This window comes from Vreelandella sp. EE27, assembly GCF_968206495.1.
Window position 1 is genome coordinate 3,678,490 of record NZ_OZ309109.1, and the last position, 57,671, is coordinate 3,736,160.

47 protein-coding genes (2 of these 47 only partly in view) are annotated in these 57,671 nt (G+C 60.2%); 25 read left to right on the forward strand and 22 right to left on the reverse strand.

Features of this window, described 5'->3' with window-relative positions; all coding sequences use genetic code 11:
* The 4 genes from ybiO to trhO form a co-directional block, all read right to left on the reverse strand.
* Positions 1-1,180: the 5' end (the start) of a mechanosensitive channel protein gene (ybiO, locus tag ACWHVV_RS17245; protein ID WP_447927306.1), read on the reverse strand. Its footprint begins 1,199 nt before the window's first position; 1,180 of the gene's 2,379 nt are visible here — the first part of the coding sequence; the start codon lies at positions 1,178-1,180; its stop codon lies off the left edge, out of view.
* A gap of 154 nt (positions 1,181-1,334) precedes the next feature.
* The gene (locus tag ACWHVV_RS17250; protein WP_447927307.1) at positions 1,335-1,766 is read right to left on the reverse strand and encodes a YqaA family protein; all 432 of its coding nucleotides are present in this window, start codon (positions 1,764-1,766) and stop codon (positions 1,335-1,337) included.
* A gap of 6 nt (positions 1,767-1,772) precedes the next feature.
* A complete protein-coding gene (locus ACWHVV_RS17255; protein WP_447927308.1) occupies positions 1,773-2,591 on the reverse strand; it encodes an IclR family transcriptional regulator in 819 nt (272 codons plus the stop codon).
* A 149-nt stretch (positions 2,592-2,740) separates the two neighbouring features.
* Positions 2,741-3,688 carry an oxygen-dependent tRNA uridine(34) hydroxylase TrhO gene (trhO, locus tag ACWHVV_RS17260; RefSeq protein ID WP_447929181.1) on the reverse strand — a complete coding sequence of 316 codons (948 nt, stop codon included), beginning with the start codon at positions 3,686-3,688 and terminating at the stop codon, positions 2,741-2,743.
* Positions 3,689-3,914: 226 nt separating this feature from the next.
* Here trhO and ACWHVV_RS17265 point away from each other — a divergent pair, with 226 nt between their 5' ends.
* Complete coding sequence (locus tag ACWHVV_RS17265; RefSeq protein WP_447927309.1) at positions 3,915-4,601, forward strand: pirin family protein; 687 nt, start codon at positions 3,915-3,917, stop codon at positions 4,599-4,601.
* A gap of 161 nt (positions 4,602-4,762) precedes the next feature.
* Here the strand turns inward: ACWHVV_RS17265 and serA are convergent, their stop codons facing one another.
* Entirely contained in the window at positions 4,763-6,007 is a 1,245-nt protein-coding gene (gene serA, locus ACWHVV_RS17270) for a phosphoglycerate dehydrogenase (protein WP_447927310.1), read from the reverse strand.
* Between the two features lie 256 nt (positions 6,008-6,263).
* Between serA and ACWHVV_RS17275 the strand changes: the two genes are divergently transcribed.
* From ACWHVV_RS17275 to dxs, 3 genes are read left to right on the forward strand one after another with little or no spacing between them, the layout of a single operon-like run.
* On the forward strand, positions 6,264-6,560 hold the full coding sequence (locus tag ACWHVV_RS17275; RefSeq protein WP_447927311.1) for an exodeoxyribonuclease VII small subunit: 297 nt from the start codon (positions 6,264-6,266) through the stop codon (positions 6,558-6,560).
* On the forward strand, positions 6,554-7,447 hold the full coding sequence (locus ACWHVV_RS17280; RefSeq protein WP_447927312.1) for a farnesyl diphosphate synthase: 894 nt from the start codon (positions 6,554-6,556) through the stop codon (positions 7,445-7,447). Before ACWHVV_RS17275 ends, ACWHVV_RS17280 begins: the two co-directional genes overlap by 7 nt.
* Before the next feature lie 31 nt (positions 7,448-7,478).
* Positions 7,479-9,407, forward strand: a complete 1,929-nt coding sequence (gene dxs / locus ACWHVV_RS17285) for a 1-deoxy-D-xylulose-5-phosphate synthase (RefSeq protein ID WP_447927313.1) — start codon at positions 7,479-7,481, stop codon at positions 9,405-9,407.
* A gap of 28 nt (positions 9,408-9,435) precedes the next feature.
* Here dxs and ACWHVV_RS17290 read toward each other — a convergent pair whose 3' ends face one another.
* The 4 genes from ACWHVV_RS17290 to ACWHVV_RS17305 all read right to left on the reverse strand — a co-directional run bounded on the left by ACWHVV_RS17290 (position 9,436) and on the right by ACWHVV_RS17305 (position 13,955).
* A complete protein-coding gene (locus ACWHVV_RS17290) occupies positions 9,436-9,714 on the reverse strand; it encodes a MarR family transcriptional regulator (protein WP_447927314.1) in 279 nt (92 codons plus the stop codon).
* On the reverse strand, positions 9,707-12,034 hold the full coding sequence (locus ACWHVV_RS17295; protein ID WP_447927315.1) for an FdhF/YdeP family oxidoreductase: 2,328 nt from the start codon (positions 12,032-12,034) through the stop codon (positions 9,707-9,709). The genes ACWHVV_RS17290 and ACWHVV_RS17295 overlap by 8 nt, the downstream gene beginning before the upstream one ends.
* A gap of 191 nt (positions 12,035-12,225) precedes the next feature.
* Positions 12,226-12,765, reverse strand: coding sequence for a hypothetical protein (locus tag ACWHVV_RS17300; RefSeq protein WP_447927316.1), 540 nt, complete (start codon positions 12,763-12,765; stop codon positions 12,226-12,228).
* A 20-nt stretch (positions 12,766-12,785) separates the two neighbouring features.
* Positions 12,786-13,955 (reverse strand): zinc-dependent alcohol dehydrogenase, encoded by a 1,170-nt coding sequence (locus ACWHVV_RS17305; protein WP_447927317.1) that lies wholly within the window; start codon positions 13,953-13,955, stop codon positions 12,786-12,788.
* 281 nt (positions 13,956-14,236) lie between these two features.
* On the opposite strand from ACWHVV_RS17305, the gene djlA reads away from it, so the two are divergent.
* Positions 14,237-15,004: a co-chaperone DjlA gene (gene djlA, locus ACWHVV_RS17310; RefSeq protein ID WP_447927318.1), complete on the forward strand. Its 768-nt coding sequence runs from the start codon at positions 14,237-14,239 to the stop codon at positions 15,002-15,004.
* Positions 15,005-15,018: 14 nt separating this feature from the next.
* Here djlA and ACWHVV_RS17315 read toward each other — a convergent pair whose 3' ends face one another.
* The 6 genes from ACWHVV_RS17315 to ribA all read right to left on the reverse strand — a co-directional run bounded on the left by ACWHVV_RS17315 (position 15,019) and on the right by ribA (position 21,725).
* The gene (locus ACWHVV_RS17315) at positions 15,019-16,068 is read right to left on the reverse strand and encodes a homocysteine S-methyltransferase family protein (RefSeq protein ID WP_447927319.1); all 1,050 of its coding nucleotides are present in this window, start codon (positions 16,066-16,068) and stop codon (positions 15,019-15,021) included.
* Positions 16,069-16,294: 226 nt separating this feature from the next.
* Positions 16,295-16,723, reverse strand: coding sequence for a response regulator (locus ACWHVV_RS17320; RefSeq protein WP_447927320.1), 429 nt, complete (start codon positions 16,721-16,723; stop codon positions 16,295-16,297).
* A complete protein-coding gene (locus ACWHVV_RS17325; RefSeq protein ID WP_447927321.1) occupies positions 16,723-18,039 on the reverse strand; it encodes a sensor histidine kinase in 1,317 nt (438 codons plus the stop codon). The genes ACWHVV_RS17320 and ACWHVV_RS17325 overlap by 1 nt, the downstream gene beginning before the upstream one ends.
* Positions 18,036-19,694 carry a sensor histidine kinase gene (locus ACWHVV_RS17330; RefSeq protein ID WP_447927322.1) on the reverse strand — a complete coding sequence of 553 codons (1,659 nt, stop codon included), beginning with the start codon at positions 19,692-19,694 and terminating at the stop codon, positions 18,036-18,038. The genes ACWHVV_RS17325 and ACWHVV_RS17330 overlap by 4 nt, the downstream gene beginning before the upstream one ends.
* Entirely contained in the window at positions 19,687-21,018 is a 1,332-nt protein-coding gene (locus tag ACWHVV_RS17335) for a diguanylate cyclase (protein WP_447927323.1), read from the reverse strand. The genes ACWHVV_RS17330 and ACWHVV_RS17335 overlap by 8 nt, the downstream gene beginning before the upstream one ends.
* Positions 21,019-21,089: 71 nt before the next feature.
* Entirely contained in the window at positions 21,090-21,725 is a 636-nt protein-coding gene (ribA, locus tag ACWHVV_RS17340) for a GTP cyclohydrolase II (RefSeq protein WP_447927324.1), read from the reverse strand.
* Between the two features lie 221 nt (positions 21,726-21,946).
* Between ribA and hemE the strand changes: the two genes are divergently transcribed.
* From hemE to ACWHVV_RS17375, 7 genes are all read left to right on the forward strand, one after another.
* Positions 21,947-23,065 (forward strand): uroporphyrinogen decarboxylase, encoded by a 1,119-nt coding sequence (hemE, locus tag ACWHVV_RS17345; RefSeq protein ID WP_447927325.1) that lies wholly within the window; start codon positions 21,947-21,949, stop codon positions 23,063-23,065.
* The gene (gene speE / locus ACWHVV_RS17350; RefSeq protein WP_447927326.1) at positions 23,062-23,922 is read left to right on the forward strand and encodes a polyamine aminopropyltransferase; all 861 of its coding nucleotides are present in this window, start codon (positions 23,062-23,064) and stop codon (positions 23,920-23,922) included. Before hemE ends, speE begins: the two co-directional genes overlap by 4 nt.
* Positions 23,923-24,006: 84 nt before the next feature.
* Positions 24,007-25,080 carry an amino acid ABC transporter substrate-binding protein gene (locus tag ACWHVV_RS17355; protein ID WP_447927327.1) on the forward strand — a complete coding sequence of 358 codons (1,074 nt, stop codon included), beginning with the start codon at positions 24,007-24,009 and terminating at the stop codon, positions 25,078-25,080.
* A gap of 251 nt (positions 25,081-25,331) precedes the next feature.
* The gene (locus ACWHVV_RS17360; RefSeq protein ID WP_447927328.1) at positions 25,332-26,357 is read left to right on the forward strand and encodes an amino acid ABC transporter substrate-binding protein; all 1,026 of its coding nucleotides are present in this window, start codon (positions 25,332-25,334) and stop codon (positions 26,355-26,357) included.
* An 82-nt stretch (positions 26,358-26,439) separates the two neighbouring features.
* Entirely contained in the window at positions 26,440-27,630 is a 1,191-nt protein-coding gene (locus ACWHVV_RS17365; RefSeq protein ID WP_447927329.1) for an amino acid ABC transporter permease, read from the forward strand.
* Between the two features lie 16 nt (positions 27,631-27,646).
* On the forward strand, positions 27,647-28,747 hold the full coding sequence (locus ACWHVV_RS17370; RefSeq protein WP_447927330.1) for an amino acid ABC transporter permease: 1,101 nt from the start codon (positions 27,647-27,649) through the stop codon (positions 28,745-28,747).
* A 63-nt stretch (positions 28,748-28,810) separates the two neighbouring features.
* Positions 28,811-29,539, forward strand: coding sequence for an amino acid ABC transporter ATP-binding protein (locus tag ACWHVV_RS17375; RefSeq protein ID WP_447929182.1), 729 nt, complete (start codon positions 28,811-28,813; stop codon positions 29,537-29,539).
* On the opposite strand, the gene ACWHVV_RS17380 is transcribed toward ACWHVV_RS17375, so the two are convergent.
* Entirely contained in the window at positions 29,536-30,144 is a 609-nt protein-coding gene (locus ACWHVV_RS17380) for a histidine phosphatase family protein (protein ID WP_447927331.1), read from the reverse strand. The two genes, ACWHVV_RS17375 and ACWHVV_RS17380, sit on opposite strands and share 4 nt — an antisense overlap.
* A gap of 98 nt (positions 30,145-30,242) precedes the next feature.
* Between ACWHVV_RS17380 and ACWHVV_RS17385 the strand changes: the two genes are divergently transcribed.
* The 5 genes from ACWHVV_RS17385 (at position 30,243) to ACWHVV_RS17405 (ending at position 39,941) form a co-directional block, all read left to right on the forward strand.
* Entirely contained in the window at positions 30,243-30,674 is a 432-nt protein-coding gene (locus ACWHVV_RS17385) for a host attachment protein (RefSeq protein ID WP_447927332.1), read from the forward strand.
* Between the two features lie 319 nt (positions 30,675-30,993).
* Positions 30,994-33,105, forward strand: coding sequence for a methyl-accepting chemotaxis protein (locus ACWHVV_RS17390; RefSeq protein WP_447927333.1), 2,112 nt, complete (start codon positions 30,994-30,996; stop codon positions 33,103-33,105).
* Between the two features lie 297 nt (positions 33,106-33,402).
* The gene (locus tag ACWHVV_RS17395; RefSeq protein ID WP_447927334.1) at positions 33,403-35,508 is read left to right on the forward strand and encodes a methyl-accepting chemotaxis protein; all 2,106 of its coding nucleotides are present in this window, start codon (positions 33,403-33,405) and stop codon (positions 35,506-35,508) included.
* A gap of 272 nt (positions 35,509-35,780) precedes the next feature.
* Entirely contained in the window at positions 35,781-37,892 is a 2,112-nt protein-coding gene (locus tag ACWHVV_RS17400) for a methyl-accepting chemotaxis protein (protein ID WP_447927335.1), read from the forward strand.
* Positions 37,893-38,084: 192 nt separating this feature from the next.
* Complete coding sequence (locus ACWHVV_RS17405; RefSeq protein WP_447927336.1) at positions 38,085-39,941, forward strand: methyl-accepting chemotaxis protein; 1,857 nt, start codon at positions 38,085-38,087, stop codon at positions 39,939-39,941.
* Positions 39,942-39,963: 22 nt separating this feature from the next.
* Here ACWHVV_RS17405 and ACWHVV_RS17410 read toward each other — a convergent pair whose 3' ends face one another.
* Positions 39,964-40,890, reverse strand: a complete 927-nt coding sequence (locus tag ACWHVV_RS17410; protein ID WP_447927337.1) for a LysR family transcriptional regulator — start codon at positions 40,888-40,890, stop codon at positions 39,964-39,966.
* A 172-nt stretch (positions 40,891-41,062) separates the two neighbouring features.
* On the opposite strand from ACWHVV_RS17410, the gene ACWHVV_RS17415 reads away from it, so the two are divergent.
* The gene (locus ACWHVV_RS17415; RefSeq protein ID WP_447927338.1) at positions 41,063-41,839 is read left to right on the forward strand and encodes a ferredoxin--NADP reductase; all 777 of its coding nucleotides are present in this window, start codon (positions 41,063-41,065) and stop codon (positions 41,837-41,839) included.
* 198 nt (positions 41,840-42,037) lie between these two features.
* Here ACWHVV_RS17415 and glnK read toward each other — a convergent pair whose 3' ends face one another.
* The 3 genes from glnK to ACWHVV_RS17430 form a co-directional block, all read right to left on the reverse strand.
* The gene (gene glnK / locus ACWHVV_RS17420; protein ID WP_227389979.1) at positions 42,038-42,376 is read right to left on the reverse strand and encodes a P-II family nitrogen regulator; all 339 of its coding nucleotides are present in this window, start codon (positions 42,374-42,376) and stop codon (positions 42,038-42,040) included.
* Positions 42,377-42,581: 205 nt separating this feature from the next.
* Complete coding sequence (locus tag ACWHVV_RS17425) at positions 42,582-43,829, reverse strand: ammonium transporter (RefSeq protein ID WP_447927339.1); 1,248 nt, start codon at positions 43,827-43,829, stop codon at positions 42,582-42,584.
* 77 nt (positions 43,830-43,906) lie between these two features.
* Positions 43,907-44,245: a P-II family nitrogen regulator gene (locus ACWHVV_RS17430; protein ID WP_447530269.1), complete on the reverse strand. Its 339-nt coding sequence runs from the start codon at positions 44,243-44,245 to the stop codon at positions 43,907-43,909.
* A gap of 335 nt (positions 44,246-44,580) precedes the next feature.
* On the opposite strand from ACWHVV_RS17430, the gene ACWHVV_RS17435 reads away from it, so the two are divergent.
* From ACWHVV_RS17435 to ACWHVV_RS17465, 7 genes are all read left to right on the forward strand, one after another.
* Positions 44,581-44,973, forward strand: coding sequence for an accessory factor UbiK family protein (locus ACWHVV_RS17435; protein ID WP_447530270.1), 393 nt, complete (start codon positions 44,581-44,583; stop codon positions 44,971-44,973).
* Between the two features lie 219 nt (positions 44,974-45,192).
* Positions 45,193-47,322, forward strand: coding sequence for a TonB-dependent receptor (locus ACWHVV_RS17440; protein WP_447927340.1), 2,130 nt, complete (start codon positions 45,193-45,195; stop codon positions 47,320-47,322).
* 9 nt (positions 47,323-47,331) lie between these two features.
* Positions 47,332-48,252: a helix-turn-helix transcriptional regulator gene (locus ACWHVV_RS17445; protein WP_447927341.1), complete on the forward strand. Its 921-nt coding sequence runs from the start codon at positions 47,332-47,334 to the stop codon at positions 48,250-48,252.
* Between the two features lie 100 nt (positions 48,253-48,352).
* Positions 48,353-50,476, forward strand: a complete 2,124-nt coding sequence (locus tag ACWHVV_RS17450; RefSeq protein ID WP_447927342.1) for a TonB-dependent siderophore receptor — start codon at positions 48,353-48,355, stop codon at positions 50,474-50,476.
* A gap of 122 nt (positions 50,477-50,598) precedes the next feature.
* Positions 50,599-51,459, forward strand: coding sequence for an ABC transporter substrate-binding protein (locus tag ACWHVV_RS17455; protein WP_447927343.1), 861 nt, complete (start codon positions 50,599-50,601; stop codon positions 51,457-51,459).
* A 145-nt stretch (positions 51,460-51,604) separates the two neighbouring features.
* The gene (locus ACWHVV_RS17460; RefSeq protein WP_447927344.1) at positions 51,605-53,116 is read left to right on the forward strand and encodes a YifB family Mg chelatase-like AAA ATPase; all 1,512 of its coding nucleotides are present in this window, start codon (positions 51,605-51,607) and stop codon (positions 53,114-53,116) included.
* Positions 53,117-53,364: 248 nt separating this feature from the next.
* On the forward strand, positions 53,365-54,588 hold the full coding sequence (locus ACWHVV_RS17465; RefSeq protein ID WP_447927345.1) for a hypothetical protein: 1,224 nt from the start codon (positions 53,365-53,367) through the stop codon (positions 54,586-54,588).
* A 356-nt stretch (positions 54,589-54,944) separates the two neighbouring features.
* Here ACWHVV_RS17465 and ACWHVV_RS17470 read toward each other — a convergent pair whose 3' ends face one another.
* Together ACWHVV_RS17470 and ACWHVV_RS17475 are read right to left on the reverse strand one after the other, a co-directional pair.
* A complete protein-coding gene (locus ACWHVV_RS17470; protein ID WP_447927346.1) occupies positions 54,945-56,459 on the reverse strand; it encodes an AbgT family transporter in 1,515 nt (504 codons plus the stop codon).
* A 20-nt stretch (positions 56,460-56,479) separates the two neighbouring features.
* Positions 56,480-57,671 carry the 3' portion of a M20 family metallopeptidase gene (locus ACWHVV_RS17475; RefSeq protein WP_447927347.1) on the reverse strand. The gene runs 206 nt beyond the window's last position, so 1,192 of the gene's 1,398 nt are visible here — the last part of the coding sequence; its start codon lies beyond the right edge, outside the window — the gene reads right to left on this strand; its stop codon occupies positions 56,480-56,482.

Below are 57,671 nucleotides of genomic sequence, written 5' to 3' on the forward strand. Positions count from 1 at the left end.
CCGCCACCAGGGTTTTGAGCGTGGCGAACAGCACGAAGGGCAGCGCGTCGCCCGGGCGCACCAGGGTCAGCACGAATACGATGAGGAAATAGAGCAGCGCGAACAGGTGCCAGGTGCGGGCGAACAGGTTCAGCGAAATACGGCTGGCCGTCATCGTGGTGCGGCTGCCCATGCCGTGCAGGTTATCCCGCAGGCGCACGCGGTTTTTAAGCACCACGGTTACGGCGTAGATAAACGCCAGCACCATGATCAGCGTGCCGACCGCTTGGCCAAGCGTGGGCGTGATATAGAAGTTGATCAGCGGCACCACGACCATCAGGCCGTAGCCGACCATCCCCACCAGCCGGGCGATCCAACTGTTCCAGTAGGACGCTTCCGGCGCGGAAATCGGCAGCAGGCGCAGGCCTTCGTAGCGCGACGAGAAGAGCATACGAAACGCCGCCTTGATCAGCTCGATGATCAAAAAGGCGTTGAGAAAGAGCGACGCGCGCGTGGAAAGCTCGCCGGTTTCACCGACTGCAAACGTCGCGACCAAATTACCCACGACGTAGGAGGCGCCAATCAGCAGCGCATCGACCACGGCGGCAATCGCCACACAGGCCACCAGGCGCAGTATCGAGGAGGCTCCTTCACCGATTTGCGACCAGCCGCTAAGCCGTGTGAATACCGATTTCGCCAACCGCCGAAACACCATGAAGACGACGAAGGTGGCCGCAATCACGATTCCCAGATTGATCGCCGCGCTAATGAAAGCGGCGGTATCGAAACTACCGCCGCCGCCCTGGCCACTAAACAGACCACCGACGATGCCGACCGCCTGCTCGAGCTGCGTGCCGACATCCCCCACGACCCGGCTGGTCAGCTCGGCGAGCTGGCGGGGCAGCGAAACGTCCTCGGGGGCCACGTTGCCACCGGCAGCGGCGGCCTCCGGGGAGAGCTCCTGGTCGAGCTCACCGGGAAGCGTAGAGGCTTCGCTTCGCAACCGCTCGATGAGCTGCTGGCGGGACTGGTCGTTTTCAAGAAGGTTGGCGAGCGCCTCGTAGGAGGGTGGTGCTTGGGCGCTTGCGTCGGCGGTTTCGCCGTCGGCGCCTGGCGTGGTCTGGGCCAGCGCCGGGCTCATGATGGCAAAAAGCGCAAGCAGCCAAACGCCCAGCCAAGGTAGTAAACGTGATGGCGTCACACCGGAGTCTCCCTTTGGGTGATGTAGTCGATTTAATCTAACGGCAAAACCGTATTATGCAAATCATAGCGTTAAGTCGCGCCGCGTCCTGTGGCCCGCATCGCAGAGCCGCAGGGTAACATGCACGCCCTTGGCCGGGTTATTCGCCCGGGGATTAAAAACAGTAAGGCGCCAACCACTGGCCGGCGAGCGCGAGTATGAGCGCGTAGCGCGCGCCCTTGGCCAGCAGAATAAGTGCTATCGCGCGCCACCACGCAAGGCGTAGAAGCCCGGCCACGACGGTGAGTGGGTCGCCGATAACCGGCACCCAGCTAAAAAGCAGGCTGTAGGCACCAAAACGCTGATACCAGCGGCTGGCGCGCTCAAGTTGCGCCGGGGAGGCGGGAAACCATCGCCGATGCTGGAAGTGGCGGGCGTAGCGCCCTAGCGCCACGTTGATAAGACTGCCCAGGGTATTGCCAAGCGTCGCCACCAGCCAAAGCGCTGCCCACTCCTGCCCTTGGCACCACTGGCGGGCAAGCCAGACCTCGGAGCCACCGGGTAGCAGTGTGGCACTTAAAAGCGCAATCCAGAAAAGGCTTAACACGGCGGGTCAGGGTAGCCGGCCGCCAAGCTTAGCGGTGATATTGTGGGCCGCCTCGCGCACGAGCGCCCCCAGCGTCAAAAGGCGCTCTTCGGGAATACGCGTCATGGGGCCGGACACCGAGATCGCCGCGACCGGCATGCGCCGCTCGTCGAAAATGCACGCCGCCACGCAGTGAAGGCCAACGGCGTGCTCCTGGCGGTCGCAGGCGAAGCCCTGAGCGCGAATGGCGCGCACCTCCGCCTCCAGTGCTTCGGGGTCGAAAAAGGTATTGGGGGTCACCCGCGCGAGCGCCTCGTCTTTTAAAAGCTCGCTGCGCTCGTCATCGCTCATGCCGGCCAACAGCGCCTTGCCCACACCGGAGGCGTGAAGCGGCGCGCGGGAGCCAAGGCGGGTGATCATGCGCATCATCTGGGGGGATTCATGCTGGGCGAGAAACACGGCCGTGGCGCCATCGCGAATACCCAGGTTGGCGGTTTCGCCGGTTTCGAAGGTGAGCCTTCTGAGAAACGGGCGGCTGGTGGCGACCACGTCGCGGGCCTCCAAAAAGCTGTTACCGATGCGAAAGGTTTTGACATCGATGCGCCAAAGTCCCTGTTCGCTCTCCTGGGTCACGAACCCCTGGCTTTGCAGCGCTTGAAGGAGCCGATGGGCAGTCGAGGGGGCGAGCTCGGCCTGTTCGGCAAGCTCTGAAAGGGCCAGCCCCAACGGGCTTGCCGCCAGATGTTCGAGCAGCGTTAGGCCACGTACCAGCGACTGGCTGTGCCCGCCGCTTGCTTTCGCGGTGCCTGCCGGGCGTCCCACTGACCTGCGCTTGGCGTCACTCACCGTGCTCTCTCCTTACTCACTTGCGGCGCAAAGCGAGCAGGATAACGCGAGCCGTGGGCCGGTGTCGCGTTTACGGAAATAAATCCCATTCTGGCGGGCAGGGGTACGACAGCGCCGAGCGGCGCTGTCGATGAGGGCAGCGCTAGCGCTTAGGCCCTTTTACGCTGGTCATGGCCCAGCGGATGGGGTTCGCCGCGGGCCTTGGCCAGCTCGATCTGGCGCTGGCGCTCCCGGGCCGCCGCGCGGGTCTTCTCGGGCAGCGAGTCGATGCAGTGCGGGCAGCTAATACCCGGCTCATAGGCCGAGCTTTGCATGTCTTCTTCGGAAATCGGCCGGCGGCAGGCGTGGCACTGCTCGAAGGCGCCTTCGCTAAGATCATGACGCACGGTAACGCGGTTATCGAACACGAAGCACTCGCCGTGCCACAGCGACTTCTCTTCGGGCACCTTTTCCAGATAGTTCAGCACGCCGCCCTTGAGGTGGTACACCTCCTCGAAGCCTTCCTTCAACATGAAGCTCGAGGCCTTTTCGCAGCGGATACCGCCGGTGCAAAACATGGCGACTTTCTTGTGCCTGGCCGGGTCATAGTGCTCGCGCACGTAGTCGGGAAACTGCCGGAAGGTAGTGGTTTTCGGATCGATGGCGCCGTCGAAACTGCCGATCTCCACTTCGTAGTCGTTGCGCGTATCGATGACCAGTACTTCCGGGTCAGAAATCACGTCGTTCCACTCTTCGGGCTCGACGTAGGTGCCCACGGTGTCGTTGGGGTCGATACCGTCGACGCCCAGGGTGACGATCTCTTTTTTAAGTTTTACCTTGGTGCGGTAGAACGGCATCTCGTCACAGAAGGACTCTTTATGGTCGATATCGGCCAGGCGTGGGTCGGCGGTGAGCCAGCCAAGCAGCGCATCGACCCCTTCCCGCGGGCCCGCCACGGTGCCATTGATGCCCTCTTTGGCGATCAGCAGCGTGCCTTTTACGCCGTTATCGGCCATGGTCTTTCTGAGCGGCTCGCGCAGGGCTTCGAAATCGTTCAGGGTGACGAATTTATAAAGCGCGGCCACCACGATAGGCGCCGCCGGGGTAGATTGGGTCATCGAACTCTCCAGGTAGTCGCCCTCGTAAAGGGCGGACCGGGTTAAAAACGCGCCCATTCTAGCGCAAACCGCCGGGCGCTTGAACGCCGGCACGTTGACGCAGGTCAATCCCGGCCCAAAAAGCGTCATTCGTCGATTTTATCGACGTTAAGGGCTTAAAAGCTTCACCTCCGAGTGCGTTCTCCCGGCGTATAGTGAACGTTTGCCCGTTCACCCAGGAATTCTCATGAAGATTCGCCGCTCCCTGGAGCGCGGCTACGCCGACCACGACTGGCTGCGCTCGTACCACACCTTCTCTTTTGCCAACTACATGGACCCGGCGCATATGGGCTTTCGCGCCCTGCGGGTCATCAATGAAGACCGGGTCAAACCAGGCTACGGTTTTGGCACCCACCCCCACCGGGACATGGAGATCATCTCCTACGTGCTCGAAGGCGAAATGGCCCACGAGGACAGCATGGGCAACGGCGAAGTCATGCGCCCGGGCGATGTGCAGCGCATGTCCGCCGGCACCGGCGTGCGCCACAGCGAGTACAACCACTCTAAAACCCAGGGGCTTCACTTTCTCCAAATCTGGATCGAGCCGCTAAGCCGCGGCATCGCGCCGAGTTACGAGCAAAAAGCGTTCTCCACGGCCTCCCGCCAGGGGCAGTGGCGCCTGCTCGTCTCTCAAAACGGAGACGATGACTCGGTGAGTATCCACCAGAGCGTCAACCTCTACGGCGGCCTGTTCGACGGCGACGTCGGCGCAGTGCCGCCCCGGCGCCACGCCTGGCTTCACGTGGTGAAAGGCGAGCTGACGGTCAACGATACCCGCCTTGAAGCCGGGGACGCCGCCGCCCTCACCCCGGACGAGCCGCTTGAACTGGGTGACGCCGTCAACGCCGAGGTACTGCTGTTCGATTTGGCCTAAGCACAACGCCAAACGGCCTCCCGAAGGAGGCCGTTATAGCTGCCGTGCCGAGCCGCCCGTAGCGAGGGTCTTTCGCCAGGGAGGGCGAAAGTAGCGCCCAGGGAAGGGTTCACAGCGCCCTCGCGTTGGGCGGGTCGGCACGGCCCTCGGGACAAGGCCGCTTAGCTATTGTGCGCCGAGTAGAGCACGCGGATTTTCAGCGTATGCTCGACCTGCTTGAGCGCCTCGAGCGCCTGCGGGCCGTAGGCCTTGTCCACGTCGATCACCACGTAGCCGACCTTTTCGTTGGTCTGCAGGTACTGGCCCGAGATGTTGATGCCGTTTTCCGAGAGCACCCGGTTGATCTGCGAAAGCACGCCGGGCACGTTGTCGTGAATGTGCAGCAGGCGGTGCTTGTCCGGATGCGCAGGCAGCGCGACTTCCGGGAAGTTGACCGAGGTGATGGTCGTGCCGTTATCGGAGTAGGTGGTGAGCTTCTCGGCCACTTCGACGCCGATATTCTCCTGGGCTTCCAGCGTCGAGCCACCGATGTGCGGGGTAAGAATCACGTTCTCGAGGCCGCGTAGCGGGCTTTCGAACTCTTCGCTGTTGCCCTTGGGCTCCACCGGGAAAACGTCCACCGCCGCGCCGTTGAGATGACCCGACGTGATCGCCTCGGCCAGCGGCTCGATCTCCACTACGCTCCCGCGGGATGCGTTGATGAAAACCGCCCCGGGCTTCATCCGCGCGATCTCTTTTTTAGTGATCATCCAGCGGGTCGAAGGAAGGTCCGGCACGTGCAGGCTCACCACGTCCGAGCGGGTCAACAGCTCGTCGAGGCTGCCGACCTGGCTTGCGTTGCCCATGCCAAGCTTGGTGATCACGTCGTAGTAGATCACCTTGAAGCCCAGCGCCTCGGCCAGTACTGAAAGCTGCGCACCGATGCTGCCGTAGCCAACGATTCCGAGGGTCTTGCCGCGCGCTTCGTGGGAGTTCTTCGCCGATTTCAGCCAGCCGCCCTGGTGGGCACGGGCGTTTTTCTCCGGGATACCGCGTAGCAGCATGATGGCTTGCGCCAGCACCAGCTCGGCCACCGAGCGCGTGTTGGAGTACGGCGCGTTGAACACCGCCACGCCGCGCTTGAGCGCAGCGTTCAGATCCACCTGGTTGGTACCGATACAGAAACAGCCAACGGCGACGAGCTTCTCGGCGGCGGCGAACACGCGCTCGTTGAGCTGCGTGCGGGAGCGAATACCGATGAAGTGGACATCGCGGATTTTCTCGATCAACGCCTCTTCGTCCAGGGACGTGGGCAGGTGCTCGATATTTTCATATCCGGCGTTGCGAAAATTGTCCACCGCGCTCTGGTGGACGCCCTCGAGTAGCAGGATTTTGATCTTGCTCTTGTCCAGGGACGTTTTGGCCATGGCTGAATCAACCCCTATGCTCGGCGAAGCCGCCGTTTATCGGTTCATGAAAGGCCATCATGGTAGCACGACAAGGCCCCTTCCCGGCGGCCCGAGCGGATGAAAAGTGTGCGCTTTCAAAATGAACGGGGCGCACGTTGAAACCTCGGCGTAGCCTTGGGCAGGCGCCACCCCTTGGCCTGGGTGTATACTGTGCCCTTCATAGTAGGCACACTCGAAGCCCAGGCAAAGGGCGTCAATAAGTAGGCATGGGTCAATGAGCGATAGCACTCCCCCCACACAGGATTTCGCCGCCACGGTTTCCCAACTGGAAACCCTGGTGGAGCGGCTTGAATCAGGCGAGCTCTCCCTGGAGGAGGCGCTGACCGCCTTTGAAGAGGGCGTAACGCTGACTCGCGATGCCCAGAAGCGCCTCGACAGCGCCGAGCTCAAAGTGCGCGCGTTAAGCGAAGACGGTGATGGCAAGTTGAGCATGACGCCCTTCGATGGCCCGGCCAGCGCGCCAGGTGATGCCCCCACTGAGGACGACGCCGAGGACACGCCCCCATGGTAAGCGAAAGCCCCCTGCGCCTAAGCGCGCACCGCGAAACCAGCAGCGCCCGGGTCGATGCCACGCTAAACGCGCTGTTCGACCAGAGCACGGCCGTCGACGCACGTCTGGAGGCGGCGATGCGCCACGGGCTGCTGGTGGGCGGCAAGCGCCTGCGCCCGCTGCTGGTGTATCTGGCGGGTCGTGCACTGAGCGCCGAAGAGCAGGCGCTGGACGCCCCGGCGGCGGCCATCGAGTTGATTCACGCCTACTCGCTGATCCACGACGACCTGCCTGCCATGGACGACGACGACCTGCGCCGCGGCCAACCCACGGTGCACAAGGCGTTCGACGAAGCCACCGCCATTTTGGCTGGCGACGCCCTGCAGGCGCTGGCCTTTGAAGTGCTGGCACGCACTCATCATCCGCGTTTGGGGTCCATGGTGACGACCTTGGCCACGGCCTCCGGGCGCCAGGGCATGGTCGCCGGTCAGGCGCTGGATCTGGCCGCCGTGGGCGGGCTGCCCGATGTCGCCTCGCTTGCCCACATGCACGCCCATAAAACCGGCGCGCTGATCGAAGCCGCCGTACGCCTGGGCGGGCTTGTCGCCGTCGAGGAAACCGACCCACGGCTTGCAGCACTGGCTCGCTACGCCCGCGCCATCGGGCTCGCTTTTCAAATCCACGACGACGTACTGGACGTGACCGGCGATACGGCTACGCTTGGCAAGATATCCGGCGCCGACGCCCTGCGGGCCAAGCCTACCTACTCGAGCCTTTTGGGCCTTGAAGGCGCCAAGCGCAAGGCCCGCGAGCTCATCACAGAGGCCACCGCCGCCCTTGCGCCGCTAGGTGAAAGAGGCGCACCCTTGGCCGAGCTTGCCGACTACATGATCGAGCGCGACCATTAACGATGCCTGTACAAAAAACGACCGTGACACCATGCCCATGAAGCTGTTCGACGAGATTTCCCGCGAGCGCCCGGCCACGCCGCTGCTCGACTCCTTTGACCACCCCGCGGCCCTGCGGGCCATGAACGACCGTCAGCTGGCCGAACTGGCCGACGAGCTGCGCGCGTACCTTTTATATAGCGTGGGGGTCTCCGGCGGGCACTTCGGCGCAGGGCTTGGCGTGGTCGAGCTAAGCGTGGCGCTGCACCACGTTTACAACACCCCAAGCGACCGGCTGGTATGGGATGTCGGCCACCAGGCCTACCCGCACAAGATTTTGACCGGACGGCGCGAGGCCATGACCGGCATTCGCCAGCACGGCGGCCTGGCCGCTTTCCCCCGCCGCGCGGAGTCCGAATTCGATACCTTCGGCGTGGGCCACTCCAGCACCTCGATTTCCGCCGCGCTCGGCATGGCACTGGCCGCCCGCGCCCAAAACGATGAGCGCCAGGTCTGCGCGATCATCGGCGACGGTGCCTTGACCGCCGGTATGGCGTTCGAAGCGCTGATCCACGCCGGCCACATGAACGCCAATATGCTCGTGGTGCTCAACGACAACGAAATGTCGATTTCGGAAAACGTCGGGGGCCTGGCCACTTATCTAGCGCGCATGCTCGCCAGCAAGCCGTATTTGAAGATGCGCGAAGAGGGCAAGAAAGTGCTTTCGCACCTGCCGGGAGCGCTCAAGCTTGCCAAGCGCACCGAAGAGCACATGAAGGGCTTCGTAAGCTCCGCTACGCTGTTCGAGGAGCTCGGCTTCAACTACGTGGGCCCCATCGACGGCCACGACCTGGAAGCGCTGACCGACACCCTGAGCGCGCTTCGCGACCAACCAGGCCCCCAGTTTCTGCATATCAAAACCGTCAAGGGCAAGGGCTTTCTGCCTGCCGAAGCGGACCAGATCGGCTACCACGCGATCACCAAGCTTGAAAAGCCCAACAAGGCGGCAGCGCAGGCCCAAAAGAGCGCCGCCCCCGCCGCGCCGAAGCAGAAATACTGCAACGTATTCGGCAACTGGCTTTGCGATATGGCCGCCGCCGACCAACGCCTGATGGGGATTACCCCGGCCATGCGCGAAGGCTCGGATCTGATCCGTTTTTCGAAAGAGTACCCGGCGCGCTACTTCGACGTGGCGATCGCCGAGCAGCACGCGGTGACCCTGGCCGCCGGCATGGCCTGTGAGGCAATGAAGCCGGTGGTGGCGATCTACTCGACCTTTTTGCAGCGCGGTTATGATCAGCTGATTCACGACGTGGCGGTACAGGGGCTCGATGTCACCTTCGCCATCGACCGCGCCGGGCTGGTGGGCGAAGACGGCCCGACCCACCACGGCAGCATGGATATCTCGTTTTTGCGCTGCGTGCCCAACATGGTGCTGCTGGCTCCGGCGGACGAAGCGGAGTGCCGCGCCATGCTGAGCGCCGCCTACTATCACGAAGGCCCCGCCGCGGTGCGCTACCCGCGCGGCACAGGCCCGGGCGTAGCCACCCCGGAAGACCTGGCGCCGATGATCATCGGTAAGGCGGAGCTTCGGGCGCGGGCCAAAGAAGGCGCCCCCAAAGTCGCCCTGCTCGCCTTTGGCAGCATGAACGGCCCGGCACAGGAAGTTGCCGAGACCCTGGGCGCCACGCATATCAACATGCGCTCGATCAAACCGCTGGATCATCAAATGGTGCTGGAGGCCGCCGCCGAGCATGACCTGCTGGTGACACTTGAAGAAAACGTGGTGGCCGGCGGCGCGGGTAGCGCCGTGCTGGAGCTGCTGCACGCCGAAAATATCCAGGCGAACGTATTGACGCTGGGTCTACCGGATAGCTTCGTCGAGCACGGCACCCCGGACGAGCTTCTGCGCGACTGCGGGCTGGATGCACCGGGTATTCAGGCGGCGATCGAAAAACGCCTGGCTTTGCTGGCAAAATAAACGCCCCACCCACGCTAAAGAGCCGGCGTTAAAGACGAGGCGAGGCGTTCAGGCGTACTCGTAGCGCCGGCCCCGGCCCGGCGGCGGGCTCGATCACCACCCAGCCCTCGGTTTCGAGCTCGGCGCAGGCGCGGCGAATCAGGGCGTGCTCGATCTCGAGGCGCCGCGCCAGTTGGGCGGTGGAAAGCGCGGCCTCCCCGGCCACTCGATCCAGCGCCACCAACACCAGCGCGCTTAACGTGTCGAGCTTTGGATGGGCGCGCTGGAGCGCTTTTAACGCGCTGTTTAGATCCTGGTCATCAGGCAATGCGGGCGCTGGGCTCCAGGCGGATGGCGATGGATTTATACGCCGGGGTGTGACTGCCGTCGCCCTTGTGGGAGAGCGGCACCAGCGGGTTGGTCTCCGGGTAGTACGCCGCCGCACACCCTTTGGGCGTATCATACGCCACGACCTTGAAGCCCTCGACGCGGCGGGTTACGCCATCGTCGGACTCGCCCACCAGGTCGACCCACTGCCCCGCTTCAACGCCCAGACGCGCAATATCGGATGCGTTCAAAAACACCACCTGGCGGCCGTTCTCGATGCCGCGGTAGCGGTCGTTGTAGCCGTACACCGTGGTGTTGTACTGATCGTGGGAGCGCATGGTTTGCAGCGTCAGCCAGCCGTCGCGTTCGGCCATTTGCTGGTGGATGACGCGCTCGGGGAGCGCTTCGCTCGAGAACACGGCCTTGCCGCTTTCGGTGGGAAAGGTGAGCTCGGCGGTGGGGTTGCCCAGCCAAAATCCGCGCGGCACGCGCACCCGCTCGTTGAAGTTATCGAAACCGGGAATCACCGCTTCCACGTGATCGCGAATCACGTCGTAATCCTCGCGCATCGCCGCCCAGTCCACCTTCTCGCTGCCCAGCAGGTGCTCGCCAAGCTGGGTCAAAAGCGCGATTTCCGACGGCAGGTCCTGGCTTGCCGGGCGGTTGATGCCGGCGGAGCCGTGCACCATGCTCATCGAGTCCTCGACGGTGATCAGCTGGGTCTTGCCGCCGGTCTTGTCGATTTCGCTGCGCCCCAGGCACGGCAGAATCAGCGCTTTCTCGCCGGTAATCAGGTGGCTGCGGTTGAGCTTGGTGCTGATGAAGGCGGTCAGACGACACTGGCCCATCGCCGCCTCGGCCACCCCACTGTCCGAAATCGCCCGGGTGAAGTTACCCGCCAGACCGATGAATATCTTGCCGGGCGCGTCACGCATCGCCTCCACGGCGGCGACGGAGTCCACGCCGTGCTCCCTGGGCATCGGCGTTTTGTAGCGCGCCTCCAGGGCGTCCAGCAGCTCGTCAGTGGGCTTTTCGAAAATGCCCATGGTGCGGTCGCCCTGCACGTTGGAGTGGCCGCGCACCGGCGAGGTACCGGTGCCGGGTCGGCCCATATTGCCGCGCAGCATCAATACATTGACGATTTCGCGCACGGTGGGCACCGAGTGCACGTGCTGAGTAATGCCCATCGCCCAACAGATAATGGTCGCGTTAGAGCGGGCGTAGAGCTCGGCGGCCTGGCCCATTTCGTCGCGGCTCAAACCGGACTGCGCCTCCAGCGCTGCCCAGTCGGTCGCATCCACTTGCGCCTTGTAGGCCTCGAACGCCTCGGTGTGCTGGGCGATAAAGGCCTCATCCAGCACCGACTCGCCGCTTTCCTCGCGCTCGAACAGCGCCTTGGCAATACCGCGCAGCGTGGCCATATCGCCGCCAAGCTTCGGGCAGAAGTAGTGCGAGCTGATCCGGTGGCTGCCGCCCCGCAGCATCTCCAGCGGCTTTTGCGGGTCGGCGAATTTCTCGAGACCCCGTTCGCGCAGCGGGTTGAAGCTTGCGATAGTCGCGCCGCGCTCGGCGGCCTCGCGCAGGGTACCGAGCATGCGCGGGTGGTTGGTGCCCGGGTTTTGGCCAAACACGAAAATCGCCTCGGCGTGCTCGAAGTCTTCCAGCCGCACGCTGCCCTTACCGGTGCCCAGCGCCTCCCCCAGCGCCACACCGCTGGCTTCGTGGCACATGTTGGAGCAGTCCGGCAGGTTGTTGGTCCCGTAAAGCCTGGCCAGCAGTTGGAACACGTAGGCCGACTCGTTACAGGCCTTGCCCGAGGTATAGAAAATGGCGTCGTCCGGCGTGGGCAGCGCCTTGAGCTCGGCGGCGATCAGCTCGAGGGCGGCGCCCCACTCGATGGGCTCATAGTGGTCGGTCTGGGCATTATATGCCATGGGCTCGACCAGCCGGCCCTGATCCTCCAGGCGGTAGTCATCCCAGGTCTTGAGCTCGGTGACGCTGTGTTTGGCAAAAAAATCGCGCTTCACCTTCTTGGCGGTTGCCTCCCAGGTCACCGCTTTCACGCCGTTTTCGCAAAACTCGAAGGAGGAGCCGTGTTCCGGGTCGCCCCAGGCGCAGCCAGGGCAATCGAAGCCATCGGGCTGGTTGATTTTGAAAAGCGAGCGGGCGTTGGTCGCCGGTGAACGGCTGTGCAGCAAGTGCTTGCCCACCGCCTTGAGCGCCCCCCAGCCGCCGGCGGGGCTATGGTACTCGCCCACGTCAGGGTCGTGTTTGGCCGCTTTTTTGGTGTCCGCGGTTTCAAAAGTGGGCGAGGCCATCATGTATCTCCAAATGTCGTCTTGGCAGGCGCCACGCCCCTAAGCGCGGCGGGCGCCTTTATAGGCGTAACGTTCGAGTAAAAGCCGGGCGGGGTCAAGCGCCCCGGCCGGGTCTGACCATTTAGAAAGGACTAAAACTCGGACGCTTTTGGGCTGTCCGAGTTCTGGCCATCGTGGATATAAAGAACGTAACGTTAACGCGGCGGGGTGGGGAGCGCGTCTTTCATGTCGTTGGGCACGTCAAAACCGCGCGCCGCTCCCCGGGCGCTAATCAAGCCGCCGGGGAAGCCGCTTCGGCGGCGAAAGTCCGGCGTGACGCCGCCCTGGTAGGCATGGCGCTGAGAAAGCGCTTTGGCGCACCACAGATCGACAGCGGTCAGTACCCCTACCGCGGTCAGTGCCAGGTAAATATTCTGGCGCCTGGGATTATGGCGGTCCTGCAGGGCATAGGAGAGCGCGGCCAGGTCCAATACATCGCCGCCGACACGGCTCCATACCGCTTGGGTAGGGTTGGCCGATAACGCCCCGACGCCGCTTGCGATCTCGCGAACGCCGCCGGCGCGCACCCGTCCACTGACACCTTTCATGCCCAGCGCGCCGCTGAGCTTTTTCGGCGCCAGCAGCTTATAAAGCCCGATGCCCAGGCTTAGCCAACCAAGGCCCCGCGCCACCCGGTCGGCCCCGCTCATCGAACGGGTCATACGCCTGGGCGTACGGTTTGGATAGTTTGCCATCGAAACCTCCCTTGGCTCGTTTACGGCTTGAGAATGACCTTGATGCACCCATCCTGCTTTTCGCGAAAGGTGTTGTACATTTCAGGCCCCTGGTCGAGCCCAACGGAGTGGGTAATCACGAAAGAAGGATCGATCTGGCCTTCGTCGATCCGGCGCAGAAGATCCTCGCTCCAGCGGTTCACGTGGGTCTGGCCGGAGCGTACGGTCAACCCCTTGTTCATGAGCGCGCCGATGGGAAACTTGTCGATCAGACCACCGTAAACGCCGGGAATCGACAGCACCCCGGCCGGCCGGCAGACGTAGATCATCTCGCGCAGCACGTGGGAACGGTCGGATTCCAGCATGACCGCCTGCTTGACCCGATCATAGGCCGAGTCCAGTGACCGGGTGGCGTGGGCCTCGAGCCCGACGGCGTCGATACATTTTTCCGGGCCCTTACCGCTGGTCAGCGTTTGAAGCCTCTCCAGCACACTTTCCTGGTCGAAATTGATCGTTATCGCCCCGCCCGCCTGGGCCATGGCAAGGCGCTCCGGAACGTTATCGATCACCACCACCTGCTTGGCGCCGAGCAGCACGGCGCTGCGCACGCAGAACTGACCCACCGGCCCCGCCCCCCAGATCGCCACCGTATCGGTGGGCTGGATATCGCACTGGACGGCGGCCTGCCAGCCGGTGGGAAAGATATCGCCCAGAAAGAGCACCTGCTCGTCGGTGAGTGAGCTTGGCACCTTGATATGGGTGCTATCGGCAAAGGGCACGCGCACGTATTCGGCCTGGCCGCCGGCGTAGCCGCCGGTCAAGTGGGAGTAGCCGAAAAGCCCGGCGCCGGCATGGCCAAAGGCTTTGTCCGCCAGGCCCTTATTGCGGTTGGAGCGCTCACAGGCCGAGAAATTGCCGCGCTGACACTGAGGACACTCGCCGCAGGTGATGATGAACGGCACGACGATACGATCGCCCACTTTGAGTTTCTTATTATCGTGCCCCACTTCCATGACCTCGCCCATGAACTCATGGCCGAGCACGTCGCCATTTTCCATAGCGGGGATAAAGTGGTTATAGAGGTGCAGGTCAGAGCCACAGATCGCGCAGCTACTGACGTTGATGATGGCATCGCGAGGATGCTCTATTTCCGGATCGGGAACCGTGTCATAACGGACATCGTTCTTGCCGTGCCAACATAGTGCTTTCATGGTGGCTCTCCTGAAGGGTTAGCCATGGCCGATGCCATGCCAGCTATCACTATAGTGCACCTCCTAAAATAAACGTTTAACAAAGGATAAAAGCGAAGGTAGCGTCGAACCAATGGCCCCGCTTTTAGCCCTCGTACCGGTGAGCATGCGTTTAAACAAACGTCGCCGGCTACAGGCACTTAAAACGAATCCCTCTATAATGACGCTACTGTCCAATATAGCGGCGCTGAAAGTGATAAATTCGTTCACCGCCTCTTTTCCATCGACCGCTTGAGAGTACTATGACGTTTTTGCTTATTTCGACGCTGCTGTTTGGTTTGCTGGGCTTGGCCATTTTTGGCCCCATTGGCCTGCTGGTCGGCGGCGGGGTTGGCTTTTGGATCGCCCAGCGCGCGATACGCCGGCTGATCACCGCCCGCCGCCAGATCGAACAGGGCTATCTGGAGTCGGTCTTCGCCGTGATGGGGTGTCTTTGCCAGGCCGATGGCCGCGTTAGCGACAACGAGCGCGACATCGCCGAGCGTCTTTTCAGTCAGATGCAGCTAAGCGATGCGCTGCGCGCCCAGATGCGCACCGCCTTCGAGCGTGGCCAGGCAGACAGCTTCGACCTGGACGCAGAACTTGCCCGGGTGGGCCGCTTGACGCAGCGCCAGCCGGTGATGCGCCAGATGTTCGTGCAGGTGCAGCTCAGCGCCATCGCCGCCGATGGCGAGATTCAAGAAAGCGAACACGCCATGATGATGCGCGTGGCCCAGGGCATTGGCTGTAGCGAAACCGAAGTACGCCAGATCGAGGCGATGATGCAGCGCGCCTCCGCCAACGCCGCGGGTACCAGCGAAACCTCCCTCGAAGACGCCTACCGGGTACTGGGGGTTAGTGAAGAGGCCAGCGACGCCGAGGTCAAAAAAGCCTACCGGCGCCTGATGAGCCAAAATCACCCGGACAAGCTGGCCGGCAAAGGCTTACCTGAAAGCATGCGCGACATGGCCCAGCAGCGTACCAGCGAAATCAGCAACGCTTACGAGCGGATCAGCCGCGCCCGGGAGTGAGCGCCAGCCCCTGATCAGGCCTTTTCGCCCAGCGCGGCGATATGCGACGGCAAGCGCTCGTGGCTTCCGTACATGAAGTGGTTCTCCATGCGCTCGGCAAACTGCGCGGCGGCAGGCTCGCGGCCAACGGCCATGGCCACTTCGCGGATGTGCATGGGCGCGGCCCCGCAGCAGACGCCCAGATAGTTGACGCCGCTATCGAAGGCCTTGCGAGCAAAGGCGCCCAGCTCGTAGCGGTTGCAGAACAAGGGGTCCAGCGCGGTGGGGAAAGGGCGCCCGTGAGGCGAGGGGCAACTGCACCCCTGGGTGTCGGAAAGATTGAAAAAGGTGGGCTCCTGGGCCGTGGTGCGAAAGGTCACCGGCAGTGCCGCGACGTGACAAGACACCGCCTCGCGAATCTGCTGGATCCAGTCCAGCATGGTATCCGGCCCCCTAAAGCAGTTCAGGCCGACCACGCTGGCGCCGTTTTGCTCGAGCGCCACGCAGGTCTCCACGATACCGGGGCCGTCGATCATTTTATTTTCGGCCATCGGCGCCAGGGTGATGACCGCCGGCAGCCCCTTGGCCTTGATCGCCTCCAGCGCTGCCTGGGCTTCACCGGCGTAGTAGAACGTTTCGCCGATGATGAAATCCGCGCCCTCCTCGACGGCCCACTGCACCATTTCATCGAACATGGCGCGCACGCTCTGCTGGGACGCCGGATCCTGAGGGTCCCATACGTTGCTGTTGGAAATGTTACCGGCCATCAGGTTGCCGGGCTGTTCATCGGCCACCTTGCGGGCGATTTTGAGCGCGGCCCGGTTCAAGGGCTCCAGCAGCTCCTCCTTGCCGATCACGCGCATTTTTTCGCGGTGCCCGTTGTAGGTGAACGCCTGCACGATGTCCGAACCCGCGTGTTGAAAATCGCGGTGCAATGCTTCCAACGCGTCCGGGCGCAGCAGCGCCACTTCCGGGACGAACTCCCCCGCCGAGAGGTAACCGCGGCGCTCGAGCTCGAAAAGAAAGCCCTCGGCGCAGATAAGCGGGCCGTCATCGAGCCGGCGGGTGATCAGGTCTTGTACCATGGGGGAGTGCCTCCGAAATGAGCTTTATCGTCAATGAAGGCTCAGTTTGGCAGGCCTGGTCGGCGTAAAACCAATGAAAAATCCGCCCCATGAAAATGAGCCGAATTCATTATTGGATATATCAACGAGAAAATTATAAATATTAACGCTCGGGACTGGCTTACCGCCCACAAGGCGCACGCTCTGCCACCCGGCCAAGGCCCGCGCCACCCAGAAAGCCAGGCACTTAGCCTGGCCGGCGTACCAGTGTCAGCCAGTAGTCTTCCAATGAGCGAATCGAGGCGACGAACTGCTCGATATCCATGGGTTTGACGATGAATCCGGCTGCCCCCAAATCATAAGAAGCGAAGATATCCGCTTCGGCTTCCGAGGTGGTCAACACCACCACCGGAATCTGGCGCAGCGTTTCCAGAGACTTCACGCGTTTCAAAAACGCCTTGCCGTCCATGCGCGGCATGTTGAGATCCAGAAGGATCAGATCCGGCCTCGGCGCTGACGCGTATTTACCTTCACGGTGCAAAAACGCTAATGCCTCGACGCCGTCGCCGACATCGTGCACATCCACCAGCATATGGCCCTCCTTGAAGGCCATTCTGGCAAGATGCACGTCGGCGGGCTCGTCTTCCACCAATAGCACAACGAAATGTCCATCCATTACGGTTTCTCCCTGACCAGTGGCAAATCGAAGACGAAGCACGCCCCACCCGCCATGCCGTCCTCCACCGTTATACGCCCATTCACCTTGCGCAGCATCTTGACGACTTTGGCAAGCCCTACGCCGGTACCGGGGTATTCCTCGCTGTTAGGCACCAGCCGTGCAAACATCTCGAAGACCTGCTGGCGGTATTCCGGCGCGATGCCCTGGCCGTTATCCGCCACCCGGTACTGGACGCGCCCTTTTTTCACGCTGGCGCTAATCACGATGTCCAGCGGCCGTTCTGGATGGCGGTATTGCCAGCTGTTGTGCAACAGCACGTTGAACAACTGGGCAAGCTGCTTGTGGTTGAACCAGACCTCATAAAGCTCACCTTCGATGCGCAAGCTGCCCGCCTCGCGCAGGGCTGAAACCGCGGGTTCGAACTGATAGAGCTCGTTGACCAGCTGCTCGACATCGACGCGCTCCGGGGGCGCGGCGACCGTCCCCACGCCCAGGTAGCATTGAACATCGCCGACCAGGTCCCTCAGGCGCTGGGCCTGGTCCGCGATAAAGTGAACCGCCAGCGCCCCGTTCGAGTCGCTCGGCGTTTGGGACGAGCGCTGCAACTGATGGGCGAAACTCACCAGCCGTCGACTCGGCTCCTGGAAATGGTGCGCCATGGCCTGGCTCAAGCGCTCCAATTCCTGGTTACGAAACGAAAGCTCGTCGATCAGCCGGACGTTTTCGCGCTGGGCGCTACGCAGGCGCCATAGGGCCAGCGCCAACAACACGATGACGAGCGCCTGGGCAAGGGCGCTGCCTATCCAAAACCAGCGGGCGCGCTCGCGGGCGCGGCTCAGCTCGGCTATTTGCAGGTCCACCTGCTGCTCGACCGTTTCGATATAGCGCCGTTTACTCGCCCCATCCATAGCGCTCATATCGTAAATCGACGATAGCATGACGTCTTCGTCTGCCTGGCGATAAGACTGGGAATACACCCCGACGATGCGGGTGCTGCCATCGGCCAGCCGGTGTCGAAAGATGAGGTGGTTACGCGCCTGGCGGCTGGCGCGCTCGATTTCCTGGCGCACCTGGTCGGGGGTAAAGGTATTGATCTGATCGACGTTCATCGCTTCAAGATCCGCGTAGCCGTAGAAGGCGGCGGCCGCCGCGTTGGCGCGCAGGATATCGCCATCGTCTACCGCCACCATCCACATCGGCACTGGGCTGTGCGAAAAGTACTCATCGAAGCTCAGGTCGGCCCACCCCGACGAAGGCAGCAGCATCAACATCCACAAAAGCGTACGCACCGTGATATGCGCTTGATGTTTCATGGCGTTCTCAGTACGTCACAGGGTAGCGTGACATGGAAACAGCTGCCCTGGTCCAAACCGGCGGAGGAAACCCGGATTTGCCCGTGGTGGTGCTCGACGATCTTGCGACATATCGCAAGCCCCACGCCAGTGCCTTCGAACCGCTCGCGGCTATGCAGGCGCTGAAACACCTTGAACAGGCGCGGTATCTGGTCCGGCTCGATGCCGATACCGTTGTCGGCCACCGTGATATGCAAGGTATCTTCACGCGGGCAGCGCTCAATGGCGACCGTCACCTCGACCGGCTTATCGAAGGCGTGATATTTGAGCGCGTTGCCCACCAGGTTTTGGAAAAGCCGGGTTAGCCCATCGCGGCTTGCATTCACCTCGGGCCACTCGCCTTGTACCGCCACCGTGGCGCTGGCGTCCGCGATCGCCGGGGCGAGAAAGTGAAGCGCCTCATCGAGAGACTCGCGCAGGGGAAAGACGCTCAACGACGGGATTTGCCGCCCCACCCGGGAGTACTCCAGCAGGGAAAGCAGCATCGCGTCCATACGCTTGGCGCCATCGCTCATGTAATGCAGCATGGTGCTTGCGTCGTCGTCCAGCCGCTCGCCCAGGTGGCGCTCTAGAAGCTGGGCGTAGCTGGTCACCATACGCAGCGGCTGGCGTAGATCGTGGGAGGCCGCGTAGGCAAAGTGTTCCAGCTCGCGATTGGATTTCTCCAGGGATTCGCGGTAATCGTCGCGCTCTTGCTGAAGCAGGTAGGAGGCGGTGACGTCGCGCAGGTAGCCGTGCCAAATCGTGCTGCCATCGGCAAGGCGCTCGGGCTTTGAGTCCCCTTCTATCCACAGAAGCCCCGCTTCCGGGTGATTCACTCTAAACGTCAGATTCCAGACGCTCTGCGCTTTGGCCGAGGCGTCGATACTATCGGCCATCTTGTCGAGATCCTCCGGGTGAATCACGGCAAAAACACGGCCCACGTCTTCGTTGATCTCCTCCGGTGTCAGGCCGTAGATGTCCTTGATGCCGATACTCGCGTAGGGAACGTGTACCGTGCCATCGGCCTTTTTCCAGTACTGGAAAATAGCGCCGGGTAGCCGCGCGCTCAGTTTGGTGAGGCGATCGGTTATTACCTGGGCCCGGGCCTCGGCCTCTTTACGCTGGGTAATATCGATGTGCGTACCGGCCATCCATCGCGCATTGCCCGCCTCGTCCTGGTCGACCACCCGGCCGCGGGCGTACACCCAGATATCGTGACCGTCGCGGTGGCACATGCGAAATTCGATGTTGTAGCTTTCGGTCTCGCCCTCGAGATGCGCGCGTAACGCCTGATGGGCGCGGGCCAGCTCCTGCGGATGACAAAATCGCTCCCAGGTCGCTACCGTGGTGGGCGTTAGCTCATCGAGTGTATAGCCGACCATCTCTGCCCAGCGCTCGTTCAAGCGTGTTTCACCGGTTTGAATGTTCCACTCCCAGGTACCTGCCGAGGTACCCCAAAGGATATGGCTCAGCGCTTTCTGCTGGCTTTTCAACCGGACTAAACGTTGGCGGCTGCGCCAATAGATCAGCCCCTGCAGCGCGATGGAGACCACCAAAGCGACGGCCAAAAAAACGACCCAGGGCCAGCCGTTTTGACCGAAGATGGCCGCAAATTGAAGGGGTTCGCTACTCATGATGGACACACACCTGGTTACGCCCGGCCTTTTTCGCCTCGTAAAGGGCGCTGTCGGCCCGCGCCAGGGCGCCGTCCGGAAGCGAGTCGCTGCCCTGCATGCGCGCGACGCCAATGCTGGTGGTGACCTTGAGCGGTGAATTCACGCACTCAAGCGGTACCTGCATCGCCTCGACCGAGGCGCGCAGCTTTTCGGCGGCTATCTCGGCGCCGGCCAGGTCGGTGTCGGACAGTACCACCACGAACTCTTCGCCGCCCAAACGTGCAAACACATCCGTTTGGCGCAGCTGACGTGTCACGGTCGCGGAAAACTGCTTCAATACCGCATCGCCGGCGCCGTGGCCGTAGGTATCGTTAACGCTTTTAAAACGGTCCAGATCCAGCATGACCACGCAGACGGCGTAGCCATCATTGCGTTTCAAGCGCGCCAGCTCGCGCCTTGCCAGGTCCATGAAGCTTCGCCTATTGAGCAGCCCCGTCAGCTCATCGTACATGGCAAGCTGGGTTAGCTGCGCCTCCATGGCCTTGCGTTCGCTGATGTTCTGTTGGACGCCGACCATCCTGAGTGGCCGCCCGTCGGCGCTGCGGCTGACCAAATGCCCCGACTCGAACACCCAGACCCAGTGGCCATCCCGGTGGCGCATACGAAACTCGCACTGGTAATTGGGCTCCTCCCCTTGGGTATGACGCGCGATGGTGGCCTCGACCCGATCGCCGTCTTCCGGGTGGATCTGGGCAAACCACTCTTCCACACTTTTCGGAAGGTCGGCGTGCTCTCGCTGATAGCCAAGCGTTGCCAGCCAGCGATCGCTGTAGATAAAGGCGTTCTCCTGCAGAAGCCACTCCCACACGCCAAGCTTGGCGCCCTCGATCGCCGCGGCCATGCGCTCTTCCGAAATCACCAAACGCTGTTCGAGCTTCGCCCGGCTGATGGCGTAGCGAATGGCGCGGTGAAGGGAGTCGGCGTCGATCTTGCCTTTGATCAGGTAGTCCTGGGCGCCGGCTTCGAGTACTTCGAGAGAAAAGTCCGCGTCATCGAACCCGGTCAGCACCACGATGGGCACGCCGCTGGCGATCTGCTTGCAGGCCAAAACGGTCTGGATACCGCTGGCGTCTGAAAGGCTGAGATCGAGCAGGATGACATCCGGAAAGGAGGCGGCTTGCGTCAAAAAATCGGTGAGCCGAGCAAGGCTCTCGACCCAGGTGAGCGTGCTATCGCCATGATCATACTTGAAGGTGTATTGGATCAGCGCCGCGTCGCCCGGGTCGTCTTCGACCAGCACTATCGATAACGGCTTTCCCACCTGTTTCGATGACTGTTTCATTGTTTGCCTTCTGCCAGTTCATTTGGCAAGACTGCTCAGAAGGCGGACAAGAGTCAAGCGTCGTCAATCACTCACTTTTTACGCTCGATATCCACATCCTCGGCCTGAGTAAAATCCCCCAGCGCCATCATGTGGCCAAGCTTGCCGGCCTTGGTGGCCAGGTACTGCTCGTTGTGCGGGTTGAGGCCGGTGGTAATGGGCAAACGCTCGGTCACGTTGACGCCGTCGTTGGTCAGCGCCTCGACCTTGCGAGGGTTGTTGGTCATCAGTTTGAGCGCCTGGATATTGAGATGCTCGAGCATCGGCACACAAAGATCGTAGCGGCGCATATCGGCGCCAAAGCCCAGCCGCTCGTTGGCCTCGACGGTGTCCGCGCCCTGGTCCTGCAGGTTATAGGCGCGAATCTTGTTCAAAAGGCCAATGCCGCGGCCTTCCTGGCGCAGGTACAAAAGCACCCCGCGCCCCTCTTCGGCGATGCGTTTGAGCGCCTCTTGAAGCTGATAGCCGCAGTCGCAGCGCATCGAAAACAGCGCATCGCCGGTCAAGCACTCGGAGTGCACGCGCCCGAGCACCGGGGCAACGCCTGTCACATCGCCAAGCGTCAGGGCGATATGATCCTTGCCCGTTGCATCGTCTTCGAAGCCGTGCATGGTAAATGTGGCCCAGGGGGTGGGCAGCCGGGAGGCGGCAATGAAGCGAATGGTCACGGGTTACCTCGCAAATCGACCAGAGCCGGAAACGATGTGAGTAGGAAAAGAACTCGGTAGTTTACCAAAAAGCGGCGCCGGCCTCACGGCCTGCATCCACGCAAGCGGCGATAAAACGACGAATCGGCCACCTTCTACCCACCGCCGCCCGACGAGCGCCGCTATCCTGATGCGCACTACCTCGCCTACAATAGGGGCAAATTTCCCTAGAGCAGGCGTTTATGTCCTCTTCCGCTGTATCTCCTCCCCATTTGCAAAACGACCGTTTTCTACGCGCCTTGGCCCGCCAGCCGGTGGACCGCACGCCGGTCTGGATGATGCGCCAGGCCGGGCGCTACCTGCCCGAGTACCGCGAGCGCCGCGCACAGGCGGGCAGCTTCATGGACCTTTGCCGCAATCAGGACTTCGCTTGCGAAGTGACCCTGCAGCCGCTGGAGCGCTTTCCGCTGGATGCCGCGATTCTGTTCTCGGATATACTGACCATTCCCGACGCCATGGGCCTGGGGCTCTATTTCGAAACCGGTGAAGGGCCGAAATTTCGCAAGACCGTACGCACCCCGGAAGAGGTCGCGGCGCTTGGCGTGCCCGACGTCGAGCGCGACCTGGACTACGTGATGCGCGCGGTGTCCACCATTCGCCGCGAACTCAATGGCCGCATGCCGTTGATCGGCTTCTCCGGCAGCCCCTGGACGCTGGCGACCTACATGGTCGAAGGCGGCTCGAGCAAGGATTTCCGCCATCTGAAAACCATGCTCTACGACACCCCGGACACCATGCACCAGCTCCTCGATACGCTGGCCCACGCGGTGACCGACTACCTCAATGCCCAGATTCGCGCCGGCGCCCAGGCGGTGCAGATTTTCGATACCTGGGGCGGCTCGCTCTCCACACCGGCGTATCTCGAGTTTTCGCTTCGCTACATGGAGCAGATCGTCTCGGGCCTGATCCGCGAGCACGACGGCCGCCGCGTGCCGGTGATTCTGTTCACCAAAAACGGCGGGCAGTGGATCGAACACATCGCCTGCGCCGGTGCCGACGCGGTGGGGCTTGATTGGACCACCGAGCTCAGTGACGCCCGCGACCGGGTGGGCCATAAGGTGGCGCTACAGGGCAACCTGGACCCCAACGTGCTGTTTGCCCGGCCCTCGGCCATTCGCGCCGAAGTCGCCCGGGTACTGGAAAGCTACGGGCACGGGCCGGGCCATATCTTCAACCTGGGTCACGGCATCAGCCAGTTCACCAACCCCGACCACGTCAGCGCCTTCATGGAGGCACTGCACGAGCTTAGCCCCCAGTACCATAAAAACGACCAGCAAAGCGACGCCGGAGAGGCCCGATGAACGATTTCGATCAAGCGCAGTGGTTCACCGAAGTCTTCGACGCCCACGGCAGCGCGTTCTCGCTCAAAGTCAGCGAGAAGCTTTGGGATGTACAAAGCGCCTATCAGCACCTGGAAGTCTATGCCACCGAGACCTACGGCAACCTGTTAGTGCTGGACGGCTGCGTGATGCTCACCGACCGGGACAACTTCCTGTACCACGAAATGATCGCCCATCCGGCGCTTTTCACCCATCAGGACCCGAAGCGCGTCGTGATCATCGGCGGCGGCGACTGCGGCACGCTGAAGGAAGTGCTGCGTCACGAAAGCGTGGAAAAAGTCACTCAAATCGACATCGACGAAGAGGTCACCAAGGCCTCCGAGCGCTTCTTCCCGGCGCTGGTAGAAGCCAACGCCGACCCGCGCGCCGAGCTTTTGTTCGCCGATGGTGTGAAGTGGGTGGATGACGCAGCCGATGAAAGCATCGATGTGCTGATCATCGACTCCACTGACCCGGTCGGCCCGGCGGAAGGGCTTTTCAAGACCGAATTTCTGGCGCGCTGCCACCGCATTCTGCGCCCCGGCGGCGTGCTGGTGCAGCAAAGCGAATCGCCGCTTTATCACAGCGGGTCGATCATTCGTGAACTGCGCAAGGATATGAAAAAAGCAGGCTTTGAAAGCGTGGCAACGCTGCCCTTCCCCCAGCCGGTTTATCCGTCGGGCTGGTGGAGCGTGACGCTGGCGGGCAAGGCGACAAACGTTGAAAGCTTTCGCGAAGAGGCTGCCGCGGAGCATGAAATGCCGCTACAGTACTACACGGTAGAGGCTCACCGCGGCGCCCTGGCGCTGCCGCCGTTTATGCGCGCCGCTTTCGCTTAAATTCCCCAAAGCGACACGCACTGAATCGAGGCCGGGCACTGCTCGGCCTTTTTTGTAGCGCTTACCCACGCAAGGGACACAACAATGAACAAAGCGGATCACACAAGGGCAATCAAAAGGACCCTCACAAGTGCTATCCCAGGGGCCGCGGGTTGGCGCATCAAGCTGGTGACCGGGGCGGCGCTTTTGCTGCCCGGCCTGGCGCTGGCCACCACGCTTGAAACGGTGCAAGAGCGCGGCAGTCTGCGCTGCGGAGTCAATGCGGCCCAGCCCGGCTTCTCGGCGCTGGACGACGAAGACACCTACCGGGGGCTGGATACCGACATTTGCCGCGCGGTGGCCGCCGCCGCCCTGGGGGAAGGCGCCAACGTCGAGTTCGTACCGCTGGATTCGGTCGAGCGCTTTGCGGCGCTTCAGTCCGGCGAGGTCGATGTGCTCTCGCGTACCACCACCTGGACCTCGACCCGGGATACCACTCTGGGCATCCACTTCACCGGGGTGAGCTATTTCGATGGCCAGGCCTTCATGGTGGCAAGCGACCTGGGCGTTCAAAGCGCAAGCGAGCTGGACGGCGCGGCGGTGTGCACCCAGTCCGGCACCACCAGCGAGCTCAACCTGGCCGACTACTTTCGGTTGAACGGCATGAGCTTCGATGCGGTAGTGTTCGACGCCCCGGAGCAGTCCATCGCCGGCTTCGAGTCCGGACGCTGCGACGTTTTAAGCTCCGACGCCTCGCAACTCTATGCCCAGCGCATGCAGCTGGCCGACCCGGACATGGCCATCGTCCTCCCCGAGACGATCTCCAAGGAGCCCCTGGGCCCGGCGGTGCGCCAGGGCGACGATCAGTGGTTCAACATCGTTAAATGGTCGCTGTTCGCCATGCTCAACGCCGAGGAGCTGGGCGTGAGCATGGCCAACGTGGACGAACAACTCGAATCCGAAAGCCCGGATGTGCTGCGCCTACTGGGCCGCGACGGCAATTTCGGCGAGGCGATGGGCCTTGATGCCGACTGGGCCTATCAAATCGTCAAGCAGGTGGGCAACTACGCCGAGATGTTCGATCGCAACGTGGGTGCAGGTTCAGCGTTTAATATCGGACGTGGGCTGAACGGGCTGTGGCGCGATGGCGGCCTTCAGTACGCCCCGCCCATTCGCTAACCATTTTTGCCCCACTCGCCTGTTTTCACTGGCCGATTCGGCAGGGGCCGCACGGCCGGTGCACCAAATAAGCTCAACCAGTAGCCGAAGTCGCACTTTTTTGCAGCACAACTTTGGTCAAAACGTTGCCGATTTTGCGTTGAAAAGCGCTGAATGAGTAGATATGTCCTTTCTGGCATCTTCCTTGCTAGCGTTATGTGCCGTGCTTCGGCATTTATAACGAAATTTAATAACGAGGAAGGGAAACAACCATGCTTAACAAAAAACACGTGGTACTGCTGGGCTGTGCTGGCGCCATCACCTTATCGGGTGTAGCGAGCGTTCAGGCAGATGTCTTGGAAGATACGCGCTCACGAGGCGCCGTGCAGTGTGGCGTGAGTGATGGTTTGCCCGGTTTCTCCGCCCCGGACGACAGCGGCGAATGGCAAGGCCTGGACGTTGACGTCTGCCGCGCCGTGGCCGCTGCCGTGCTGGGCGATGCAGACGCGGTCAACTACATCTCGCTGAACGCCGTCGAGCGCTTCACCGCGCTGCAGTCTGGCGAGATCGACGTGCTTTCTCGTAACACCACCTGGACCACCACCCGCGACACTACCCTGGGTCTGAACTTCACCGGCGTGACCTTCTACGACGGTATCGGCTTCATGGTTAATCGTGACCTGGGCCTTAACGGCGCCGACGAGCTCGACGGCGCGGCGATCTGCATCCAGTCCGGCACCACCACTGAACTCAACGTGGCGGACTACTTCCGCGCCAACGACATGGCCTTCGATCCGATCGTTTTCGACACCTCCGAGCAAACCGTGGGCGGCTTCCAGTCCGGGCGCTGTGACGTGCTGACTTCCGATACCTCCCAGCTCGCCGCGCTGCGCATCCAGCTCGACGAGCCGGACAGCGCGATGATCCTTCCCGAGATCATCTCCAAAGAGCCGCTGGGCCCGGTGGTTCGCCAGGGCGACGACACCTGGTTCAACATCGTTAAGTGGTCGCTGTTTGCTATGCTCAACGCCGAAGAGTACGGCGTCACCAGCGAAAACGTCGACGACATGATGGACAGTGAAAACCCGGATATCGCGCGTCTTCTGGGCCAGGACGGCAACTACGGCGAAGGCATGGGCCTTGAAGCCGACTGGGCGTACAACATCATCAGTCAGGTCGGCAACTACGCCGAAAGCTTCGATCGCAACGTCGGTATGGATTCACCGCTTGAAATCGAACGGGGTGTGAACGCCCTTTGGAACCAGGGCGGCTTCCACTACGCACCGCCGATTCGCTAAGCGTCTCGCTTGACCCCGGCCCGCCGCGCTAACACCCAGGCGGGCCGTTTGATTGATCCTGCCGTATTGCGGAGACGCTTTCATGTCAGTAAGACCCAATGCTCGCCCGATGGGCCACAAGCCCCCTTTCTGGCGAGACCGCGCTAAACGCGCGCTCATTTTTCAGGTGCTGGTGGTGGCAGTCGTCGCCATCTTTTTGCTCTATATCGTGGGCAACACCCAGGACAACCTTTCCGCACGGGGCATCACCACCGGTTTTGGTTTTTTGGACAACACCGCAGGCTTTGGCATCGTACAGAGCCTGATCGATTACTCATCGCAGAGCACCTACGGGCGCACCTTCTTCGTGGGTTTGCTCAACACGTTGCTGGTGGGCGGCCTTGGCGTGCTGGCAGCGACTCTCGTGGGCTTCATCGTGGGCATCGCCCGGCTTTCGCCCAACTGGCTCATCGCCAAACTGGCCGCCGCCTATATCGAGACCTTTCGTAATATCCCGCTGCTTTTGCAGATTTTTTTCTGGTACTTCGCCGTTCTGCGCACCCTTCCAGGTGCGCGCGACAGCCTCGCCTTCGGTGAAGTCATGTTTTTGAACGTACGCGGGCTCTACCTGCCCGAGCCGCTGTTCGAGTCCGGCTTTGGGTTGATCCCCGCCGCCTTTCTCGTGGCGATCGTGGCCAGTATCGCGCTGATCGTCTGGAACAAGCGCCGCCACGAGGCCACGGGCAAACGCCTGCCTGCCTACTGGATCGCCTTTTTGCTGATTTTTGGCCTGCCGCTTTTAGTGCTTTTAGCCACCGGCGTGCCGATCACCTGGGACGTGCCGGAACTTCGCGGGTTCAACTTCCGTGGCGGTGTCACGGTGATTCCGGAGTTTCTGGCGCTGTGGCTGGCGCTTTCGATCTACACCGCCTCGTTCATTGCCGAAATCGTGCGTTCGGGCATTCAGGCGATCTCTCATGGGCAGACCGAAGCCGCCCAGGCGCTGAGCCTGCCGCGCAACCTGATTCTTCGGCTGGTGGTGATCCCCCAGGCGATGCGGGTGATCATTCCGCCGCTGACCAGCCAATACCTGAACCTGATCAAGAACTCGTCGCTTGCCACCGCCATCGGCTATCCGGATCTGGTCTCGGTCTTTGCGGGTACTACGCTGAATCAGACCGGCCAGGCCATCGAGGTCATCGCCATGACCATGGGGGTCTATCTAACGATCAGCCTGCTGGTCTCCATGTTCATGAACTGGTTCAACGCCCGCGTGGCGCTGGTCGAACGCTAGGGCGAGGGTAACAACCATGATTCACAATCAAACCATGATCGAGCAGCGCCCGGCCCCGAAAAGCACCATCGGCCCCGTGGCGTGGCTGCGCGCCAATCTCTTCAACGGCCCGATCAATACGCTGTTTACCTTGATTGGCCTTTACGTGCTGTACCTTTTGGTGGTGCCCACCGTGCAATGGGCGATCATCGACGCGGATTGGGTCGGTACCACCCGCGAAGACTGCTCCCGGGAAGGCGCCTGCTGGGTGTTCATCAAGGCGCGCTTTACTCAGTTCATCTACGGGCTCTACCCCCGCTCGGAAATCTGGCGCGCCAATATCGTGTTCGTCGGCTTTTTCGCGCTGATCGCCTGGCTTGCCATTCCGCGCCTGCCGTTCAAGCGCTGGGTGGCGGTATTTGCGCTGCTGATCTTCCCGGTGATCGCCTACGTATTGCTCCACGGCGGCTATTTCGACCTGCCGCGGGTACCCACGCACCGCTGGGGCGGGCTGATGCTGACCCTGCTGCTTGCCACCGTCGGCATGGTGGGGGCGCTTCCTATCGGCATCGTGCTGGCCCTGGGCCGGCGCTCCAACATGCCCATCGTCAAAAGCTTCGCGGTGGTGTTCATCGAGTTCTGGCGCGGTGTGCCGCTCATTACCGTGCTGTTCATGGCCTCGGTGATGCTGCCGCTGTTTTTGCCTTCGGAGCTCAGCGTCGACCGGCTCATTCGCGCCTTGATCGGCATTACGCTGTTTCAAAGCGCCTACATGGCCGAGGTGATTCGCGGCGGGCTACAGGCGATTCCCAAAGGCCAGGACGAAGCCGCGGCGGCGCTGGGTATGACCTACTGGAAGCGCATGGGGCTGATCGTCATGCCCCAGGCGCTCAAGATGATGATCCCCGGCATCGTGAATACTTTCATATCGCTCTTCAAGGACACCACGCTGGTCATGATCATCGGCCTTTTCGATCTATTGGGCATCGTGCAGGCAGCGCTTTCCGACTCGCGTTGGCTGGGCTTCTCGATAGAAGGCTATGTGTTCGCCGCGTTCATGTTCTGGATTTTCTGTTTCAGCATGTCGCGCTACAGCCAGTATCTGGAACGCCGCCTCAACACCGGCCACAAGCGTTAACGCCGCCCTTAGGATTTCAAGGATAACCTCATGAGCGAAGCAGCTTTAAATACCCAGGACCAGATGGTCGAGATGCGCGGCGTCAACAAGTGGTACGGCGACTTCCACGTGCTGCGCGACATCGATTTCGAAGTCAAACGCGGCGAGCGTATCGTCATTTGCGGGCCCTCGGGCTCGGGCAAATCCACTCTGATTCGTTGCATCAACCACCTGGAAGAGCACCAGCAGGGCGAAATCGTGGTCGGCGGCGTGCCGCTGACCCAGGACGTCAAGCGTATCGAGCAGGTACGTCGCAGCGTGGGCATGGTGTTTCAGCATTTCAATTTGTTTCCCCACCTGAGCGTGCTGGAGAACTGCTGCGTGGCGCCAATGTGGGTGCAGAAAAAGTCCCGCCGGGAAGCCGAAGCCCAGGCCATGCAATATCTCGAGCGGGTGCGCATCGCCGAGCAGGCCCGAAAATACCCGGGCCAGCTCTCCGGCGGCCAACAGCAGCGCGTTGCCATCGCCCGCTCGCTGTGTATGCACCCGGACGTCATGCTTTTCGACGAGCCCACCTCGGCACTCGACCCGGAGATGATCAAGGAGGTGCTCGACGTCATGGTGGAGCTTGCCAACGAAGGCATGACCATGCTCTGCGTGACCCACGAAATGGGCTTCGCGAAAACCGTGGCCGACCGGGTGATCTTCATGGACCAGGGCCAAATCATCGAAGAGAACGCCCCGGAGCCGTTTTTCAACAACCCCCAGTCCGAGCGTACCCAGCTGTTCCTGAGCCAGATTCTCGGCCACTAGGCGCCGCCGTTCGCCCCTATAAGGGTGATACTGGCAGGCAAAAGCGCAGGCTGCTCACGATGTTCGGTGAGCGGCCTGGCGTTTAGCGCGGTGAGCAGTATCTGCAGCGGGTCGCCGTGGCTGACCAGCAACACCACCTCCCCCTCGAGGCGGCTCTCCATCTCCTCGATGACCGCCTGCATCCGCGCCGCTACCTGGCTTACCGACTCTACCTGGTGCGTTTGGTGGTCGGCATTCTCGGCGTCCAGCGCCCATACGCTTGGGTAAAAACGGTCGCCCTGGCCATCCAGTGAGCCAAAATAGCGCTCGCGCAAACGAGGCTCCTTTTCAAGCGAAAGCCCGAACGCTTCGGCCACACGTTGGGCGGTGTGGGTGGTGCGTAAAAAGTCCGAGTGGACGATGCGCGAAGGCGTCGGCCAGCGCCAGTCGGCCACTACCGCCGCAAGCTGGCGCTCGCCGGTTTCTGAAAGCCCGAACGCATTAAGGCCCTGGGCCGGCGCGCTGATGATGAGCCCCTGTTCGTTGGCCAGGCTATGGCCGTGGCGCATTAACAGGTAGCGGTTACGCCAGCGGCCATCGCGTTGTTCTCTCTGCTGATCGAGCATCTTGTGTACCGTGTGAGTGAGCGAGGGGTTTCGTTTGACCTAACGCTAAACGCTTGCCATGTTTAATCAACCATTAACGACACGGAGGACGTTTGATTATGGCAACTTATATTGTGGTGGCCGATGCGGGCAGAGCGCGTATTTTTACCCACGCAGCCAACAAGCTCACGGAAAAAGAGAGCCTGGTACACGCCGAAGGGCAGATGCACGAAGGTGACCTGGTCACCGACAGCCCCGGCGCGGACGTTCATGGTTCCGCCTCTAGCTCGTCGCACTCCTCTGCTGAAGGCGGTGCGGCGCTCGAGCACGAAAACGAGATGTTCGCCAAGCAGGTCGTCAAGTATCTGTTCGACGCCCGCACGAGCAACAAGATGGATGAACTCATCCTGGTCGCCGCTCCCAAGTTCCTGGGGCTTTTGCGCGATAAGCTCGACAAGCCGACCCAGAAGATGGTGACGCATACGCTCTCGAAGGATTTGAGCAAGGCCTCCGTCGATGATATCGATAAAGCCATCAGCAAGCTGAACTAAACCCTTTAGCACCTCGAGCGGCGCTTCTCCCAAAGTGGCGCCGCTCTCGTCGATCACCTGCCCCCCGACGACCCTTTCAAAGCTGTTTGCGACCCAATCCTTCCCTGTGCGCTGAAACGGCCCCCCGCGCTTCAAGAAATTATCCCGCTTGCCGATAAGCATTAAGTGATATAACTCATTCCCCCTAACAAAACATTGCCGCCCTGGCGACCAGGTCGCGCAAGGTGCGCAAGGTGCTGGAGAGCCTTACGCTTGCCAGCGGCCATGGCGCCTTGCAGAGCCGGTAACACTAATCGCAACGCTGCAGAGATAAAATAAAATGCATTTTAAATCTGTCCGTACGCTGATCGCGACCCTGGTCAGCGGCTGTATCCTGGTGGTCGTCGCCGTGCTGGTGATCTACTCGCTCATTACCCACGCGCGCTCTCAGGCGCTGGTAGAGGATGAAACCCATGCGCTGCTCGAACAGAACATCGGGGCCCGCCTGACCGCCATCGCGTCGGCCCAGGCCGAAGATATCCAGGGCGAGCTCGAACACGCCTTGACGCTGGCAACGTCGCTTGCGAACACCAACGCCATGTTGGGCCTGGAGGATGACGAGGGCCGCCCGCTCATGACCATGAGCCGCCGCGAGCTTTCGATGCTGATTCGCCAAACGGTGGTCAATAATCCGGATCTGCTCGACGCTTTCATTGGCTGGGAGCCCAACGCCTTTGGCAACGACGCGCTCTACACCGAGCAGGAAGATTTGGGCTACGGCCCGGACGGGCGTTTTATGCCCTGGTGGTACCGCACCGAGAGCGGCGCCATCGAGGTGCTCGCGCTGGGTAGCGACATAGAAAACCAGGCGCGCGGAGACGACGGTATTCGCAAGGGGGAATACTATCTTTGTACCAAAGAGACCGAGCGCACCTGCGTAGTCGACCCGCACTGGTACGACTACAACGGCGAAAACCTGCTGGTGACCTCGTTCAACGCGCCCATCCTGGTCGACGGCGAGTTTCGTGGCAGCGCCGGTGTCGACCTTGCGGTCGATTTCCTTCAGGGGCTTCTGGAAGAAGCCAACCAAACCCTTTACGACGGTGCCGGCCAGATGCTGCTGGTCGCCTCCCAGGGGGCGCTTTCCGCCCACACCAGCGAGCCCGCCCTGCTGGGCGAAAACGCCGAGCAGGCGCTTCCCGCCGACCTGTTGCCCGACCTTGCCAGCGCCCGTCAGGGTCAGCCGGTTCGCAATCTCGACAGCGAATCCGACATGATCGAGCTCTACTGGCCGTTCGATGTCGATGAAAGCGGCACCCCCTGGGTGCTGATCATTCGCCTGCCGGAAAGCGCCGTCATGGCGGGGCTTAACAACATGCAAGCGCAGTTGAACGACCAGGGCCGGTCCTCCATGTGGGCAATGATCATCATGGGGCTGATCATTGCCCTGCTGGGCCTGGTGGTCAGCTGGCTACTGGGGAGCGGCATCTCGCGCCCGCTGCGCCACCTGGCCGACCGGATGCGCGATATCGCCTCCGGCGAGGGGGATCTGACCCAGCGCCTGCCGGTGCGCGGACGCAACGAAGCCGCCGAGCTCGCCATCCAGTTCAACGCTTTCGCGGTCAAGATTCACGACGTGTTGGTCGACGTACGCGCCAGCAGCGAGTCGGTCCACCACGCCGCCAGCGAGATCACCCAGGGCGGGCAGGACCTTTCCCGGCGCACCGACCAGGCGGCGGCCAGCCTTCAGCAGACCTCCACCGCGATGGAAGAGATCAGCAGCACCGTGGGCCATACCACCAGCGCCTCGAAAGAGGCCAGCGGCCTGTCACAAACCGCCGCGCAACTGGCGGAACGTACCAACGGCGCTTTCGGCCAGGTGGTGGTGACCATGAACGATATCCGCACGACCTCCGAAGAGATCCAGGCCATCGTCAAGGTGATCGACGGTATCGCCTTTCAGACCAATCTGCTGGCGCTGAACGCCTCGGTGGAGGCGGCGCGGGCCGGCGAACATGGCCGCGGCTTTGCGGTGGTGGCCGAAGAGGTGCGCATGCTCGCCGCGCGCAGCAGCGACGCGGCGGCGGATATCCGCCAGCGCATCACGGCCTCGACGGACAAGGTGACCACCGGTACGCAGCTCGTACGCGACGCCGAACAGGCCATGCATGAGCTGGCCGAAAGCGTCACGCGGGTGAACCAGATGCTGGGTGATATCAGCACCGCCGCCTCCGAGCAAAACGATGGCATCAGCCAGGTGAGCATCGCGGTGAGTGATTTGGATCAGATGACCCAGCAAAACGCGGCGCTGGTCGAGGAATCCACTACCGCTGCCGAACAGCTTAAAGAGCAGGCAGAGCGCCTGGCCGAGCTGGTCGGCGGCTTTACCCTCGAAGGCGCCTCGCCGTCTTCCTCGCCCCAGCTTGCCCCGCCTGCCCGGTCGGGTTTTTAAGCAGACCTTTTAGGGGCCCTTCGAGGGGCCCTTCGAGGGGCCCTTCGAGGGCCCCTTTTCATCCCTTAACACCGCAGACCCAAAGCGGCGCGGCGGGCCGTTTAATCCTTCATTTCAAGTCAACGATGCAAGCGTCGATAACCTGACATGAACGCTATCACGTTTTAAGGGGTGGTCATCACGTCGGCGCCAGGCAGTCCACGCAAAGCCTCGCGCTGTTTTCTCCTGCCCCAGGATCACCCCATGGAAGGATGCGCTAACCCCCCTTTTCACTGGTCTGCCTCTTAAGGATCGATTATGCATTTTGGCTCGCTGCGAACTTATATGCTTGCGCTCGCGACTCCTTGCCTGCTGGCGATTGTGGCGGCTCTGGTGATCTATAACCTGGTGGCCACCACCCGCACGGCACACACCATCGACGAGCACACCCGCGAACAGGCGCAAACAGCGCTGAACGCCCGCCTGAACGCGATCATCGAGGCCCAGGGTGAGCGTATCCAGGCCGAGCTGGATAGCGCCTTGCAAACCGCCGAGTCGCTAGCGCGCACGAATGCACTCATGGGGGCCACCGATGCCGAAGGCGAAATAGCGCTGTCGTTAAACCGTCGCCAGCTTTCCAACCTCCTTCGTCAGACCGTTGCCGATAACCCGTCGTTACTCGACGTTTTCATCGGCTGGGAGCCCAACGCCTTTGGCGACGACGCCCTCTATGTGGGCGAAGAGCGGTACGGCCACGACGGCAGCGGGCGCTTTATGCCCTGGTGGTACCGCACCGAAGACGGCGAGCTGGATGTGCTTCCGCTGGGCGACACCATGGATAGCCAAACCGTGATGGAAAGCGGTGTTCGCGAAGGCGAGTACTATCTTTGCCCCAAAGAGACGCTCTCCCCCTGCGTGATCGACCCCGCCGTTTATGATTACAACGGCGAATCGCTGCTGGTGACATCCTTCAACGCCCCTATTCTGGTCGACGGCGAATTTCGCGGCGTCGCGGGGGTCGATCTATCGCTGAACTTCATCCAAACCTTGCTCAGCGAGGCGAACGAGGAACTTTACGGCGGCGCGGGCCGCATGATGCTGGTCGCAGGCCAGGGCGGTCTGGTCGCCGATACAGCCAATAGCGAAACCCTCGGCCAACCCGCCCGGGATACGCTGAGTAGCGACTTACTGGAAGGGATCGAGGTCGCCCAGTCCCAGGCGAGCTTGCGCAGCAATACCCACGACGGGATGCTACAGCGCTACCACACCCTCCAGGTGGGCGATACCGCGCGGCCCTGGGTGCTGGTGCTACAGCTTCCCGAAGACGTCGTCTTCGCTAGCATCAATGCGCTGCAAGACCTGCTCGGCGAACAGCGCGATCGAAACACTTTAGGCATGACGACCGTTGGGCTGGTGCTGGCCGCGCTGGGTATGCTGGCGCTTTGGTGGATAGGTGGCCGTATTGCTCGCCCCCTGCGCCGCCTGGCCGATCGCATGCGCGACATCGCCTCCGGCGACGGCGATTTGACCCAACGCCTGCCGGTCAACGGCCGCGATGAGAGCGCCGACCTCGCCACCCAGTTCAACGCCTTCGCGGTCAAGATTCACGACGTACTGGTCGACGTGCGCGCCAGCAGTGAGTCGGTCCACCACGCCGCCAGCGAGATCACCCAGGGCGGCCAGGATCTTTCCCGACGCACCGACCAGGCGGCGGCCAGCCTTCAGCAGACCTCCACCGCGATGGAGGAGATCAGCAGCACCGTGGGCCATACCACCAGCGCCTCGAAAGAGGCCAGCGGCCTGTCGCAAACCGCCGCGCAACTGGCGGAACGTACCAACGGCGCCTTCGGCCAGGTGGTGGTGACCATGAACGATATCCGCACGACCTCCGAAGAGATCCAGGCCATCGTCAAGGTGATCGACGGTATCGCCTTTCAGACCAATCTGCTGGCGCTTAACGCCTCGGTGGAGGCGGCGCGGGCCGGCGAACATGGCCGCGGCTTTGCGGTGGTGGCCGAAGAGGTGCGCATGCTCGCCGCGCGCAGCAGCGACGCGGCGGCGGATATCCGCCAGCGCATCACGGCCTCGACGGACAAGGTGACCACCGGCACGCAGCTCGTACGCGACGCAGAACAAGCCATGCATGAGCTGGCTGAAAGCGTCACCCGGGTCAACCAGATGCTGGGCGATATCAGCACCGCCGCCTCCGAGCAAAACGATGGCATCAGCCAGGTGAGCATCGCGGTGAGTGATTTGGATCAGATGACCCAGCAAAACGCGGCGCTGGTCGAGGAGTCCACCACCGCTGCCGAACAGTTGAAGGAACAGGCAGAGCGCCTGGCCGAGCTGGTCGGCGCGTTTACACTCGACAACGATGCGAGCGTCAAGCCCCACGCCCTGCCCGCTCACTCGGGCGATCGGTAAGAGCCTTGGGCGCTTCATTCCCGCCACTGACCATTAGGGCCTCCCGAGGAGGCCCTGCACACTCATTGTCAAGTAATCGTCATAAAAGCTTCAAGTCGCATGGGGCGAGGTCGATAGATGATTATCGGCATAGACCACACGGTCTATTTGCTCCGCCATATTCCCCTACAGGATGAACGTTCAATGCTGCACTCACTGCGTTTGCGCATCTTAACGGATGCCGCAGCCTCACTCTCACATCGCTTGGCAAGCGGCTCACAAGGGCGTTTGAAATGAATTTCAAATCCGTACGCACGCTCATCGCGCTTTTGGTGGGCAGTTGTATTCTGCTGGTCGTGGCTGCGCTGGTCGTCTATTCGATCATCGCCGATGGGCGCTCCAACCAGTTGGTAGAGCGCCAGACGAAAGAGCTTCTCGAGCGCAACATCGAAGTCCGCCTGGATTCCGTGGCGGGGGAACAGGCCGAGCGCATCAAGGGTGAGCTGGAAAATGCCCTGCTCCTGAGCGAAAACCTGGCGCGCACCAACGCCTTGATGGGCGTGACCGACGAATCCGGCCGCCCTTCGCTGTATTTGAGCCGCCGCGAGCTTTCCCAGGTGATCCGTCAGACCGCCATCGATAACCCGGAACTGCTGGGCACCTATATTGGCTGGGCGCCGGATGCGTTCGGGCGTGACGAGGTCTTTGCCGGCCGTGAAGAGCTTGGCTACGGCCCGGATGGCCGCTTTCGTCCTTTGTGGTACCGCGACGATAGCGACAACATCGTGGTGCTTCCGCTCGATGAGAGCATGGAAAGCGAAACGCGCCAGCCCAACGGGGTCCGCCAGGGAGAGTACTACCTTTGCCCGCGCGATACGCTAACCACCTGCATCGTGGACCCGGTGCCCTACGACTACGACGGTCAGGTCGTTTTGGTGACCTCGTTCAGCGTACCGGTACTGGTCGACGGTGAGTTCCGCGGCGCCGCCGGTGTCGATCTATCGGTCAACTTCATTCAATCCATGTTGCAGGAAGCCAATCAGTCGCTCTACGACGGTGCCGGCGAAATGGCCTTGATCGCCTCGGGCGGCTCCCTGGCGGCGCACACTGCCCACCAGGAAGCGCTTGGTAAGCTTAGCAGCGACGTACTCGACGCGTCTCTGCAGTCCTCTATTCAAGGCGCCCAGGCGGGCGAGCCCGTACGCCGCTACGACCGGGAGCAAGGGGTCATCGAGCTTTACTGGCCCTTTACCATCGGCGACATCGAAACACCCTGGGTTTTGATGCTGCGCCTGCCGGAAAGCGCGGTCATGGCCGGCCTGCAAAATCTGCAGGACGAACTCGGCGAGCAGGCCAGTTCGTCCATGTGGGGCATGATTCTCATGGGGCTCTTGATTGCGCTGGCCGGCCTTTTCGTCAGCTGGCTGCTGGGTAACAGCATCTCCCGGCCGCTGCGCCACCTGGCCGAGCGGATGCGCGACATCGCCTCCGGCGACGGCGACCTGACCCAGCGCCTGCCGGTGCGCGGACGTAACGAAGCCGCCGAGCTCGCCATTCAGTTCAACGCTTTTGCCAATAAAATCCACGATGTGTTGGTCGACGTACGCGCCAGTAGCAACTCCGTTCACCACGCCGCCAACGAGATCACCCAGGGCGGCCAGGATCTTTCCCGGCGCAGCGACCAGGCGGCGGCAAGCCTGCAGCAGACCTCTTCCGCCATGGAGGAGATCAGCAGCACCGTGGGCCACACCACCAGCGCCTCGAAAGAAGCCAGCGGCCTGTCACAAACCGCCGCGCAACTGGCCACGCGCACCAACAGCGCCTTCGAGCAAGTGGTCGTGACGATGGGCGATATCCGTACGACCTCCGATGAGATCCAGGCGATCGTCAAGGTCATCGACGGCATCGCCTTCCAGACCAACCTGCTGGCGTTGAACGCCTCGGTGGAAGCGGCGCGCGCCGGCGAACACGGCCGCGGCTTTGCGGTAGTGGCCGAAGAGGTACGCATGCTCGCCGCGCGCAGCAGCGACGCCGCGGCGGACATCCGCCAGCGCATCACGGCCTCTACGGAAAAAGTCGAAAGCGGCACGCAGCTGGTGCACCAGGCCGAACAGGCCATGCATGAGCTGGCCGAAAGCGTCACCCGGGTGAACCAGATGCTGGGTGACATCAGCACCGCCGCCGCCGAGCAGAACGACGGCATTAGCCAGGTGAGCACTGCGGTGAGCGATTTGGATCAGATGACCCAGCAAAACGCCGCGCTGGTCGAAGAGTCCACCACCGCGGCCGAGCAGTTGAAGGAGCAGGCGGAACGTCTGGCCGAGCTGGTCGGCGCCTTTACCCTGGCCGAGGAGCGTACGGGTCGCGAGCAACAGGCCTCGCCGCTCTCCTTACCCGGCCGCTAAACGGGCCGCTTTGACACTACCCGGTACCCATCGAGGGCCTCCACAGGAGGCCCTTTTTTTATGGGGCCGGACTGCGAAAAAGAGTTCGGTAAAACTAAAGTCGCATCCCACAACGCCGATAGAGAGACAACCCCATTATTTCAAGACCGAATGGTCTACTCAATTACCCACCTTCCTGACAGAGATCACGCCATGCTTTCTTCGCTACGCATGCGCATTTTGGTAATCACCCTGGTGGTGATTACTTTAGCGCTCACGATCAACGCCGCGGTCAGCTACCTGACGCTAAAATCCCACAACGACGAGCAGGTGACCCAACAGCTTGCCTCCATCTCCCAGGGCAATGCGCTGGCGATCGAGGAATGGGTTGCAGCGCGTACTCAAATGATGGAGGCTGCGCGCGAACCGATGAAAGGCGGTGACCCGATGGCGCCATTGATGCAGCTAGATGCCTCTGGTGATTTCATGGCCGCCTTTTTTAGCCAACCCGATGGCAGCCATCTGGCCACTGCTAACGCACCAGGGCCGGACTACGATCCTCGTACGCGGGGCTGGTACCAAGCGGCGGTCGCCCAAGACCGGACGATCATTACGCCTCCGTATGCCGATACTGAAAGTGGTCGACTCGTCGTTACCTTTGCCACTCCGGTGAAGCGTAGTGGCCAGCTTTACGGCGTCATAGGCGGCGACGTGGAAATCACCACGCTGATCGATCAGGTCAACGCCATCCAGCCGACCCCGTCGAGCTTCGCCTTTCTAAGCGACAGCGGCGAAACCCTGATTGCCCACCCGGATGCGGCGCTGACGCTTCAGCCGCTGACCCGGCTTAGCCAAACCCTCAGCCCGGCGACCATCGATCGGCTCAACGCAACGCGTAACGCCTGGGAAGACATCGAGGTCAATGGCCGACACAAACGCATCGCCTCCACGCCCATTGCCGGCACCGAATGGGAGCTTGGCGTGGCGCTGGACGAGCGCGAAGCCACGGCGGGCCTGCGGGCCATGATCAAATCGGCGCTGGTGGTGCTGCTGATCATTCTCGTCGTCACGGCCTTACTGCTGAGCGTGTGGCTCAAACAGATGTTCAAGGGACTCGAGCGCGCCCGGGATGCGCTGGACGACATCGCCAGCGGCGAAGGCGACCTGACCCGCCGCCTGCCCGAGCAAGGCCGCGACGAAGTGGCCCAAATCAGTGGCGCTTTCAACCGTTTCGTCGACAAGATGGAGTCGGTGTTGATCGACGTTCGCACCAGCAGCCAGTCGGTTCACCATGCGGCCAGCGAGATTGCCACCGGTGGCCAGGATTTGTCGCGGCGTACCGACAACACCGCCGCCAGCCTGCAGCAGACCTCCGCCTCCATCGAGGAAATCACCAGCACCGTGCAGCAAACCGCGGCGTCCTCGAAAGAAGCCAACAAGCTCTCGCAAACCGCGTCTGTAGTCGCCAATGAAGGCGGGCAAGTAGTCGCGGGCGTGGTGACCACCATGGAGGAGATCACGACGGCCTCGGACAAGATCGGTGAGATCGTCACCCTGATGAACAGCATCTCGTTTCAGACCAACCTGCTGGCACTGAACGCCTCGGTGGAAGCCGCGCGCGCCGGCGAGCACGGTCGCGGCTTTGCCGTGGTGGCCGAAGAAGTGCGCATGCTGGCCAGGCGCAGCAGCGATGCGGCCAACGACATTCAAAAGCTGATCGAGGATTCCCAGAGCAAGGTGAATAACGGCACCACCCTGGTGCGTAACGCCGGCGCCACCATGAAAAGCATCGTGGAGCACATCACCCGCGTGTCCGACGTGCTCGAGGAAATTACCGCCGCGACCGGCGAGCAGAGCGACGGTATCAACCAGGTCAACATCGCGGTGGCCGACCTGGACCGCATGACCCAGGAAAATGCCGCCATGGTGGAGGAGTCCACCACCGCCGCCGAGCAGCTCAAAGAGCAGGCGAATCACCTGGCCGAGACAATCGGCAGCTTCAAGCTGTCCGAGCGCGCAGCGCCGCCGCTGACGGAGAATCAATCCACGCGTTCGCTGCCGTCGTTCTAATCCTGGGCCCGGGCTTTTCCTTCTAGGGCACCGGCGGTAGCTCGATATCGTCGCTGCGGCTGGCACCGGCGGTCATCTCGCGACACAGGCGCAGAAACTCGCGCACGCCGGTGGTCAGGTACTTGTGGCGGTGCCAGATGAAAGTGAACTGGCGCTTCAAATCCAATTCCGGTGTGGGCAGCTCAACAAGGCTGCCCCGCCGGAAGGCGTCGCGCAGCGCAAGCCGCGAGACGCAGCCGATGCCAAGGCCCGACTCCACCGCACGCTTGATGCCCTCGGTGTGTTCGAGCTCCAACAGCGTATTGAAGCGACTGCGCCGGTGGCGGGCGGCATGCTCCAACGTCATGCGCGTGCCCGAGCCCTCTTCGCGCATGATCCAGTCCTCGCGTAAAAGCTGCTCGAGTTCCAGATGCTTGCGCCCGGCAAGCGGGTGGCGCGGTGAGCAGAACACGCATAGTTCGTCCTCGACCCAGGGCTGGCTGACGATCATCTCGTCGTCGCACTGCCCTTCGATCAAGCCTAAATCCAGCGAGTGCTGGCGCACCCCTTCGATGATATGACGCGTGTTACGCACCGCCAGCCGCACCCGGCTTCCGGGGTAGCGCTGCATAAAATCGCTGATCAAAAGCGTGGCCAGGTAGTTGCCGATGGTCAGCGTCGCCCCCACTTCGAGCGCCCCCACGCCCTTCTGGCCGCGCAGAAGCTCCTCTACCTCCTCGGCTCGGTCCAAAAGTGCCACCGCCTTGGGCAGCAGTTGAAAGCCCAGGGCATTGAGCTTTAGCCGCTTGCCGAGCCGGTCGAGCAGCTGGCAGTCGAACTGGCGCTCGAGCTCGGTGAGGGCGGTGCTGGTGGCAGATTGGGACATGGCAAGCGCGCGCGCCGCCTTTGAGACGCTTTCGTGCTGGGCCACGGCCACGAAGACCTCGAGCTGGCGTAACGTATAGTGCATACCCGGCCTATATCGATTTTACGGATAACGTTTATCAGTATAATTGACTTAACAGATATGCGCCCGCTGTTTAGACTTGACGGCAACATACCTAACCGCCTTTATTCTTTTTAAGAATATGAAATGCGAATGAGTGCTTACTCGCGTCGTCATTCGCACCCAAGGAGTTGTCATGAGCAAGTTTGCCCTGGAAGACGTGCTGAGCGTTCATCACTGGAACGATACCCTGTTCAGCTTTCGTACCACGCGGGAGCGCAGCCTGCGCTTCAAGACCGGCCAGTTCGTCATGATCGGTCTGGAAGTGGACGGCAAACCGCTAATGCGCGCCTACTCCATCGCCAGCCCCAACTATGAAGACCACCTCGAATTCTTCAGCATCAAGGTACCGGACGGCCCGCTGACCTCGCGCCTTCAGCACCTTCAGGTGGGCGACCAGATCATGGTGAGCCGCAAGCCCACCGGCACGCTGGTGTGCGATGACCTGCTGCCCGGGCGTAACCTCTACATGCTCTCCACCGGCACGGGTTTGGCGCCGTTCATGAGCCTGATTCAGGACCCGGAAGTCTACGAGCGCTATGAAAAAATCGTGCTGGTTCACGGCGTGCGCGAAGTCTCGGAGCTTGCCTACGCCGACTTCATCACCAAGGAGTTGCCCGCTCACGAATACCTGGGCGAAGAGATCGCCGAAAAGCTCGTCTACTACCCCACGGTGACCCGGGAAGAGTTCCACACCATGGGGCGGCTGACCGACCATATTCGCAGCGGCAAGATCTTCGAGGACACGGGCCTGCCGCCCATCGATCCGCGCCAGGACCGCGCGATGATCTGCGGAAGCCCGGCGATGCTCGACGATACCAGTGCGCTGCTCGACGAGCTGGGCATGAATATCTCGCCGCGCATGGGCGAACCCGGCGACTACGTGATCGAGCGGGCGTTTGTCGAGAAGTGATGGGCTGGTGAATGGTGAATGGTGAATGGTGAATGGTGAATGGTGAATGGTGAATGGTGAATGGTGAATGGTGAATGGTGATGTTCGGCGCCACCTTCATCGCGATACCAACAAAAAACCCCTGCTGGAGATACTCCACAGGGGTTTTTTACTACTCACAACTTACTATTCACCACTCACCAATGACCCTTCACTAACTCAAACCGCATCCTTACCGGTTTCGCCGGTGCGGATACGAATGACCTGCTCCAGTGGCATGACGAAAATCTTGCCGTCGCCGATTTTGCCGGTATTCGCCACCTGGGTAATGGCCTCGATGACCTGCTCGGCGAGCTCGTCGTCGACGGCCACTTCCAGCTTCACCTTGGGTAGAAAATCCACCACGTACTCGGCGCCGCGGTAAAGCTCGGTATGGCCTTTCTGACGGCCAAAGCCTTTGACTTCCGTTACGGTAATCCCCTGCACGCCGATGTCCGAGAGGGATTCGCGTACGTCATCAAGCTTGAACGGCTTGATAATGGCTGATATGAGTTTCATGGTGACATCCTCTCGCTTGCTGTCCGATTGTTGTGGGGCAGACGTTCACAACGACGAAACCGTTGCCCGCTACCCCAAGCATACACCGCTACCGCCAGAGAATAAAAAAGCCTCCCACCAAGGGAGGCCGTAAGCTCACTATGTTGCATCGTTGTATGGGTCACATCGTTGTATAGGCCACATCGTTGTAAAAGGACCGCTTTGGTTATTTCTTGACGCTAAACTCCGGGTAAGCTTCCAAGCCGCACTCGGCGATATCCACGCCTTCGTACTCTTCCTCTTCGCTGACGCGGATGCCCATGAGGGCTTTCAGCACCAGCCAGACCACCAGGCTTGCCGCAAAGACCCAGCCGAAGATGCCGACGATACCGATCAGCTGCGCGCCGAAGGAGGCGTCACCGTTATTCAAGGGCACGGCGAGCAGGCCCCAGATGCCCACGACCCCGTGCACCGAAATCGCACCGACCGGATCGTCCAGCTTGAGCTTGTCGAGGGTGACGATGGCCGCCACGACGATCAAACCACCCACGGCGCCAATAGTGGCCGCCCCCAGCGCGGTGGGAGAAAGCGGGTCGGCGGTGATCGCGACGAGCCCTGCCAGCGCCCCGTTGAGCGCCATGGTGAGATCCGCCTTACGGAACCACAGTTTGGCGAGTACCAGCGCGGCGAGCACGCCGGCGGCGGCGGCGGCGTTGGTATTCACGAACACCTGGGCGACGTTATTGGCCGAGGCGACATCCGACAGTTTGAGTTCCGAGCCGCCGTTGAAGCCGAACCAGCCCATCCACAGGATAAAGGTACCGAGTGTGGCCAGCGGCATGTTGGCACCAGGAATGGCGTGAATAGCGCCGTCCTTGCCGTACTTGCCCTTGCGCGGGCCCAGAATCAGCACGCCCGCCAGTGCAGCGGCCGCACCGGCCATGTGCACGATGCCGGAGCCGGCATAGTCGGAGAAGCCCAGCGCGTCCAGCCAGCCGCCACCCCAGGTCCAGTAGCCGGAGACCGGGTAGATGAAGCCGGTCATCACCACCGCAAAGGCCAAAAACGCCCAGAGTTTCATGCGCTCGGCCACCGCACCAGAAACGATGGACATGGCGGTTGCCACGAACACGACCTGGAAGAAGAAGTCAGAGCGCATGGCGTAGTAGGGCGCGTCTTCACCGCCATTCAGCACGGCGTCGACACCGTTTTCCGCGCCAATCAGAAAGCCCAGGCTCGGCAAAAAGCCGCCTTCGCCGCTGGAGTACATGATGGTGTAGCCCACCAGCAGGTACATGGTGCAGGCGATGGCGAACAGCGCGATGTTTTTAGTTAGAATTTCCGCGGTGTTCTTGGAGCGCACCATACCGGCTTCCAGCATCGAAAAGCCGGCGGCCATCCACATGACCAGCACGCCGCAAATCAAAAAGTAAAACGTATCGAGCGCGTAGCTCAGATCGGTTACCTCGTTCATGAGTCGTTCCCCGTCTACTAAAACGTTGTATCAAGCAAAAATGCTCACAAAATCGCCGTGTGACTTATTGGTTCGGGTTATACGGCGTCGGCGCCGCGCTCGCCGGTACGAATACGAATGACGTCTTCAAGGGGCGTGACGAACACCTTGCCATCGCCAATCTTGCCGCTGTTCGCCGCGCTGCAGATCGCATCGAGCACGCTGTCCAGGCGATCGTCGTCGACGGCGATCTCCACCTTGACCTTGGGTAGAAAATCCACGACGTACTCGGCGCCGCGATAAAGTTCGGTATGGCCTTTTTGACGCCCAAACCCCTTTACCTCGGTCACCGTGATCCCCTGCACACCGTTATCGGCAAGTGCTTCACGGACATCGTCGAGCTTGAATGGCTTGATGATAGCGGTGATGAGTTTCATCCCGGAGCTCCCCTGCTGGATAAATAGCGGCGCCGCCGCCTGAAATTAATGCCTTGCCTCGATAATGCGCATACCGTGCCACTCATTAAATTTAAATAATAAATCAGCTACTTAAGCCTGCAGCCAAGGCAAAACCAACACGTTGTCGCGCGCTAAGCCGGTGCACGACAAAGCGGACGCACTATAGGAGTGCGCCCGCCAAAGCGGGTCGCTTCATTTTGATGCAAGCGAAAAAGTCACCGCCCAAACGCATGTGAAACATGCGTATTTCGCCTGGGTTGCGTATCCTTACGAGAAAGCCGTTCACATTTATGCGTTCGTATCAGGAGATAGCCATGGCGACCCAAGACCGCATTAGCCGACTCGCACAGCAAATTGGCGACCGCTTGCAAAATGCTTCTCACGCACCGGAAGACATTCAAAAAGGCGTGCAGCAAGTCATGCGCGGCGCGTTCGATCGCATGGAGCTGGTGTCCAGGGAAGACTTCGACATCCTAATGGACGTGCTCCAACGCACCCGCTCCCGGGTCGAAGCGCTGGAGCGCCAGGTGGCCAACCTGGAAGCCTCGATCGACGCAAGCCAGGCCGACAAGGCCACCCCCATGGAAGCCGAGGCGCAGACCACGCCGGCCCCCCAGGAGCCCGCCAAAAAGACGCCCAAGCCCCGCGCCTCTTCCGCCAAGGCGGCCAAGGATGCCACGGGTTCGGTGGACGATCTGGGCGAGTAGCTCTTTATAAGCAGCCCTTGAGAAGTCTTTTATAACAGCACTTTAGGGTAGCCATACTCGAAACGCCGCGCGGCTTATCCCCTTTGCCGCGCGGGCGTTTGTGACGTTCGAAGCGCCGATCCACGTAGATTGATATAAAAAATGAGAACACCTATCATTGCGCTTTGCAGCGTCGATGAACGGCGTTCTATCAATAACAATCTGCTTTCTGGATCTCTCATGACTCGCTATGTCGCCCTGAGCGCCGCTTTGTTGAGCGGTGCTTTTCCCTTGACGGCCCTTTCTCAATCCCAACCGACGGCCAGCGCGGAACCCGCCGCCCAGGACACGCTGGTGGTGGTCGGTTCGCGCACGCCCACTCAAATCAGCCAGATCCCGGGGGCGGTACACGTGGTCGAAGGGCCCGATCTACAGCAGCAGATCAACGCCGGGGGCGATTTGAAAACGGCGCTGGGCCGGCTGGTGCCGGGGCTGGATTTCGGCCCCCAGGGGCGCACCAATGCAGGGCAGAACATGCGCGGGCGCAGCGTTCAGGTACTCATCGACGGTGTATCGCTGAATAACTCCCGCGGTCTGTCGCGTCAGTTCGACGCCATCGACCCGTTCAATATCGAGCGCGTCGAGGTGCTCTCGGGCACCAGCAGCTTGTACGGCGGCGGCGCCACGGGCGGCTTGATCAACATCATCACCAAGCAAGGCGAGCGCGGCGGCCCCCACTTCGAGACCCAGGCGAGCGTCACCAGCGGCTTCAACACGCGCCACGACCTCGACCGGCGCCTTTCCCAGTCGGCCAGCGGCGGTAATGAAACGGTACAGGGCCGCATTGGCGTATCCCTGATGGAAAACGGCCGCCAGTACGACGCCGGGGGCGATGAAATCTTCCCCGATATCGCGCAAAGCGACCTGCAGGACAATCGCCAGCTGGATATCCTCGGCAACCTACGCGTCGAGCTTGACGACGAACAGACGCTGATGCTCAGCGGCCAGCTTTATGACTCCGGCAAAGAGGGCAACCGCGGCGTCTACTACCCGAATTTGGCCGCCACCACGGCGAATCTCGACGGCGCCGATATCCGCGACGGCTTCACCGCCGACCGCGAACCGCGTACCGACCGCAAGATGATCAGCGCAAGCTACCACCACGCCGATCTTTTGAATCAGAATTTCTACCTGCAGGCGTTTCATCGGGAGGAGGAATCGAGTTTTTACCCCTTCCCTTACGCCGCCCAGGACGGCGGTTACTACTTCGCCGCCTCCCAGCAGAACACCCAGCTTAGCGGCTTGAAGGCGCTGTTCTCGGCAGATCCACGTGACGATCTCAATGTGACCTACGGCGCGGACCTGGACCGGGAGTCGTTTGACGCCTCGCAGATGCGTTTCGATCGCGCCGCAAGCGATAGCTCCGGTGGGCTCGTACAGCGCGCCGATCGCGTCACGCCCCGCTATCCGGGTTTCGATATCGACACGTTGGCGCTGTTTACCCAAAGCGAGTGGTGGGCCACGGACCAGCTTCAGCTCAGCGGCGGCATCCGCCACCAGCGCATGGACGTGGACATCGACGATTTCAACGACGTGCCCGGCGGCTCCAGCGACTACGACGTCACCCTCTATAACGCCAGCGCCCTGTATGATTTCGACAACGGCCATCAGAGCTGGCTGGGCTACTCGGAGGGCTTCGAGCTACCCGACCCGTCCAAGTATTATGGCCGCGCCGGGCAAACCGTGGCGGACAACCCGCTGGACGGTATCAAGACCCGCCAAGTCGAGCTTGGCTGGCGCTACCAGGGCGGCGACTGGCTGACCCAGGCGGCGGTCTACTACGCCTGGTCGGACACCGCCATGGAGCTCGACGACGATCTCAATGTGACCCAGATCGACGACGACCGCCGCGACTACGGCCTGGAAGCCTCGCTCACCCGCTTCATCGGCCACCACTGGGAAGTGGGCGGCACCCTCCACGCGCTGGCCTCCGAACGCAAGGTAGACGGCAGTTGGCAGGACCGCGGTATTACCGTAGCCCCTTACCCCTCCCAGGACACCCTGACCGCCCACGTGGCCTGGCAAGATGACGCGCGCACGCTGCGCCTTCAGGGCAGCCACGCCCGCCAGTACGAAGACGCCGAGGGCGATAGCATCGACGGCTTTACCACCTTCGATGTGATCGGAAGCCAGCAGACCGATATCGGCACCCTGAGTTTGGGGATCAGCAACCTGACCGACAAGCAGTACTCCACGCCCTGGGGCCAGCGGGCCGTGGGCTTTTATTCGCCCAACTATGGGCCGGAGTACCTCTACGATTACCAGGCCCGGGGGCGTACGTTCACTCTGGGCTGGTCGCTGGAGTACTAGAGCCTTTCGATGCCGACCCTCACGTCACTCACGCCAACGGCGCTACGCCTGTTGGGGCATCGATTCGGCATCGACTACGGGCACCCGGAGGCGCTTCCCGACGAACCGGTTGCTCAAGGGCGCATTCGCGACCTGTCGCTGCCCCCGGCGCTGCACCTCACCCTGTCGGATCTCGAGGTGCGCCACGGCTACCTCTCACGCTCGACCCGGTCGGTGCCCTGGTTCATGTGCGTGGTCATGGAGGGGAGCATCCACCTTGCCCAGGGCCAGAAGCAGACCCACATTGGCAAAGGCCAGGCGTTATGCGCGCACTTTACCGCCCAGGCGCCGCTGGTCGTCGAGCAACCCGCGCAGACGCGTTTGCGTACGCTCAATATTGCCGTTCTGACGACCGCAACCCATGCCCTGCCAGAGCCTCAGGGCCCCCAGCTGCGCGTCTGCTCTCTTCCAGCGGCTCTTTTTTCACAGCTGTTGGCCCTTGGCGAACATCCGCTCAATGATGAACGCCAGAAACTGCTTTGGCATGGCTTGGCTCTTCAGTTACTGGGTCATGGGCTGCCCTTTGCGCCGGCGACCCACCCCGTTGCGCCGCCCAGCGCCCAAGCGCGCGAGCAAGAACGGCTTGATCAGTTGCGTGACGCGTTAAGCCGCCACCCAATGGCCGACTACTCGCTGCAGGCGCTGGCCCAACGCGCGGCCATGAGCCCGAGCAGCCTGCGCCAAAAGTTTCGCGCGCGTTACGGCTGCACGATCTTTGACCACCTTCGCCAGTGCCGCCTACAAAAGGGCTACCAGCAGCTCGCAAAGGGTTACAGCGTCCAGCAAGTAGCTCACGCCTGCGGATACCGCCAGGCCACCAACTTTGCCACCGCTTTCAAACGCCAGTTCGGGGTCGCGCCCACGGCTGTCCTGCGCCGCGTCGATGCATGAGCATTGCTGGCGTTGCGCATAGCTCATTTGGCATCCGGCATATCCTTTCCTTTGAATAAAAAGCAATAATTCTCATTACTATAAACGCCGGGAATGGGTCATGTTTTTGCTTCAGCACCGCTTTATCTATCATCCTTTGACGCTTGCCATGGCACTGGCAACCAGCGCCTTATCCGCCGCCCATGCACAAACCGACCCAGGCGACCCTCTTGGCTTGCCTACCGTGACGGTCACCGCCCAGCAGGCGGCGACCAAGGTCGAAACCCCGGCGATCGAAACACCGCAAAGCGTCTCGACCATTAGCCAGCAAGAGATCGAGCGCCGCGGCGTGGACACCGTGCAGCGCGCCACCGACTACACCCCGGGGGTCTACTCCAACCAGGTCGGCGCCTCCAACCGCTTCGACTACCTAGTACTGCGCGGCTTTTCCGACGGCAGTCTCAGCAATACCTTTCTGGACGGCCTGAAAGTCATGGGCGATGCCAACTCCCACAGTTCCATGCGCGTCGACCCCTGGTTTTTGGAGAGCATCGAGGTGGTGCGCGGCCCGGCATCAATACTTTACGGGCGCGCCTCGCCGGGGGGCGTGGTGGCGCTCAACAGCAAGCGCCCCGAATTCGAGCAAAGTGGCGAGCTGCGCTTTCGGCTGGGCAATAATAACCAGCGCAGCGCCGCGTTCGACCTGACCGGGCCGCTCGGCGAGCAGCAGCGCGTAGCGTACCGCCTGACCGGCATCGCCAGCGCCGCGGATACCCAGTTCGACCCTGCCGAGGAGCAGCGCTACGCGATCGCCCCGCGGCTGACCTGGGACATGACCGACGACACCAGCCTGACCGTCGAGGCCTACCTGCAGGACGAACCCGAAGGCGGCTACCACTCCGGCGTACCTTTCGAGGGCGCGGTGACCCCGCACAACGGCCGTAAAATCAGCAACACCTTTTTTGACGGCGAAGAGGCCTTCGATACATATGAGCGCACCCAGCGCATGCTGGGCTACACCCTCGAACACCGCTTCAACGAGGCCATCACCGGGCGCCAGCTTTTGCGCTACCTGAATGCGGACGTCGTGCTCAACCAGGTCTACGGCTTTGGCTGGACCGCGCCGGACGCCTCCGAGCTGACCCGCTACTACTCGGGCAGCGACGAATCCCTCGAGGCCTGGACCGTCGATAACCAGCTCCAGGCGCGGTTGGAGAGCGGCGCTCTGGATCACACGCTGCTGTTCGGCGTGGACTATCAGCGGCGCAAAAACGACGTTTCCTGGCCCTCCGGCGCCTTTCCCTCACTCGACGCTTTCGAGCCGGTCTACGGTGTCGGGCTCGAGGGCGCGAGCTTCTACGCGCCTACTCGCGAACACCACAAGATCGAGCAGACCGGGGTCTACCTGCAGGATCAGATCGCCATGGACAACTGGCGCTTCACCCTGGGCGGGCGCTATGACTGGGTCGACATCGACAACACCAACCTGGCCACCGACGACACCAGCGCATTGAGCGACAATCAGTTCAGCGGGCGCGCCGGGGCGGTGTATCTGTTCGATAACGGCGTGGCCCCTTACCTTAGCTACTCCACCGCCTTCACCCCCACCAGTTTCGTGGACGCGCACGGCGACCTGCTGGCGCCCATGGAGGGCGAGCAGTGGGAAGCCGGGGTCAAGGTCCAGCCCGAGGGGAGTCAAAGCACGTACAGCGCGGCGCTTTTCCATATCAGCCAGGAGAACGTGGCCACCAAGGAGCAGCCCACCGACCCTTACCGGGCCGTTGGCGAAATCGAATCCCAGGGGCTCGAGCTGAGCGCGCAAACGCAGCTCACCGACACCCTGGCCCTACAGGCAGGCTACAGCTTTACCGACATCACCTACGCCAAAAGCGATGACGGCAACGAAGGCAACCGGGCTATTTACGCCCCGCGCCACCAGCTGCAGGCCTGGGGCCACTACACGCCCCAAAGCGGCGGGCTGCTGGGGGTGGATATGGGCGTGGGTGTGCGCCACTACGCGGATATCGCCGCCGACCGGGCCAATACCGAAACCGTGCCCGACTACACCCTGGTCGACGCCACCCTGGGCTACGACTGGAGCCAGCAGGGCTTTGACGGCGTCGAAACCCGCCTCAACGTCAACAACGTGCTGGATAAAGAGTACGTTGCCAGCTGCAACTCGCTGGACTACTGCTACTTCGGCGCCGAGCGCAGCGTTACCGCAAGCGTTCACTACCGCTTTTAGCGATGCCCTTTGCGCCACCGCCGCGCCCAGGCCGCTGCGCCCGGCGTTTTGGCGCGGCGTGGTTTGCACACAAGAAGGATTATCGTTTAAATACCGGCTGACTCTTCAAGCGACGCCTCGTCATGCGCTCTAACGCCACCACGACTTTCATTCGCGGCCTGCTCTTCGTAGCGGGCCTGCTGCCGTTGACCGCCCAGGCCCAGTGGGCCACCCTCGATTGGACCATTGCCGAAACCCTTTTGGCGATCGACGCCCCGGTCAGCGGCGTCGCCCAGATCCCCGCCTACCACGACTGGGTCGGCGAGCCGCGCATTCCCGATGACGTTACCGACCTGGGGCTTCGCCAGCAGCCCAATTTCGAGCTGATGGCGCAGTCGCCGCCGGAAGGCTTTTTGATATCGCCCATGTTCGAAGGGCTGACGCCGAAGCTTGAGCGCATCGCCCCGGTCACCTCGCTTGCGCTCTACTCGCCGGGCGCGGACACCTGGCAGGAGATCATCGACTTCACCCACCGCCTGGGCGAGCGGACCCGGCGCGAGGACGAAGCGCGCGCGCTGGTCGACGACACCGAAGCACTGCTGGAAAGCCTGCGCAGCGACGTCCCGGCGGCCACACCGCCGCTTTTGATGATTCAGTTCATGGACGCCCGCCACGTGCGGGTATTTGGCGCGAACAGCCTCTACAGCGCGGTACTGGAGCGGCTGGGCCTGGAGAATGCCTGGCAGGAAGGGACCAACGCCTGGGGGTTTTCACTGGTCGGGGTCGAGGCGCTCGCGCGCCATACTGAGGCGACACTGCTGATCATCGACCCGATCCCCGCCGGGGTGGAAGACGCGCTGGCCCGGAGCGGGCTCTGGCAGCACCTGCCCGCCATCGAAAGCGACAACGTCATCCGCCTGGCACCGGTATGGAGCTTCGGGGCGCTGCCCTCGGCCCAGCGCTTTGCTCGGGAGCTTGTCGCGGCGCTGTCGCATAGCGAGTGAACAGCCACCCGACCGCGTCGCTCTCTCGGCTAAACGATTTGCGTTTGACTTACCCCTAATTTCCCTTGGCGCCTACCCAGGACGTGCCAAATACGTTAAGTTTAATTTTCAAAAGAAAAATTAGACATCTGCACAGGGGGCGGGGATGACGCTTGCCATTGTCAATACGCGTGCCGGTGTGGGGCTTGACGCCCCGGCGGTGCAGGTCGAGGTGCATCTGGCCAACGGCCTGCCGGGGCTGACCCTGGTCGGCTTGCCGGAGGCCGCCGTGAAGGAGAGCCGCGAGCGCGTGCGAAGCGCGCTGGTCAACGCGGGCTTCGATTTCCCCAATACCCGGCGTATCACCCTGAACCTGGCCCCGGCGGATCTGCCCAAGGAGGGCGGGCGCTTCGACCTGCCCATCGCGCTGGGCATTCTCGCCGCCTCCGGCCAGTTGCCGGTCGATACCCTGGAAGACATCGAGTGCGCCGGTGAACTGGCCCTGGACGGCAAGCTGCGCCCGGTGCCCGGTATCCTGCCGTTTGCAATGGCCACTAAGACCGCCGGGCGCAAGCTGATCGTGCCCCACGCCTGCGCCGACGAAGCCGCGCTTGCGGGTAACGGCCTGGACGTGCTGCCCGCCGCGTCGCTTTGGGAAGTGGTCGCTCATCTGCTGGATCAAACCCGCATCACGCCCCACGTGCTACCGGCCCCGCCGAAGGCAAAAAACCCGGCGCCGGACCTTTGTGACGTGCGCGGCCAGCACCAGGCGCGCCGGGCGCTGGAAGTCGCCGCCGCCGGGGGCCACAACCTGTTGCTGGCGGGCCCGCCGGGTACCGGCAAAACCATGCTGGCCAGCCGCCTGCCGGGCATTTTGCCGCCATTAAGTGAAGACGACGCCCTACAGGTCGCCGCGGTGCGCTCGGTATGCGGGCTGGCACTAGAGGCAGACTGGGGCCAGCGGCCCTTTCGCCAACCCCACCACAGCGCCAGTGCCGCCGCGCTGGTCGGCGGCGGCTCGAAACCCAAACCCGGCGAAATTTCGCTTGCCCACATGGGCGTGCTGTTTCTGGACGAGCTGCCGGAGTTCTCGCGAAGCGTATTGGAAGTGCTTCGCCAGCCCCTGGAAACCGGGGAAATTCATCTGTCACGCGCCAGTCACGAGCGTCGTTACCCAGCCAGGTTCCAGTTAGTCGCCGCCATGAACCCGTGCCCCTGTGGGCATTTGGGCGACCCGCGCAGCCGCTGCCAGTGCACCGCGAGTCAGATCCAGCGCTATCAGGCGCGGCTTTCCGGCCCGCTTCTCGACCGTATCGACCTGCAGGTAGAAGTGCCGGCGCTTCCGCCGGAGCAGCTCACCGCCCAGACCCAAGGCGAATCGTCTGAGGCGGTGCGCGAGCGCGTAATGGCGGCCCGAGCGCGTCAGATGACGCGTGGCGCGCTCAACAGCCAGCTCAGCGGCAAGGCCCTGGAAGCCGCCTGTGATTTAAACGACGAAGAGCGCACCTGGCTTGCCGGGGTGCTGGAACGCCTCAAACTTTCGGCGCGGGCCTACCACCGGGTGCTGCGCGTGGCGCTAACACTTGCGGATTTACAGGGCGAACCCAAACCCGGCCAACCGCATCTGATCGAGGCCATCGGCTACCGGCAGTTGGACCGGCTGTTGAAGGGTGGCTGAGGGTCATTGGCGCTAATTTTTCCGGAGTGGAATTAGGCGCAGACGAGCTGGATGGGGTTAAATCGAGAGGGTGCTGTTTAAGGAAAATAGGAGTTTATTTTCTGGCTTAGCATTTTCCACCCAAACTTGTTGGGCTCAATTTAGCCAATCCTGCCGGCTTTAATTACTCCTATAAAGCTACAAAGCGGAATGAATCTATAAAAATCTATAGAGCTATTTATTAGACTAACAAAAGAAGACAGCATTGTATGAACAAAACTGTAACTTCGCAAAGAAGACAGCTTAACCTTATAGCTTACTCCGAACTAGCAGGGTGCGCTGCTTTGGAAATATTCAACATCGGAGTAATATTTTATATCATAGAAAGCTATGGTTCCAATGGAAGCCTGTTAGTACTTTTTATTTTAGCATCAGCTTTTGTTAGTGGTTTGTTCAAATTCAATTTTACGAAATCACGTCTATTTGAACCCTATAAATTTTCTGCAAAATTAAACATAACCAGATTCGTCTTGTCGGCAATAGCGGTAATAATTTTCTATTACAACATCCAACAAACATTTTTAGTTTTGATTGCCATGTCCCTTTCAGCTATAAGACCACATCTAGACGGCGCTATTTTTTCCGGCTTATCCGACATAGAAATGCCGGAACAGGAGCTTAAGATAGCAACTGCAAAAGTCGACAATGCTTCAAGAGTAGCTCGGATTTTGTCGCCCGCTGTGGTGGGGTTATTAGCTTATCTACTACCCTATAAAAATATAGCAGCATTGAGCTCTTGTCTCTTTTTAGTTGCTGCGATGGGGCAGTATTGGACATATCGACAGATCAACTCCAAGCCTAAAATTGAAAACCAGGATCGAGAGGATACACTGATATCCCATGATCAAGTCCAAAGAAGAGATAAAACCAATAACTCAGTGTTTCTGAAGTATGCATTCCTTTCACAGGGCATTAACGCTGGTTGCTGGTACGCTTCTATGGTTATCGGTATGGCTTTAATCTTTAGCAGTACTAGCGATGAGTTTGGAGTCAGTCATTATGCCATAGTAGGCTTTTGCTATGGCGTCGGCAATGTCGTATCTAACATGTTCTGCCGAAAGCTCAAGATGTCTCGACCAGGATCCTTTTTAATCTTGGGAAGAGTCCTTACAGCCTTTGGGTTCTTTTTACTACTAATAGCACCGAGCTCGCTGTTATTTTATAGCGCGGTATCTTTCTTATTAGCAATAGGTACGCCTTTATCCGACCTCGCCTTTCTTAGGCAACTTCAAAAGGTCCACACTTCATCTGAAATCAACTCATCGTACAGAAAAAAAATCACTAGCGAATATGCTGGAATGCTCGTGGTTTCTCTAATCACCATTTTTGCCATGATGAACTTCTCTTCTGCTAGCATATTTTTTGTTGCATTTTTAGCTATGTGCTTTGTCTCTACTTTAGGCTTAATCTTCAAGAAGAAAATTTCATCCTAAAACCAGGAAACTTTTATCGAGCACTGGGGCGACCACTACTTGCTAAACAATATCGCTTCTTCCTATAGGGTTCCGGGCGCAGGAAAAACCTTAACCGATAGTGTTCAAAAGCAAGCTCTTTTCCTAAAAGAAACTAGAGGTAATGTTTGAAGTCATTGCTAACTCTGCCGATTTAGACCTGATCTTCTCCCTGAAAACTCTAAAGCATTATCAAAAATAAAAACTCTATTTTTAGCTATCGGAATTGAAATAAAATATCATAAAAAAGCCCCCCCCCCTTTAACTCCAATCTAAACTTTAACACATGAGAAAGAGAGCCTAAAGGGCTCTCTTTCTTTACTCCTTTGAATTAAAAATTACCCTCTCATATATATACCTGGGCCTATCGGCAAATCGAAAACCATGAAGAATGAAAGTAAAACCAGCCAAGCGAACAAGAACATTAAGGTATACGGCAATACAAGTGAAACATGTGTTCCAAAACCAGCGTTTTTATCGTACTTATATAAAAACCCTAGCATAACGGCAACAAAAGGCTGGAGTGGGGTAATAAAGTTTGTAGCTGAATCACCTATTCTGAAAGCTAGCTGCGTAAATGCTGGTTCAAACCCTAAAATCATAAACATAGGAACAAATACCGGCGCCATTAATGACCATTGAGCCGATCCACTTGTAATAAACATATTTAATAATGTCGAGAGGAAAACAAAAGCAACTAGCAAAAGCGGCCCATCCAAAGACATTCCGCTTAAAACGGCAGCACCCTCAACGGCTAGAAAAATAGTAATATTCGTCCATTTCAAGTAGGCAATGAATTGAGAAACAATAAATATGAGCACAATAAAGCCAGACATCTCAGCCACGGTCTGCCCCATAAAGTCTACCACATCTTTGGTCGACTTTATTTTATTAACATTTATTCCATACACGATACCTACAACAGCGAAGAAGAGCGTTATAAATATAACAATATTATTAAGTAGCGGTGACCCCAAAATACCACCATCTTCCGTCAACAATATTGACCCTGGAACCAAGCATAACGTGGTAACTACAAACAAGAAAATAGCAGCTGATATAAACGCCCTACGTAGAGCCTTGTTAGCTTCGATGGGTAAATCACTTACTTCTTCGTTATTACTTCCTTTATAATTACCTAGCCTTGGTTCAACAATTTTTTCAGAAACGACAACACCTGCAAATGATAGAAAGAACACGGAAGCTATCATAAAAAACCAATTATCGGTTGCATATACGATAGCATCGGGATCAACCGCTGATGCAGCTTCTGTCGTAATACCAGACAACAACATATCCGTTCCAGCAATAAAAATATTTGCTGTAAACCCACACCCTACTGCTGCAATACCGGCAGCCAGTCCAGCAATAGGATTTCGCCCAACACTTTTAAATATTAGCGCAGCTAGGGGAGGCACTATCATATAGGCTGCATCAGAGGCTAAGTTACCTGTAATTCCAACAAAAAACACCATATACGTGACTAGCTTTGCTGGCGTTCTCAACAATGTTTTCTTGATAACAGCTTCGAAAAACCCTGTTTTCTCAGCAATTCCGACACCCAAAATAGTAACCAGCACCAGCCCTAGCGGCTTAAATTCGACAAAATTGGGTATCACTGAAGTTAATGCAAAATATAGGCCCTCTGCTCCTAACAGATTTCTGACATTAATAGTCTCATTCGTAAGGGGATGAATAACAGACCATTCAAGAAAACTCCCTATGACCGATATGATAGCAACGATCAATGTTAGCCATATAAAAAGTAAAAACGGATGGGGCAGCTTATTACCAAGCTTTTCAACCCCTGACAGCGATTTTAACATAAGTGAAGATGCTGAATTGTTTTTCATTTTCATCTCTCCTGTCTATCTTAGTTTAGTACCGTTTTAGTTTTTTTGGAGTTACCCAATTCCCAGAAGATGCTACCCATTATTAACAAACCTTCATAAGCAAGTTGTTTAGGTAAATGTTCATTTGCAGCATGCTGCTTGCAACCAGGATAGGAGTGTGGAACCCAGATAGTGGGAAGGCCTAAAATTTCAGAAAACGTATCGTTTGGTAGTGCTCCACCAAAATTAGGAATGATTGATAGAGGCTTGTTTATCACCTCTTCAACTGATCTTGTTATATCTTTTACCCATTGTGAATCTAAAGAAGTCCTAGTGGCAGGAGAACCTCTCAGCACTTTTAAAGATACATCTTTGAAACCATTTTCATTAAAGTACTTTCTTATATTTTTCTCGATAGCTTCGGGATTTGTACCGACTACAAACCTAAGCTGGCATATTGCTTTTGCATTGGGAGGAATAGCGTTAACAGGCTTTTCAATATCACCTGCATTAATGGCTAAAACCTCGAAGGTATTCCAGGCAAACAGCTTTTCGGCCAGACTTAATTCCTTTTCTCCCCAGTCGCTATCAATCAATTGACCTAAAGACGATTCATCTATTTTTATATTTTTCAAAATCGTTTTTATATTTTCAGGAACTTCCTTTGGTGTTAAATCCGGTATCAATATCTTGCCGGATTTACTCACAATTTCTGATATTGCATTGGACAATACGATAACGGGGTTACTGACTATTCCTCCCCAATTCCCGGAGTGAAGCCCTTCCTGTCTTGGTTCTACAGAAAGTTCAAGTAAAATAGATCCTCGCGCACCCAAAAATAAGGTTGGGCTTTCTTTACTTATGCGTGGCCCATCGGATGCTATAAACACATCAGAAGCAAGCAGCTCTTTTTGTTCTCTACAAAACTGGCGTAATCCTGGTGAGCTTTGCTCCTCGCCCATCTCAAAAATCATTTTTATATTAAAACCTAGACTTCCATTTCTTTCTTTTATAACCTCATGCAAAGCCATGATATTTATTGTGTGCTGACCTTTATTATCAGCCGTACCCCTTCCGTACCATGCATCACCAACCAGTTTCATTTCCCAAGGTTTTAAATCGCCTGTCCATTGCTCATCATATCCAGCAACAACATCCCCATGACCGTATGTCAAAACAGTTGGACTATCTTTTTTCTCTATTCTACAAGCAACCATGAAAGGGGCTCTTCCT

Coding starts and splice junctions, on each gene's coding strand:
- ACWHVV_RS17400 (WP_447927335.1), top strand. CDS start 35,781: ATGAATTTCAAATCCGTACGCACGCTCATCGCGCTTTTGGTGGGCAGT.
- ACWHVV_RS17330 (WP_447927322.1), bottom strand. CDS start 19,694: ATGAGTAGCGAACCCCTTCAATTTGCGGCCATCTTCGGTCAAAACGGC.
- ACWHVV_RS17435 (WP_447530270.1), top strand. CDS start 44,581: ATGGCGACCCAAGACCGCATTAGCCGACTCGCACAGCAAATTGGCGAC.
- serA (WP_447927310.1), bottom strand. CDS start 6,007: ATGGCCAAAACGTCCCTGGACAAGAGCAAGATCAAAATCCTGCTACTC.
- trhO (WP_447929181.1), bottom strand. CDS start 3,688: ATGACCCAATCTACCCCGGCGGCGCCTATCGTGGTGGCCGCGCTTTAT.
- ACWHVV_RS17405 (WP_447927336.1), top strand. CDS start 38,085: ATGCTTTCTTCGCTACGCATGCGCATTTTGGTAATCACCCTGGTGGTG.
- glnK (WP_227389979.1), bottom strand. CDS start 42,376: ATGAAACTCATATCAGCCATTATCAAGCCGTTCAAGCTTGATGACGTA.
- ACWHVV_RS17275 (WP_447927311.1), top strand. CDS start 6,264: ATGAGCGATAGCACTCCCCCCACACAGGATTTCGCCGCCACGGTTTCC.
- ACWHVV_RS17370 (WP_447927330.1), top strand. CDS start 27,647: ATGATTCACAATCAAACCATGATCGAGCAGCGCCCGGCCCCGAAAAGC.
- ACWHVV_RS17380 (WP_447927331.1), bottom strand. CDS start 30,144: ATGCTCGATCAGCAGAGAGAACAACGCGATGGCCGCTGGCGTAACCGC.
- ACWHVV_RS17460 (WP_447927344.1), top strand. CDS start 51,605: ATGACGCTTGCCATTGTCAATACGCGTGCCGGTGTGGGGCTTGACGCC.
- speE (WP_447927326.1), top strand. CDS start 23,062: ATGAACGATTTCGATCAAGCGCAGTGGTTCACCGAAGTCTTCGACGCC.
- ACWHVV_RS17385 (WP_447927332.1), top strand. CDS start 30,243: ATGGCAACTTATATTGTGGTGGCCGATGCGGGCAGAGCGCGTATTTTT.
- ACWHVV_RS17300 (WP_447927316.1), bottom strand. CDS start 12,765: ATGGCAAACTATCCAAACCGTACGCCCAGGCGTATGACCCGTTCGATG.
- ACWHVV_RS17445 (WP_447927341.1), top strand. CDS start 47,332: ATGCCGACCCTCACGTCACTCACGCCAACGGCGCTACGCCTGTTGGGG.
- ACWHVV_RS17440 (WP_447927340.1), top strand. CDS start 45,193: ATGACTCGCTATGTCGCCCTGAGCGCCGCTTTGTTGAGCGGTGCTTTT.
- ACWHVV_RS17365 (WP_447927329.1), top strand. CDS start 26,440: ATGTCAGTAAGACCCAATGCTCGCCCGATGGGCCACAAGCCCCCTTTC.
- hemE (WP_447927325.1), top strand. CDS start 21,947: ATGTCCTCTTCCGCTGTATCTCCTCCCCATTTGCAAAACGACCGTTTT.
- ACWHVV_RS17315 (WP_447927319.1), bottom strand. CDS start 16,068: ATGGTACAAGACCTGATCACCCGCCGGCTCGATGACGGCCCGCTTATC.
- ACWHVV_RS17375 (WP_447929182.1), top strand. CDS start 28,811: ATGGTCGAGATGCGCGGCGTCAACAAGTGGTACGGCGACTTCCACGTG.
- ACWHVV_RS17305 (WP_447927317.1), bottom strand. CDS start 13,955: ATGAAAGCACTATGTTGGCACGGCAAGAACGATGTCCGTTATGACACG.
- ACWHVV_RS17390 (WP_447927333.1), top strand. CDS start 30,994: ATGCATTTTAAATCTGTCCGTACGCTGATCGCGACCCTGGTCAGCGGC.
- ACWHVV_RS17395 (WP_447927334.1), top strand. CDS start 33,403: ATGCATTTTGGCTCGCTGCGAACTTATATGCTTGCGCTCGCGACTCCT.
- djlA (WP_447927318.1), top strand. CDS start 14,237: ATGACGTTTTTGCTTATTTCGACGCTGCTGTTTGGTTTGCTGGGCTTG.
- ACWHVV_RS17320 (WP_447927320.1), bottom strand. CDS start 16,723: ATGGATGGACATTTCGTTGTGCTATTGGTGGAAGACGAGCCCGCCGAC.
- ACWHVV_RS17455 (WP_447927343.1), top strand. CDS start 50,599: ATGCGCTCTAACGCCACCACGACTTTCATTCGCGGCCTGCTCTTCGTA.
- ACWHVV_RS17280 (WP_447927312.1), top strand. CDS start 6,554: ATGGTAAGCGAAAGCCCCCTGCGCCTAAGCGCGCACCGCGAAACCAGC.
- ACWHVV_RS17415 (WP_447927338.1), top strand. CDS start 41,063: ATGAGCAAGTTTGCCCTGGAAGACGTGCTGAGCGTTCATCACTGGAAC.
- ACWHVV_RS17295 (WP_447927315.1), bottom strand. CDS start 12,034: ATGATGGCCTCGCCCACTTTTGAAACCGCGGACACCAAAAAAGCGGCC.
- ACWHVV_RS17450 (WP_447927342.1), top strand. CDS start 48,353: ATGTTTTTGCTTCAGCACCGCTTTATCTATCATCCTTTGACGCTTGCC.
- ACWHVV_RS17355 (WP_447927327.1), top strand. CDS start 24,007: ATGAACAAAGCGGATCACACAAGGGCAATCAAAAGGACCCTCACAAGT.
- ACWHVV_RS17425 (WP_447927339.1), bottom strand. CDS start 43,829: ATGAACGAGGTAACCGATCTGAGCTACGCGCTCGATACGTTTTACTTT.
- ACWHVV_RS17325 (WP_447927321.1), bottom strand. CDS start 18,039: ATGAAACATCAAGCGCATATCACGGTGCGTACGCTTTTGTGGATGTTG.
- ACWHVV_RS17360 (WP_447927328.1), top strand. CDS start 25,332: ATGCTTAACAAAAAACACGTGGTACTGCTGGGCTGTGCTGGCGCCATC.
- ACWHVV_RS17470 (WP_447927346.1), bottom strand. CDS start 56,459: ATGAAAAACAATTCAGCATCTTCACTTATGTTAAAATCGCTGTCAGGG.
- ACWHVV_RS17430 (WP_447530269.1), bottom strand. CDS start 44,245: ATGAAACTCATCACCGCTATCATCAAGCCATTCAAGCTCGACGATGTC.
- ACWHVV_RS17465 (WP_447927345.1), top strand. CDS start 53,365: ATGAACAAAACTGTAACTTCGCAAAGAAGACAGCTTAACCTTATAGCT.
- ACWHVV_RS17410 (WP_447927337.1), bottom strand. CDS start 40,890: ATGCACTATACGTTACGCCAGCTCGAGGTCTTCGTGGCCGTGGCCCAG.
- ACWHVV_RS17265 (WP_447927309.1), top strand. CDS start 3,915: ATGAAGATTCGCCGCTCCCTGGAGCGCGGCTACGCCGACCACGACTGG.
- dxs (WP_447927313.1), top strand. CDS start 7,479: ATGCCCATGAAGCTGTTCGACGAGATTTCCCGCGAGCGCCCGGCCACG.
- ACWHVV_RS17335 (WP_447927323.1), bottom strand. CDS start 21,018: ATGAAACAGTCATCGAAACAGGTGGGAAAGCCGTTATCGATAGTGCTG.